Annotated in this window: 46 protein-coding genes and 1 riboswitch (1 of these 47 cut by a window edge); of the genes, 25 read left to right on the forward strand and 21 right to left on the reverse strand. The window is 74.7% G+C overall.

The annotated features are described in order from the left end of the window. Nucleotides 1-185 precede the first annotated feature (185 nt). The 4 genes from ACFRQN_RS00620 (at nucleotide 186) to ACFRQN_RS00635 (ending at nucleotide 3914) form a co-directional block, all read left to right on the forward strand. Nucleotides 186-794 carry a hypothetical protein gene (locus ACFRQN_RS00620; RefSeq protein ID WP_380737298.1) on the forward strand — a complete coding sequence of 203 codons (609 nt, stop codon included), beginning with the start codon at nucleotides 186-188 and terminating at the stop codon, nucleotides 792-794. Nucleotides 795-987: 193 nt separating this feature from the next. Further along, the gene (locus ACFRQN_RS00625) at nucleotides 988-2085 is read left to right on the forward strand and encodes an LLM class flavin-dependent oxidoreductase (RefSeq protein WP_380737300.1); all 1098 of its coding nucleotides are present in this window, start codon (nucleotides 988-990) and stop codon (nucleotides 2083-2085) included. A 71-nt stretch (nucleotides 2086-2156) separates the two neighbouring features. Next, entirely contained in the window at nucleotides 2157-2750 is a 594-nt protein-coding gene (locus ACFRQN_RS00630) for a hypothetical protein (RefSeq protein WP_049656658.1), read from the forward strand. Nucleotides 2751-2846: 96 nt separating this feature from the next. After that, a complete protein-coding gene (locus tag ACFRQN_RS00635; protein ID WP_074001639.1) occupies nucleotides 2847-3914 on the forward strand; it encodes a cobalamin-independent methionine synthase II family protein in 1068 nt (355 codons plus the stop codon). A gap of 121 nt (nucleotides 3915-4035) precedes the next feature. On the opposite strand, the gene cobC is transcribed toward ACFRQN_RS00635, so the two are convergent. Both cobC and ACFRQN_RS00645 read right to left on the reverse strand, forming a co-directional pair. Next, the gene (gene cobC / locus ACFRQN_RS00640; RefSeq protein WP_380737302.1) at nucleotides 4036-5082 is read right to left on the reverse strand and encodes an Rv2231c family pyridoxal phosphate-dependent protein CobC; all 1047 of its coding nucleotides are present in this window, start codon (nucleotides 5080-5082) and stop codon (nucleotides 4036-4038) included. 69 nt (nucleotides 5083-5151) lie between these two features. Beyond that, the gene (locus tag ACFRQN_RS00645) at nucleotides 5152-5619 is read right to left on the reverse strand and encodes a cobalamin biosynthesis protein (RefSeq protein WP_380737304.1); all 468 of its coding nucleotides are present in this window, start codon (nucleotides 5617-5619) and stop codon (nucleotides 5152-5154) included. A gap of 272 nt (nucleotides 5620-5891) precedes the next feature. Here ACFRQN_RS00645 and ACFRQN_RS00650 point away from each other — a divergent pair, with 272 nt between their 5' ends. The 4 genes from ACFRQN_RS00650 (at nucleotide 5892) to ACFRQN_RS00665 (ending at nucleotide 10196) form a co-directional block, all read left to right on the forward strand. Continuing rightward, complete coding sequence (locus ACFRQN_RS00650; RefSeq protein WP_380737306.1) at nucleotides 5892-6857, forward strand: alkaline phosphatase family protein; 966 nt, start codon at nucleotides 5892-5894, stop codon at nucleotides 6855-6857. 5 nt (nucleotides 6858-6862) lie between these two features. Further along, nucleotides 6863-8257 carry an MFS transporter gene (locus ACFRQN_RS00655; RefSeq protein ID WP_380737308.1) on the forward strand — a complete coding sequence of 465 codons (1395 nt, stop codon included), beginning with the start codon at nucleotides 6863-6865 and terminating at the stop codon, nucleotides 8255-8257. Continuing rightward, nucleotides 8254-9285, forward strand: a complete 1032-nt coding sequence (locus ACFRQN_RS00660) for a TolB family protein (RefSeq protein ID WP_380737310.1) — start codon at nucleotides 8254-8256, stop codon at nucleotides 9283-9285. The genes ACFRQN_RS00655 and ACFRQN_RS00660 overlap by 4 nt, the downstream gene beginning before the upstream one ends. Before the next feature lie 122 nt (nucleotides 9286-9407). Further along, complete coding sequence (locus tag ACFRQN_RS00665; protein ID WP_380737312.1) at nucleotides 9408-10196, forward strand: hypothetical protein; 789 nt, start codon at nucleotides 9408-9410, stop codon at nucleotides 10194-10196. Between the two features lie 236 nt (nucleotides 10197-10432). Here the strand turns inward: ACFRQN_RS00665 and ACFRQN_RS00670 are convergent, their stop codons facing one another. Continuing rightward, nucleotides 10433-11380, reverse strand: coding sequence for an EamA family transporter (locus ACFRQN_RS00670; RefSeq protein WP_117492054.1), 948 nt, complete (start codon nucleotides 11378-11380; stop codon nucleotides 10433-10435). 162 nt (nucleotides 11381-11542) lie between these two features. Here ACFRQN_RS00670 and ACFRQN_RS00675 point away from each other — a divergent pair, with 162 nt between their 5' ends. Beyond that, nucleotides 11543-12052: a MarR family winged helix-turn-helix transcriptional regulator gene (locus ACFRQN_RS00675; protein ID WP_380737314.1), complete on the forward strand. Its 510-nt coding sequence runs from the start codon at nucleotides 11543-11545 to the stop codon at nucleotides 12050-12052. Between the two features lie 97 nt (nucleotides 12053-12149). Then, on the forward strand, nucleotides 12150-12602 hold the full coding sequence (locus ACFRQN_RS00680; RefSeq protein ID WP_049655346.1) for a hypothetical protein: 453 nt from the start codon (nucleotides 12150-12152) through the stop codon (nucleotides 12600-12602). Nucleotides 12603-12650: 48 nt separating this feature from the next. On the opposite strand, the gene ACFRQN_RS00685 is transcribed toward ACFRQN_RS00680, so the two are convergent. Beyond that, nucleotides 12651-13322 (reverse strand): class I SAM-dependent methyltransferase, encoded by a 672-nt coding sequence (locus ACFRQN_RS00685; protein ID WP_380737316.1) that lies wholly within the window; start codon nucleotides 13320-13322, stop codon nucleotides 12651-12653. An 82-nt stretch (nucleotides 13323-13404) separates the two neighbouring features. Between ACFRQN_RS00685 and ACFRQN_RS00690 the strand changes: the two genes are divergently transcribed. After that, entirely contained in the window at nucleotides 13405-13866 is a 462-nt protein-coding gene (locus ACFRQN_RS00690) for a prevent-host-death family protein (RefSeq protein WP_380737318.1), read from the forward strand. Between the two features lie 272 nt (nucleotides 13867-14138). Here the strand turns inward: ACFRQN_RS00690 and ACFRQN_RS00695 are convergent, their stop codons facing one another. Next, entirely contained in the window at nucleotides 14139-15320 is a 1182-nt protein-coding gene (locus ACFRQN_RS00695; RefSeq protein ID WP_380737320.1) for an FAD-dependent monooxygenase, read from the reverse strand. 141 nt (nucleotides 15321-15461) lie between these two features. Here ACFRQN_RS00695 and ACFRQN_RS00700 point away from each other — a divergent pair, with 141 nt between their 5' ends. Next, a complete protein-coding gene (locus ACFRQN_RS00700; protein ID WP_380737322.1) occupies nucleotides 15462-16049 on the forward strand; it encodes a TetR/AcrR family transcriptional regulator in 588 nt (195 codons plus the stop codon). A gap of 88 nt (nucleotides 16050-16137) precedes the next feature. Then, the gene (locus ACFRQN_RS00705; RefSeq protein WP_380737324.1) at nucleotides 16138-17865 is read left to right on the forward strand and encodes a serine/threonine-protein kinase; all 1728 of its coding nucleotides are present in this window, start codon (nucleotides 16138-16140) and stop codon (nucleotides 17863-17865) included. A gap of 49 nt (nucleotides 17866-17914) precedes the next feature. Here the strand turns inward: ACFRQN_RS00705 and cpt are convergent, their stop codons facing one another. The 6 genes from cpt to ACFRQN_RS00735 form a co-directional block, all read right to left on the reverse strand. Then, nucleotides 17915-18457 (reverse strand): chloramphenicol phosphotransferase CPT, encoded by a 543-nt coding sequence (cpt, locus tag ACFRQN_RS00710; RefSeq protein WP_380737326.1) that lies wholly within the window; start codon nucleotides 18455-18457, stop codon nucleotides 17915-17917. 146 nt (nucleotides 18458-18603) lie between these two features. Next, on the reverse strand, nucleotides 18604-19977 hold the full coding sequence (locus ACFRQN_RS00715) for a cobyrinate a,c-diamide synthase (RefSeq protein ID WP_380737328.1): 1374 nt from the start codon (nucleotides 19975-19977) through the stop codon (nucleotides 18604-18606). Nucleotides 19978-19981: 4 nt separating this feature from the next. Further along, nucleotides 19982-20587 (reverse strand): cob(I)yrinic acid a,c-diamide adenosyltransferase, encoded by a 606-nt coding sequence (gene cobO, locus ACFRQN_RS00720; protein WP_380737330.1) that lies wholly within the window; start codon nucleotides 20585-20587, stop codon nucleotides 19982-19984. A gap of 5 nt (nucleotides 20588-20592) precedes the next feature. Then, the gene (locus ACFRQN_RS00725) at nucleotides 20593-22719 is read right to left on the reverse strand and encodes a putative cobaltochelatase (protein ID WP_380737332.1); all 2127 of its coding nucleotides are present in this window, start codon (nucleotides 22717-22719) and stop codon (nucleotides 20593-20595) included. 100 nt (nucleotides 22720-22819) lie between these two features. After that, on the reverse strand, nucleotides 22820-24334 hold the full coding sequence (locus ACFRQN_RS00730; RefSeq protein WP_074001625.1) for a cobyric acid synthase: 1515 nt from the start codon (nucleotides 24332-24334) through the stop codon (nucleotides 22820-22822). Then, the gene (locus ACFRQN_RS00735; RefSeq protein WP_380737334.1) at nucleotides 24331-25344 is read right to left on the reverse strand and encodes a cobalamin biosynthesis protein; all 1014 of its coding nucleotides are present in this window, start codon (nucleotides 25342-25344) and stop codon (nucleotides 24331-24333) included. The genes ACFRQN_RS00730 and ACFRQN_RS00735 overlap by 4 nt, the downstream gene beginning before the upstream one ends. Nucleotides 25345-25451: 107 nt before the next feature. Further along, nucleotides 25452-25585, reverse strand: a riboswitch (cobalamin riboswitch). A gap of 299 nt (nucleotides 25586-25884) precedes the next feature. Here ACFRQN_RS00735 and ACFRQN_RS00740 point away from each other — a divergent pair. Then, the gene (locus ACFRQN_RS00740; RefSeq protein ID WP_380737336.1) at nucleotides 25885-26991 is read left to right on the forward strand and encodes an alpha/beta hydrolase family protein; all 1107 of its coding nucleotides are present in this window, start codon (nucleotides 25885-25887) and stop codon (nucleotides 26989-26991) included. Between the two features lie 667 nt (nucleotides 26992-27658). Beyond that, the gene (locus ACFRQN_RS00745) at nucleotides 27659-28984 is read left to right on the forward strand and encodes a hypothetical protein (protein ID WP_074001623.1); all 1326 of its coding nucleotides are present in this window, start codon (nucleotides 27659-27661) and stop codon (nucleotides 28982-28984) included. A 105-nt stretch (nucleotides 28985-29089) separates the two neighbouring features. Here the strand turns inward: ACFRQN_RS00745 and ACFRQN_RS00750 are convergent, their stop codons facing one another. The 9 genes from ACFRQN_RS00750 to ACFRQN_RS00790 form a co-directional block, all read right to left on the reverse strand. Then, on the reverse strand, nucleotides 29090-29968 hold the full coding sequence (locus ACFRQN_RS00750) for a phosphatidylcholine/phosphatidylserine synthase (RefSeq protein WP_369808332.1): 879 nt from the start codon (nucleotides 29966-29968) through the stop codon (nucleotides 29090-29092). After that, nucleotides 29955-30647 carry a phosphatidylserine decarboxylase gene (locus tag ACFRQN_RS00755; protein WP_049655656.1) on the reverse strand — a complete coding sequence of 231 codons (693 nt, stop codon included), beginning with the start codon at nucleotides 30645-30647 and terminating at the stop codon, nucleotides 29955-29957. The genes ACFRQN_RS00750 and ACFRQN_RS00755 overlap by 14 nt, the downstream gene beginning before the upstream one ends. Nucleotides 30648-31135: 488 nt before the next feature. Continuing rightward, nucleotides 31136-32338: an acyl-CoA dehydrogenase family protein gene (locus ACFRQN_RS00760; RefSeq protein WP_074001622.1), complete on the reverse strand. Its 1203-nt coding sequence runs from the start codon at nucleotides 32336-32338 to the stop codon at nucleotides 31136-31138. A 200-nt stretch (nucleotides 32339-32538) separates the two neighbouring features. Further along, nucleotides 32539-33042 carry a MaoC family dehydratase gene (locus ACFRQN_RS00765; protein WP_375873287.1) on the reverse strand — a complete coding sequence of 168 codons (504 nt, stop codon included), beginning with the start codon at nucleotides 33040-33042 and terminating at the stop codon, nucleotides 32539-32541. 6 nt (nucleotides 33043-33048) lie between these two features. Then, nucleotides 33049-34011 (reverse strand): CoA ester lyase, encoded by a 963-nt coding sequence (locus tag ACFRQN_RS00770; RefSeq protein ID WP_049655662.1) that lies wholly within the window; start codon nucleotides 34009-34011, stop codon nucleotides 33049-33051. Between the two features lie 42 nt (nucleotides 34012-34053). Further along, nucleotides 34054-36084, reverse strand: coding sequence for a protein meaA (locus ACFRQN_RS00775; RefSeq protein WP_380737338.1), 2031 nt, complete (start codon nucleotides 36082-36084; stop codon nucleotides 34054-34056). After that, nucleotides 36084-37421, reverse strand: a complete 1338-nt coding sequence (gene ccrA, locus ACFRQN_RS00780; RefSeq protein ID WP_049655667.1) for a crotonyl-CoA carboxylase/reductase — start codon at nucleotides 37419-37421, stop codon at nucleotides 36084-36086. Before ccrA ends, ACFRQN_RS00775 begins: the two co-directional genes overlap by 1 nt. Nucleotides 37422-37792: 371 nt before the next feature. Continuing rightward, nucleotides 37793-38716 carry a TetR family transcriptional regulator gene (locus tag ACFRQN_RS00785; RefSeq protein WP_380737341.1) on the reverse strand — a complete coding sequence of 308 codons (924 nt, stop codon included), beginning with the start codon at nucleotides 38714-38716 and terminating at the stop codon, nucleotides 37793-37795. Nucleotides 38717-38940: 224 nt separating this feature from the next. Beyond that, nucleotides 38941-40716, reverse strand: coding sequence for a 3-hydroxyacyl-CoA dehydrogenase family protein (locus ACFRQN_RS00790; RefSeq protein ID WP_375873289.1), 1776 nt, complete (start codon nucleotides 40714-40716; stop codon nucleotides 38941-38943). A 553-nt stretch (nucleotides 40717-41269) separates the two neighbouring features. On the opposite strand from ACFRQN_RS00790, the gene ACFRQN_RS00795 reads away from it, so the two are divergent. The 4 genes from ACFRQN_RS00795 to ACFRQN_RS00810 all read left to right on the forward strand — a co-directional run bounded on the left by ACFRQN_RS00795 (nucleotide 41270) and on the right by ACFRQN_RS00810 (nucleotide 48381). Then, on the forward strand, nucleotides 41270-43981 hold the full coding sequence (locus ACFRQN_RS00795) for an MXAN_6230/SCO0854 family RING domain-containing protein (RefSeq protein WP_380737343.1): 2712 nt from the start codon (nucleotides 41270-41272) through the stop codon (nucleotides 43979-43981). A 77-nt stretch (nucleotides 43982-44058) separates the two neighbouring features. Further along, nucleotides 44059-45522, forward strand: coding sequence for a glutamine synthetase (locus ACFRQN_RS00800; protein WP_380737345.1), 1464 nt, complete (start codon nucleotides 44059-44061; stop codon nucleotides 45520-45522). 3 nt (nucleotides 45523-45525) lie between these two features. After that, nucleotides 45526-46644, forward strand: coding sequence for an amidohydrolase family protein (locus ACFRQN_RS00805; RefSeq protein ID WP_380737347.1), 1119 nt, complete (start codon nucleotides 45526-45528; stop codon nucleotides 46642-46644). Between the two features lie 252 nt (nucleotides 46645-46896). Then, nucleotides 46897-48381: a S8 family serine peptidase gene (locus ACFRQN_RS00810; RefSeq protein WP_074001618.1), complete on the forward strand. Its 1485-nt coding sequence runs from the start codon at nucleotides 46897-46899 to the stop codon at nucleotides 48379-48381. A 114-nt stretch (nucleotides 48382-48495) separates the two neighbouring features. Here the strand turns inward: ACFRQN_RS00810 and ACFRQN_RS00815 are convergent, their stop codons facing one another. Continuing rightward, the gene (locus ACFRQN_RS00815) at nucleotides 48496-49395 is read right to left on the reverse strand and encodes a HipA family kinase (RefSeq protein WP_049659266.1); all 900 of its coding nucleotides are present in this window, start codon (nucleotides 49393-49395) and stop codon (nucleotides 48496-48498) included. Nucleotides 49396-49486: 91 nt separating this feature from the next. Between ACFRQN_RS00815 and ACFRQN_RS00820 the strand changes: the two genes are divergently transcribed. From ACFRQN_RS00820 to ACFRQN_RS00845, 6 genes are all read left to right on the forward strand, one after another. Further along, the gene (locus tag ACFRQN_RS00820) at nucleotides 49487-49927 is read left to right on the forward strand and encodes an SRPBCC family protein (protein WP_074001617.1); all 441 of its coding nucleotides are present in this window, start codon (nucleotides 49487-49489) and stop codon (nucleotides 49925-49927) included. 244 nt (nucleotides 49928-50171) lie between these two features. Beyond that, complete coding sequence (locus tag ACFRQN_RS00825; protein ID WP_117490060.1) at nucleotides 50172-51326, forward strand: glycosyltransferase; 1155 nt, start codon at nucleotides 50172-50174, stop codon at nucleotides 51324-51326. A gap of 396 nt (nucleotides 51327-51722) precedes the next feature. After that, nucleotides 51723-53246, forward strand: a complete 1524-nt coding sequence (locus ACFRQN_RS00830) for a sugar transferase (protein ID WP_074001615.1) — start codon at nucleotides 51723-51725, stop codon at nucleotides 53244-53246. Nucleotides 53247-53253: 7 nt separating this feature from the next. Continuing rightward, on the forward strand, nucleotides 53254-54600 hold the full coding sequence (locus ACFRQN_RS00835; RefSeq protein ID WP_074001614.1) for an O-antigen ligase: 1347 nt from the start codon (nucleotides 53254-53256) through the stop codon (nucleotides 54598-54600). Beyond that, nucleotides 54597-56333, forward strand: coding sequence for a lipid II flippase MurJ (locus ACFRQN_RS00840; protein ID WP_074001613.1), 1737 nt, complete (start codon nucleotides 54597-54599; stop codon nucleotides 56331-56333). Before ACFRQN_RS00835 ends, ACFRQN_RS00840 begins: the two co-directional genes overlap by 4 nt. Then, on the forward strand, nucleotides 56323-56881 hold the 5' portion of the coding sequence (locus tag ACFRQN_RS00845) for a polysaccharide deacetylase family protein (RefSeq protein ID WP_079271934.1). The gene runs 293 nt beyond the window's last position; the window shows 559 of its 852 coding nt (coding positions 1-559); its start codon is at nucleotides 56323-56325; the stop codon falls past the right edge of the window. Before ACFRQN_RS00840 ends, ACFRQN_RS00845 begins: the two co-directional genes overlap by 11 nt.

Raw genomic sequence — 56881 nt, forward strand, 5'->3', positions numbered from 1 at the left:
CCTCCATGTGAGGGGAGGCCCGGCGGCGTTCCGGTCGGCTCCGCGAAATCGGCGGACCAGTCGTTGAACTCGGCCGAGCGGGGCTCCCGTTGCTACCGGAGAGGGCCCGACGGGCGGGCGCCGGGAAGCGCTCGCGCGCCGACCGGTCGCCGCCCGCGGCCCGAACCGTTCACTCAGGAGCGTTCATGAAGAAGATCCAGGCGGCCCTCGTCTCCGCCGCCGCCCTCGCGGGCATCGGGCTGGCCGCGGCTGCGGCTCCCGCCTCGGCGGCCGGCGGGACCACCGCCACCACGCCGGGCGTGCCGATCACGGTGCAGGGCGTTCCCTCGCCGGGTGCGCCGACCACGGTGCCGGGCGCTCCCAGGCCGGGCGTGCCGATCACGCCGGGCAAGCCGGCCGGGCCGGGGGTGGCGCAGGGCCTCGCCGTCGAGCCGGCCGGTTCCGGGAGCACCCCCGTGCCGGGCGTCACGACCTGCAGCGACCGACTGTTCGGCGGCACGTTCTACTGCGGCGGCAGCTACGGCAGCGGGGCGACCTTCTTCGACTTCCGGGACGGCACCCGCCTGATCCTGGTGATCGGCACCAACCACGCGGTGTACACGCGGTCGACCATCGCCAACTCCACCAAGCTGACCGACTGGAAGTCCCTCGGCGGCACCATGGCCGGCAAGGTCGAGATCACCGCGGCGACCATGGGCGGCGCCTTCCGCATCGACGTGCCCGGCGCCGACGGCCGGACCTGGTCCCGGGCCCGGGACACCAATGGCAGCTGGACCGGCTGGACGGCGCGGTAGCGAGCCGGTTCCGGCCGGGTCTTGATCGGGGTGGGGCGGTCCCGGAGAATCGGGCCATGACTGCTCCGGACCGCCCCCTCCTCGTGCGCCGTCTGCACGTGGACCTGGGGCGGGTGTGGGCGGACGGGTGTCGCGGTCGGCGGGTTCCGTCAACCGACCGCAGGCAGTACCGGCCCCAGGAGTGTGTCCGTCCATGGCTCTCACCTTCCACTGGTTCCTCCCCACCAACGGCGACAGCCGGCTGATCGTCGGCGGCGGGCACGGCTCCACGCCCGGCACGGCCGGCTCGGACCGGCCGCCGAGCGTCGGCTACCTCGGCCAGATCGCCCGCAGCGCCGAGCAGTTGGGCTTCGAGGGGGTGCTGACGCCGACCGGGGCCTGGTGCGAGGACGCCTGGCTGACCACCGCGATGCTCAGCCAGGTGACCGAGCGGCTGAAGTACCTGGTGGCGTTCCGGCCCGGGCAGATCAGCCCGACGCTGGCCGCGCAGATGGCCGCCACCTACCAGCGGCAGTCCGGCGGGCGGCTGCTGCTCAACGTGGTGACCGGCGGGGAGTCCGCCGAGCAGCGCGCCTACGGGGACTTCCTGGACAAGGACGCCCGGTACGCGCGGACCGGGGAGTTCCTGGGCATCACCCGGCGGCTCTGGGCGGGGGAGACGGTCGACCACCACGGGCCGCACCTGCGGGTCGAGGGGGCGCGGCTGAACCGGCTGCCGGACCCGGTCCCGGCGGTGTACTTCGGCGGCTCCTCCCCGGCCGCCGGCGACGTCGCCGCCGAGCACGCGGACGTCTACCTGACCTGGGGCGAACCGCCCGCCCAGGTCCGGGAGAAGATCCGCTGGATCCGCGGCCTGGCCGCCGCCCGGGGCCGGACCGTACGGTTCGGCATCCGGCTGCACGTGATCACCCGGGACACCGCCGCCCAGGCCTGGGCGGAGACCGAACGGCTGCTCGCCGCGATGGACCCGGAGCGGGTGCGGGAGACCCAGCGGGCGCTCGCCCGGAGCGAGTCGGAGGGCCAGCGGCGGATGCTCGCGCTGCACGGCGGCTCGGCGCGGCGGCTGGAGGTGTACCCCGGACTGTGGGCCGGCATCGGGCTGCTGCGCGGCGGCGCCGGGACGGCGCTGGTGGGCAGCCACCGGGAGGTCGCGGACCTGATCTGCGAGTACCACGGGCTGGGCGTCGACGAGTTCGTGCTGAGCGGGATGCCGCACCTGGAGGAGGCGTACTGGTTCGGCGAGGGCGTGCTCCCGCTGCTCGCCGCCCGCAACCTGTGGTCCCGCCCGTAGCGGGCGCCCGCTCCGCGCGTCGACCCGCAAACCGCTGGTCAAGCGCCCCCGCCGGACCGAGAATTCATGGCATGACCCAGCAGCCCCTGCTCCTCCTCGACGTGGACGGACCGCTCAACCCCTACGCCGCGCCGAAGCGGAGGCCCGAGGGCTACGCCACCCACCGGCTGCGCCCCTCCTGGTGGGTGGCGAAGCAGGAGCACCTGGCGGCGGTCCAGGCCCGGCAGGCGACCCGTGCCAGGCACGCCAAGCCCCCCGCCGTCCGGGTCAAGCCGCTGCGGGTCTGGCTCAACCCCTCGCACGGCGCGGAACTGCTGGCACTGCCCTACGAACTGGTGTGGGCCACCGGCTGGATGGGCGACGCGAACACCCACATAGGCCCGCACCTGGGCCTGCCCGAACTCCCGTACATCAGCTGGTCCGACCTGTTCGGCGAGGCGCGGGACGGGCTGCACTGGAAGACCAGGGACGTGGTCGCCTGGGCCGCCGGACGCCCGTTCGTCTGGGTGGACGACGAACTCGGCCCGCGGGACGAGGAGTGGATCGAGGCGAACCACCCCGGCCCGGCGCTCGCCCTGCACGTCAACCCCCGACTCGGCCTGCTCGCCGACGACTTCGCCACGCTACGGGATTGGGCGGAGGGGTGTGCTGTTCCAGGGGCGTGAACGGAGAAGGGTGGGGCGCGCGAGGTGTGAACGGTCGAGCGGAGTGCGCCGAGCGCCCCGTTGTGCTCGGGGCGCCGCCCTTTCTACCGTCCCGTCATGACCATTCTCACGGAGCCCATCGGCAGCATCCCCCGGCCGAGCACTCTGCTGAACGCCCTGACCGAACACGCCGAGGGGCGGCTGTCCGACGCCGACCTGAAGAAGCTGCAGGACGAGGCCACCGCCGACACCCTGGCCAGGCTGGCGGAGCTCGGCTGCCCCGTCCTGGTGGACGGCGAGCAGGCGAAGCCGAGCTTCGTCACGTACCCCCTCGCCGGGCTGACCTCCCTCGCCGGGGACGGCGCCGTCATCCCCTTCGCCGACGGACACACCCGGCAGCTGCCGCGGCTGACCGCCGGACCCTTCCGGTACCGGGTCCGCGCCGAGACCTATCTGCGCGACGCCCTGCGGCACACCTCGCAGCCCGTCAAGCAGGCCGTCATCGCACCCTCCGCGCTCAGCCTGCTCTACCCCGCCGACGGCATCGACGGGTACTCGCGCGAGAACTTCCTGGAGGACCTGGCCGACGAGGCCGAGGCCGACATTCGCGGCTGCCTGGACGCGGGTGCCCACGTCGTCCAACTCGACTTCACCGAGGCCCGGTTGTCGCTCAAGCTGGACCCGTCGGGCACTCTGCTGGACGACTTCGTGGCCCTCAACAACCAGGTGCTCGACCGGTTCGCCGAGGAGGAGCGGGCCCGCCTCGGCGTGCACACCTGCCCGGGCGGGGACCAGGACTCCACCCACAGCCTGGACGTCGACTACGCCGAGCTGCTGCCGAAGCTCTTCCGGCTCAGGGTCGGCAACTTCTACGTGCAGCTGGCGAGCGAGGCCGACCCCGACCGCGTGCTCGCCGTCATCGCGGATCAACTCCGCCCCGGAATCCGGGTGTTCGTCGGAGTGACCGACCCGATCGACCCCAGGGTGGAGACCCCGGAGGAGGTGCGGGACCGGGTGCTGGCCGCAGCCCGGCACATCCCGGTCGACCAGCTCGGCACGACCGACGACTGCGGATTCTCACCGTTCGCAGACGACGCCTCCACCTCGCGGGACACCGCCTTCGCCAAGATCGCGGCCCGCGTGAAGGGCACCGCCCTGGCGGCGGAGGCGCTCGGGCTCCAGTAGCGCTCGCTGGGTCGGCCGGGGTGTGCTGCTGTGCGTCCGCCCGTCCGCCCCGCCGTCCACCCGCTCGCCCGGCCTGACGGGCGGGCGGACGGCGGCCGGGGGTGGGCTGGTGTTGCGCCGGTCAGGCCGAACCGAGCACGGCCTCAAGGGCGTTGAGGAACCGGTCGGTGGTCGCCTCGTCCCGGACGGCGATCCGCAGCCACTCCTCGCCCAGCCCCGGGAAGGTGTCCCCGCGCCGGACGGCGAAGCCGTGCTCGCGCAGCCGCCGCCGGACCGCCGCCGCCTCGGGCAGCCGTACCAGAACGAAGGAGGCGGCCGGTTCGCCGTACAGCCGCACCGACGGGAAGGCGGCCAGGCCCTTCACCAAGTGCTCGCGCCAGAGCGCCAGTTCGGCCGCCGCCAGCTCCGCCTCGGCGAGCGCCGCCGGGCCGCTGCACGCCTCGGCGGCGGCCAGTGCCGGGGTGGAGACCGGCCAGAGCGGCTGGGCGGCGCCGAGGTCGGCGATCAGCGGTGCGGGTCCGAGCACGTAGCCGATCCGCAGTCCGGCCAGCCCCCAGGTCTTGGTGAGGCTGCGCAGCACGACGACCCGGCCGGGCAGGTCCCGGGCGGAGGCGAGGGACTCCCGCTCGCCCGGGACGGTGTCCATGAACGCCTCGTCCACCACCAGGGTGCGCCCCGGCCGGGCCAGTGCGGCGACGGCCTCGGCGGGGTGCAGCACGGAGGTCGGGTTGGTCGGGTTGCCGAGGACGACCAGGTCCGCCTCCTCGGGGACGGCGCCCAGCCGGAAGTCGTCCCCGGGGGCGAGCAGTACCCGGTGCACGTGGTGTCCGGCGTCCCGCAGGGCCGCCTCCGGCTCGGTGAACTGGGGGTGCACCACGACGATGTGACGTGGCGTCAGCACACGCGCCAGCAGGACGAAGGCCTCCGCCGCCCCCGAGGTGAGCAGCACCTCCTCGACCGGGCGGGCGTGCCGGGCGGCCACGGCGGCGCGTGCGGCGCTCTGGTCGGGATAGGCGGCGAGGTCGCCGAGGGTGGCCGCGAGGTGCTCGCGCAGCCAGGTCGGGGGAGTGCCGGTGCGGACGTTGACGGCGAGGTCGACCAGGCCGAGCCCGTCGGCGCGCACCTCGGCGTCGCCGTGGTGGCGCAGGTCGGGTTCGGGGGCGGTCACGCGGGGTCTCCTCGCTGGGTGGTGCGGCTGGTTCGGGTGGTCGCGACTGGTGGTGGACGTGATGCGGTTCTACGGGCCCGGTGGCACGGCGGGCCGCGGGTCGTCGCCGAGGTCGAGCGGTGCGAGCCGTCCGTGCGGCGCCGCCCGGGCGATCGCGACCGTGGCCCGCGCCGACTTCCGCTTGGTGACCACGAGCCGGCCCCCCGGCGCGCTCGCCAGCGCCGCGGCCTCGGCCACGCTCGCGGTGCCGACGGCCGTACCGACGGCGGCGGAGGGGTTCGGCACCGGCACGCCCGCGAGCGCCTCGGGCGGGTGCTCGTCCACGGGTACGCCGGTGAGGTGGTCGGCCGCCCAGCGCACCGCCGGGTGGTCCGCCTTGCCCGCCACGGTGGCCAGCCGGGCCACCTCGGAGCGGTCCAGCCCGGCCTCCCGGAGGGTGTCCGTCAGCAGCCGCAGCACCTCGGTCCGCTCGGCGCCGCTGCTCGCACCGATCCCGACCACCAGGGTGCGGGGGACGACGGCGACCAGTCCGCTCACGTGCCGCACCCTTTCGTCCCAAGCTCCGGTGATCCCACCACGCCCGGGCGGAACGGGTCAATCGCGGCGGGTGTGAGATCCGACGCCGGTGCCGTCGCCGCTCCCGACGCCCTTCCCGATGTCCTTGCCGATGCTCTTCCCGACGCCGCCGGTCCGCCGGGGCGCGGCAGCTGTTCGTCTGTTCTTCACTTGTCTTGTGCGGTACACGTCACCGCGGCACTCCTACTGTTCTCGGCGCTCCCGCCAGGAAGCCCCGACATCCGGAGGACCCCATGGCCTTCGCACGACTGCGCACCCCCGGCACCCCCTCTTCCGCCGTCGCCCCCCTCCCGCGCCCCGGCCGCCGCCGGCCGCGCCCGCTCCGTCCGCTCACCGCGCTGGCCGCCGGCCTCGGCCTGGTCGCCGGCTCGCTCGGCCTCTGGGCCGCCGGCGGCAGCGCGGCCGCCGACACCGCCGCGGGCGCCGCCGCCGGGCTGCCCGCACCCGACCACGTGGTCGTCGTCGTCCTGGAGAACCACGCCTACTCCCAGGTGATCGGCAGCTCCAAGGCCCCGTACATCAACACCACCCTGGTGGCCGGCGGCGCGACGCTGACCCAGTCCTACGCGCTCACCCACCCCAGCCAGCCCAACTACTACATGCTGTTCTCCGGCAGCTCCCAGGGCATCGTGGACGACGGCTGCGTGGACGTCGGCGCCCTGCAGCAGCCCAACCTCGCGTCCGAGCTGATCGGCGCCGGCCAGACCTGGGCCAGCTACAACGAGGGCCTGCCCGGCCCCGGCGCCACCGACTGCAGCAGCGGCAACTACGCCCAGAAGCACAACCCGTGGTTCGGCTTCGGCAACGTGCCCACCTCCAGCGCGTACGGCATGGACGCGTTCCCGAGCGACTACAGCACCCTGCCGAAGGTCTCCTTCGTCGTCCCGGACCTCTGCGACGACATGCACGACTGCTCCGTCGGCACCGGCGACTCCTGGCTCCAGGCCAACCTCGACGGGTACGCGCAGTGGGCGAAGAGCCACAACAGCCTGCTCCTGCTCACCTTCGACGAGGACAACAAGCTGTCCGGCAACCGCATCCCGACCCTCGTCTACGGCGCCCACGTCGCCCCCGGCAGCAGCACCGCCACCACGTACAACCACTACGACGTGCTGCACACCCTGGAGGACCTGGCCGGGGTCAACGCCCACGCGGGCAACTCGGCCGGCGCCGCCGACATCACCGGAATCTGGAACTGACGCCCGTGTACGTCGCGGACTCCCGCAGCTCGAAGGCCCCCGCCGCCCCGACCGACGCCGACGCGGCCCCCCTCGGGGCGGCCCCCGCGCCGGCCACCGGTCGGGCGCGGCGGGGCGCCGTGCCGGGGGCGGTCCTCGCCCTCGGCACGGTCAGCCTGGTCACCGACATCTCCTCCGAGATGGTCACCGCCGTCCTCCCGCTCTACCTGCTCACCGGCCTCGGCCTCTCCCCGCTCGGCTTCGGCCTGCTCGACGGCATCCAGAACGGCTTCAGCGCGCTGGTCCGGCTGGTCGGCGGCCACCTCTCGGACCGCCGCGGCCGCGACGGCGCCGCCCGCCACAAGGCCGTCGCGGCCGTCGGGTACGGGCTGTCCGCGCTGTGCCGGCCGCTGCTGCTGTTCGTCCACACCGTGCCGCTGATCGGCGCCGTGATCGCCGTCGACCGCACCGGCAAGGGCCTGCGCACCGCGCCCCGGGACGCGATGATCTCGCTCGCCACCGAACCCGCGCACCGCGGCCGGGCGTTCGGGGTGCACCGGGCGATGGACACGGCCGGGGCCCTGCTCGGCCCGCTCACCGCCTTCCTGGTGCTGCGGCTGGCCGGCGGCCCGCTGCTCGCCGACGGCGGCGAACGGCACGGCTACGACGCGGTGTTCACGGTCAGCTCGTGCGTCGCGGCGCTCGGCGTGCTGATCCTGTTGCTGTTCGTGCCGAACCGGCAGCAGGGCGACGACGCCTCGGCGCCCGCCCCCTCGCTGCGCGCTAGCCTCACCTTGCTGCGCCTGCCGGGGCTGCGCCGGCTGACGCTCTGCGCCGTCCTGCTCGGCCTCACCACCGTCAGCGACTCCTTCCTCTACCTGCTGGTCCAGCGCCGACTGGACCTGCCCGTCGACCTGTTCCCGCTGCTGCCGCTGGGCACCGCCGCGGCCTTCCTGCTGCTCGCCGTCCCGCTCGGCGCGCTCGCCGACCGGATCGGCCGCCACCGGCTCTTCCTCGCCGGGCACGGGGTGCTGCTGCTCGCGTACGGGCTGCTGCTCTCGCCGCTGCGGGGGCTGCCGGCGGTGCTCTGCGTGCTGGCGCTGCACGGCACCTTCTACGCGGCCACCGACGGCGTGCTCGCCGCGGCGGCCGCCGACGCCGTACCCGCCGAGCAGCGCGGCGCCGGGCTGGCCCTGGTCGGCACCGGCCAGGCGCTGGCCCGGTTCGCCTGCTCGCTGCTGTTCGGCGCGCTGTGGGGCGCGGTCGGCGGCTCGGCGGCGCTGGGCTGGTCGGCGGGGGCGCTGGCGCTGTGCGTGCTCGGCGCGGCGGCGGTGCTGCGCCGGTCCGAGCCCTCCGCCGCGGCGGTGCCGCACCCGTCCGAACCCGTCGTCATGAAGCCCCCGGAGGAGAAGAGCCGATGAACCTGCGGAACCGGACCAGGGTGATCATCCTGCTGGTCGCCGTCGTGCTGCTCGGCGCGGTCGGCACCGGGGCCGTCCTCTACGCCGCCGACCGCACCGCCCGCCGGGACCAGGCCCAGCCCGGCGGGCCGTCCGTCGCGTCCGGCCCGGTGTCACTACAGGTGCAGTCCGGCGGACGACAGCTGTTGTTCCGCAACATGGCCTGGGGCCCGCACCGGGACGAGATCACCACCGTCGCCGCCGACCACCCGGACGGCCCGCGCACCGCCTCCGGCGTCCAGTGCCTGCGCTTCCACGCCGCCGCCGGCACCGGCATCTGCCTCCAGGCCCAGCACGGCGCGCTGGAGGACACCTACCGCGCCGTCGTCCTGGACGACCACCTGCGCGAGCTCCGCTCGTTCCCGGCGGCCGGCATCCCCACCCGCTCTCGGGTCTCGCCGTCCGGGCACCTCGCCGCCTGGACGGTCTTCGTCAGCGGCGACTCGTACGCGGGCAGCGACTTCTCCACCCGCACCTCGATCGTGGACGTCCGGGACTGGAACCTGCGGGAGAACCTGGAGGACTTCGCGGTCGTCCTGGACGGCCGCCCGTACCAGGCGCACGACATCAACATCTGGGGCGTCACCTTCGCCGACGACACCACCTTCTACGCCACCCTCGCCAGCGCCGGGCAGACCCACCTCGTCCGCGGCGACCTCACCGCCCGCACCCTCACCGCCCTGCACGACAACGTCGAGTGCCCCTCGCTCTCCCCGGACGGCACCCGCGTCGCGTACAAGAAGCGCGTCCCCGGCCTGCCCGCCGACGCCCCGTGGCGGCTGTACGTGCTCGACCTCGCCACCATGACCGAGACCGCCACCGCCGAGCAGCGCAACATCGACGACCAGGCGCTCTGGTCCGGCGCCGGCACCCTGGTCTACGCCCTGCCCGGCGACTACGGCGCCGACCTGTGGACCGTCCCGGCGGACGGTTCGGGCCGCGCGGAGCCGGTTACCAAGGCCGCGGTCGCCCCCGCCTACCTGGGCTGAGGAACTCTCGGCTACCGTCCCACGTCGAGCAGAGTGTGACGTCCCGATCAGGCATCTCGAACAAATGTCCTGATCAGACGTCCTGATCGAGCGTTCTGACCGAACGGGGGAGCAAGACAACCGTGGACGGCATCCCACCCGAGCGCACGGTGACCGACTCGTGGCCCGCCCTGCACGGCCGCCCGGTCCTGCGGCGCACCGTCGCCGTCGGGCTGGTGCTGTGCGTGTCCGTCGCCGCCGCCCTCGTGGTGCGCGGCGTCAACGCGCTCACCGCCGGCGGCACCGGCCGCGAGACCGACCGCGACCGCGCCGAACGCCTGGCCGGGCTCCACCCCTCCCAGCACCCCGGCGTCGGCCGCTTCTACGTCCCGGTCGGCGCCGTCTACACCCACACCTCCGACGGCGCCCCGGTCGCCTACCTGCACTACCGCCTCGGCGGCGGCCGGGCCCCCGGTCTCGGCGACTTCCTCAGCGCCTACGACCTCCCCGCGCCCGGCCCGGTCGCCCCGCTCCCCGCCGACCTGCTCGCCGCCCTCGGCGGCGACGAGCCGGCCGAGGCCCCGGAACTCCCCGACTCCCCGCCGCCGCCCGCCGTCACCCCCTCTCCCTCGGCCACCCCCACCCCCGCCGAGAGCCCGTCCCCGGAGGCCACCCCCACCCCGGAGTCCGACGACCCCCTCGCCGAGCCCGCCGACCCGGCCCCCGTGGTCGCCCCCGCCCCGGACCCAATCCCGGACGAGCCCGCCGCCCCGGACGAGCCCACCCCCGACGACCCCACCCCGAGCCCCACCTGGACCCCCAGCCCCACCGCCCTCCCCACCCACGCCCCCACCGCCCGCCGCATCTACGTCGCCACCATCTCCGGCGGCCTCCCCGGCGCCGCCGACATCTACATCCGCGCCACCGGCTGACCCTGGCCGTCCACGCTCACCCGCCGCTCCGCGCCGGCCTCCGGACACGCCTGCGCCCTCCCCACCCACGCCCCCACGGCCCGCCGCATCTACGTCGCCACCGTCTCCGGCGACCCCCGGCGCCACCAGTTGACCCCCGCCGTCCACGCTCACCCGCTGCTCCGCGCCGGCCTCCGGACACGCCTGCGCCCCGCCAGGAGGGACTCGGCGGGGCGCGGGCGTTCGGGAGGGGCTGGTCAGCGGGCGGCGGTGGCCGGTTCGGGGCGGGGGGTGGGGGGCTCGGCCGCGGCTGTGGAGGGGGTGGTGGTCGGGGCCGGGGTCGGGGTGCGGCGGGTGGGGGCCTGGCCGACGAGCATGGCGGCGAGGGCGAGGAGGAGGCCGAGGACCTGCCAGGGGGTGAGGGTCTGGCCGAGGACGAGGAGGCCGCCGAGGGTGGCGACGACCGGGTTGATCAGGCCGAGGAAGGAGGCCGGGCCGGCGCCGAGGTGCTCGATGCCGCGGAACCAGAGGGAGTAGGCGAGCGCGGTGCCGAACAGGCCGAGGTAGGCGAAGCCGGCCAGGTTGGCGGCGCTCAGGGCGGGCGGTGCGCCCTCGACCAGGGCGGCGAGCGGGACGAGGAAGACCGAGCCGGCCAGGAGCTGCCAGCCGGTGAGGTCGAGCAGGGTGGCGCCCTCGGGGCGGCCCCAGCGGCGGGTGAGGACGGTGCCCATGGCCATCAGCGAGATCCCGGCGACCATCGAGGCGATGCCGACGCCGTCCAGCCGGGCGCCGCTCTTGAGCACCAGCAGGGCCACTCCGCCGACCCCGACCAGTCCGGCAATCACCGCCCGCCGTCCGGGTCGTACCCGCAGCACGCCGATCGAGAACCCGGCGACGAGCAGCGGCTGGATCGCCCCGATGGTGGCGGCGACGCCGCCGGGCAGGCGGTAGGCGCCGACGAACATCAGCGGGAAGAACAGCCCGATGTTGAGCATCCCGAGCACGGCCGCGCGCCCCCACCAGCGCCCCTTGGGAAGTCGGCGGCCGATCAGCAGCAGGAGCAGTCCGGCCGGGAGCGCGCGGAGCGCGGCGAGCAGCAGCGGGCGGCCGTCGGGCAGCAGCTGGGTGGTGACGAGGTAGGTGGTGCCCCACGCGGCCGGGGCGAGTGCGGCAGTGGCGGCGATCCCCGCGCGCTTGCGATCCATGACGGCCATGACGTCCCCCTGAACGTTGATTATCTGAACGTTGAGATAATTTCTACGCCGGGGATCCGCGAACGTCAAGTATGTGAATGTTAAGATATCTACGTCGGGTGGGCAGTGGACACTGGACGGCTACGGACAGACGGCTCCGGAAGGGCGGCGGGCATGCACCAGCGCGACACCGTGGACGACATCGTCGAGCAGTGGGCCCGGGCCCGCCCCGAGCTGGACGCCGGGCCGATGGCCCTGATCGGTCGGCTGCGACGGCTCAACGTCCGGGTCGACAACGCCCTGCGCGAGTACTTCACCGCCTGCGGCCTGGACTCCTCCGAGTTCGACGTGCTGGCCACCCTGCGCCGCTCCGGCGAGCCGTACGAGCTCAACGCCCGCGCGCTGCTCAAGTCCGCGATGGTCACCTCCGGGGCCATCACCAACCGGGTCGACCGGCTGTCCGCCAAGGGACTGGTCGAGCGCAACCCCTGCCCGACCGACCGCCGGGCCGTCCTGGTCCGCCTCACCCCGGCCGGCAAGGAACTGATCGACGGGGCGCTGGCCGGTCACGTCCGCAACGAGGAGCGCATCCTCTCGGCCCTCGACGCGGACGAGCGCAACCGGCTCGACGCCCTGCTGCGCAAGCTCCTCATCGCGCACGGGGACACCGAGTCGCTCCTCTGAGCCGGGCCGGTGCCTCCAAGGGCGGGCGCGGGCGGCGTGTCCAGCGGTGTCCCGGCGGCGTTATCCCCTGCGGAAGCCCACCGGAGGAGAGGCCCCGATGAAAGAGAAGACCCCCAGGGACATCGCCGTCGGCGACCAGCTGCGGGCCGCCGGCACCGAGGGTGCCCAGTGGCTGACCGCCTCCGGGTGGGGGCCGCCGGTCAAGGTGCCGCTGCAGGAGGCGGCGAAGTGGCAGCAGGAGACCCGCGCCCGGATGCTGGCGTCGCAGCGGGACGAGTCCTGCACCTGGTGCGACCACCTGCTGTACGGCGGGCCGCAGCCCGTCGTCGTGCACGCGGAACACCCGACCCACCTGATCTGCCGCGCCTGCTCGATCGCCGCCCGCCCCCGCCGGGTCTGCCTGGACTGCGGGGAACCCGCCGCCTCCACGTCCCCGGCCGACGGGCGCGAGGACGTCTTCATGGGCGCGGTGGCGATCTACACCCGGCTGCGCTGCGCCGCCTGCCACCACTCCGACCCGCTCACCGGCACCTTCGGCCAGCCCGTCTGACCGGGGCGTCTGGTCGGGAGGTCCGATCGGGCTGCCCGACCGGGCCGCTCAACGGCGTGCGACCAGCGCGTACCGCTCGTCGTCCACCGGGCCGCCCCACAGCTCGGCCTCCCCGGCGAGCGGCTCGACCCGCAGCTCGGAGACCAACGGCCGTACGGCCGCCGCGAGTTCCTCCGCCCCGACCCCGCCGCCCCACGGCAGCGGCCCCGCCCCGGCCGGGTACGGCGAGACGGTGGCCTGCCCGGTCTCCCGCCAGCGGCCCTCGACCAGGACCAGCCGGCCGCCCGGCCGCAGCAGCCGCACCCAGGCGCGCAGCGCCCGCTCGGGCTCGGGGAGCGTCCAGACCAGGTGCCGCGACAGCAGGACGTCGAAGCTCTCGTCCCCGAGCGGCGGCGCGCCCGCGTCACCCACCAGGAACCGCGCCGTCAGGCCCGCCGCGACCAGCTTCGCCCTGGCCCGCCCGACCATCCGCGGCGCCAGGTCCACGCCCGTCACCCGGTACCCGTCCGCCGCGAGCAGCAGCGACAGCGACCCGGTGCCGCACCCGACGTCCAGCACGTCCGCCGCCCCGCCCGGCACCCACCCCCGCACCCGCCGAAGCCACGCCGCCCGCACCGGCCCCGCCCGCAACCCGTGGTCGGGCTCCTCGTCGAAGGCCGCGGCGGCCGCGTCCCAGTACTCGGCAATGGCGCGGCGGCCGGAGTCATCCATGGCGCGCATCATCGCAACCGCCACCGACACGGGCCGCCCGACGGCCTCGTCGCGATGGACTTCGGAACGTATTCCGAACTACCGTCGGACCATGCCGACCCTCACCGTGTCCTTCTCCGAGCTGTCGAAGAACTCCAAGCGTGTCGCGGACACCGTGGAGCGGGCCCAGCGCGTGCGCGTCACGCGGCGGGACGGCGAGGACCTCTACCTCACCACCGAGCGCCACGACCGCCAGCGCGAGCAGACCGCGGACGTCACCGCGCGCCTGCTCGCCGCGCTGATCGGCAGCGATGAGGGTGCGCGGGCCGTGCTGCCGGCCCTTCCCGCGGTCTTCCCCTGGGTCAGGCACCTGTCGGCCGAGGAGATCCGGGAGTTCGTCGTCGACCTCGTCGACGTGACGCGTGACGTCGTCGAGCTGGACGTGCACGCCGGCCTGCACCGGGTGACAGCCGAGTGGCGCGCCACCGCCAGGGTCCTCGCGGATCCGGAACTGGCGGCCGAGCTCACCGGCCCTCTCCCCGGCGACGACCACGGCGAGGTGGTCGAGTCGTGAGCCCCAAGCGCGGCGACGACGTCCCGCCGTCTCGGCGCGGGACCCCGATCGGCAGCACCGGCTCCGGGGGCGCCTGGCGACCCGGGTCTTCGGCGGGGTCGAGCTGCCGCAATGGGAGTACGAGGTGACGGCGGGCGGCCGGGTGCGGTACCTGGTGGACGAGGCGGCCCGCACCGTCCACTTCGTCTACGCCTCGCCCCGGCACCCCAAGGACACCGACACGTAGCCGGCCTTGGCTCCGGCGGCTGCGGGTCTCCTCGCCCCGGTCCGCCTCACCCCGCTCCGCCCAGGGTCGGCGGCTGCCAGTCGAAGGTCGCGGCCGAGCGGTTCAGCAGGGTGCGGGCGGGGAGGAGGCCGGTGAGGGTGAGGGCGGTGTCGCGCAGGAGGGTGGCGGCGGGGGAGCGGAGGGCGACGAGGTTGCCGATGCGGCGGGAGGCGGCGACGACGGCGGTGGTGCGGGGGAGTCGGGCGGCGGTGTAGGCGGGCAGGGCGGCGGCCGGGTCGGCGGCGGGGGTGAGCAGGGAGGCGAGGACGACGGCGTCCTCGATGGCCTGGCATGCGCCCTGGCCCTGGAAGGGGCACATCGCGTGGGCGGCGTCGCCGAGGAGGGCGACCCGGCCGTGGTGGTGGGCGGGCAGTGGGTCGGCGAGGTCCCAGACGTCGTGGCGCAGGACGCGTTCGGGCTCGGCCAGGGCGAACAGCTGCGGTACGGGGGCGCACCAGTCGCCGAACCGGCGCAGGAGTTCGGCCCGCTCGTCCCCGTCGGCGGCCCGCTCGCCGGCCGGGGCGAGGGCGGCACCGTAGACGTAGACCCGGCCGTCGGCGAGCGGGACGACTCCGGCGAGCCGGCCGCGGCCCCATACCTCGCCGACGGCGGCCGGGCGGCGGTCGGGGGTGACGACGGCGCGCCAGGTGGTGAAGCCGCTGTAGCGGGGGCCGGGGTGGCGGGGGAAGAGCAGGGCCCGGGTCGCGGAGCGGATGCCGTCGGCGGCGACGACCAGGTCGGCGGTCTCCTCCCCGTCGGCGGTGCGCAGGACGGCGGGCTCGGTGGCGCTGCCGGGGGTGACGAGGGTGGCGGGCGAGCCGGTGCGGACGGTGTCCTCCGGGAGCGCGTCGACCAGGGCGGCGATGACGTCGGCGCGGGCGACGGCGGCGATGGTGTCGCCGAAGCAGGCCTCGAAGGCCGTGGTGTCGAGGCGGGCGAGCCAGCGGCCGGAGGGGTGGCGCAGGCCGACGGCGGGGTGCGGGGCGGCGAGGGCGCGCAGGCGCGCGCCGACGCCGAGCCGGTCGAGGGAGCGCAGGGCGTTGGGGGCGAGGGCGAGCCCGGCGCCGACGGGTTCGAGGGATTCGGCGCGTTCGTGGACGCGTACGGGGATGCCCTGCCGGTGGAGGGCGAGGGCGGCGGTGAGGCCGCCGATGCCGCCGCCGATGACGATCGCCTGGTGCAGGCCCATGAGGGGGCTCCTCTTCTCGCGCGACCCGGGCACTACAGGTGTAGTGTCCGATGTCCGGCACGCTACTACATGTGTAGTGAGCCGTAAACTACGGCTGTAGTGAGTTGGGGGAGCCCGACTGGAAAGGCCATGATCGGACCCATGACACCCCCGCGCCCGACCCTGATCGCCGACGCCGCCATCGACCTGATCGCCGACGCCGGCCTGCGCGGGCTCACCCACCGCGCCGTGGACGACGCGTCCGGCCTGCCCGCCGGCTCGACCTCCAACCTCGCCCGGACCAGGGCCGCCCTGCTGGAGCTCGTGCTCACCCGGATCGTCGAGCGGGAGACCGCAGACTTCCCGGTCCTCGCCGAGGGCGAACTGCCGCGGGCCGCCGTCCTGCCGCGCGAACTGCTGGCCGAGGTCGGCGCCGAGGTGCTCTTCCGGGCGCTCACGGAGGGCCGCCGGCTCACCCTGGCCCGCCTGGAACTCGCCCTGGAGGCCGCCCACAGGCCCGAACTGCGCACCCTCTACGACCGCCTGGGCGCGCGCTTCGCCCAGCGCGCCGCCGAGCTGCTCGCCGCCTCCGGCTCGGGCGACCCCACGGGGGACGCCCGCCGGTTGATCCGCTGGTGCGACGGCGTGCTGTTCAACGCCACGGCCGGCAGCGGGCACTGGCACGTGCCGATGCCGGAGGAACTGCGCGAGGAGATCGACCGCTACCTCGCCGTGCTGCTCGACCGGTAGGAGCCGGTAGGACCGGTGGGACCCGGTAGGGCCGGGGCCCGGGGGTGCCCGCCTATACTCCCTCTGCCCGATCAGGCAGGGGGAAGAAATGCTGAACACGCTCGACGTCGCGGTGCTGGTGGTGGTCGGGGTGGCGCTGCTGGTGCGGCTGGCGACGCTGCCGGTGCTGGTCCGTGCCCAAGCGGCAACGCGCCGCCGGGCGTTGGCGGCCGCCGGCGCGGACCCGGCCGGAGGTGCGCGGGGCGGCACCGGCGCGACGATCGGCGAACTGACGGTGGGTCTGCTGACCGCCGTGGGAGTGCTGGCCGTCCTGCGCGCCTGGAGCAGCGTCCTCTTCGAGGGGCTGGGGCGGTCGTTCGACGTCTACAACGCGCGGTACCTCACGATCGTCTCGCACCTGCCCCTCCACTCGGCGCGGACCTGGTACATCACCTCCTTCGTCGTCTGCCTGCTGCTCTGGTTGCTGCTCTGGTGCCTGACCCAGCGCAACCTGTGGACCGTCGGCATGCCGCCTCGGCTGTGGCGGGCCGGCCGGACCCGGGCCCAGGTCGCCGGCCTGCTCGCCCTCCGCGCGGTGCTCGCCGTGTTCCTCCTGCCGGTCGGGCTGATCGTCGCCGCGCTGGTGTTCCAGGCCGTCGCGATGGCGGCGAGCCGCCGGGCCAGGCCGGTCGGCGCGGAGGCGGTGCGCGCCGAAGAGGCCCGAGTGGCCCAGGCCGCCCAGGCGGCCCAAGCGGTCCAGGCGCTCCCGGCGTCGCCGTACCCGTACGTGCCCACCGCGCCGGCGCGGGCGCCGTACGTCCCGCCGCAGACGCCGTACGCCCCGCCTCAGGCCCCGTACGTCCCCACGCAGTTCGGGCAGCCCGCCCCTCCGGTGCCGGCTGCCCCGGCCGCCCCGCCGGTGCTGCCGAGGACGCCCGTCGGCAGCCCCCTCGGCGCTCACGAGCCCCGTACGATCGGCGGCTACCAGCTCCTCGGCCGGATCGGCTCCGGCGGCATGGGCACGGTCTACCTCGCCCAGCGGCAGGGCTCCGCCACCCAGGTCGCGCTCAAGACCATCAACCTCGAACTCCTCGACGACGCCGACCTGTTGCGCCGCTTCCAGCGCGAGTCCGAGGTGCTGGCGATGGTCCCCGGCGCCTACACCGCCCGGGTGCTCGACACCGGCGTGGACTCCGGACGCCCGTACCTGGCCATGGAGTTGCTGGACGGCCGCCCGCTGGACGCCCACCTGCGCGAGCAGGGGCCGATCCGCTCCGCCGAGGCGCTGCGCGCCCTCGCGCTGGCGCTGGCCGTGGCGCTGTCCGGGGTGCACCGGCTGGGGCTCGTCCACCGGGACCTCAAGCCCGCCAACATCATGCTGACCACGGCCGGTCCGCGCCTGCTGGACTTCGGCATCGCGGCGATCGTGGACGGCACCCGGCTGACCGCCACCGGCGGCGGGCCGGGCACCCTGACGTACATGGCGCCGGAGCAGTTCGGCGAGGAGCGGGTCGGTACGGCGGCCGACGTGTGGGCCTGGGCGTGCTGCGTGGTGTGCGCGGCGCACGGCGCCAGCCCGTTCGCGGCGACCAACACGGGAGCGGTGATCCGCCGGATCGTGGAGACCGGGCCCGAACCCGCGGCGCTGGCGGCGGTCCAGGCCCTCGACCCGGCGCTCGCCGCCGTCGTCACCCGCGCGCTGGCCATGGCCCCCGAACAGCGCCCGGCGGACGGCACAGCCCTGCTGGCGGCGCTGGCGGCGGCCCAGCCGACGGCGCCGGACCCGGCGGCCGTCCACGACCAGATCACCCGGGGCTGGCAGACCCTCGCGCTGTAGCGGCGGCGACGGGCCCGGCCCCGGTGGCTCCGGAAGGGAGAGTGCGGCCTCAGCCGTCGGAGGTTGCCCGCCCGGCGACGAGCCGGGCGCAGTCGTCCACCGAGGCCCGCGAGGTGTCGACGACCAGGTCGTACGTGACGCCCTCGTGCACCAGCGAGGCCTGCGCGGCGGCCATCCCGGCCGCCCGGTCGCCGCGGGCGGCCTCCCGCTTCGCGGCCACCGCCGGATCGCAGCGCACCCCGACCCAGAGCACGTCCAGGCCCTCCAGCGCCGACCGCCACCGGGCCTGCGAAGCGGCGCCGCCGAGGAACACCTCGTCCACCACGATCCGGGCCCCGGCCCGGGCCATCGCCGCGACCCCGAGCGTCCAGGCGGCGTCCAGGGTGGCGAAGACCGGGCCGACCTCGACCGTCCCGTTCCCGTCCTCCAGCCCGCCGATGCCCTCGCCGCCGGTGCGCAGCGACGGCGGCAGCGCCTCGACCATGGTGTCCGCGCCGAGGTGCAGCCAGGGGTCCGGCAGCAGCTCCTGCAAGCGCAGGGCGATGCTCGACTTGCCGGAACTGGAGCCGCCGTTGAGAACGATCACATGCATGCGCGGAGCCTACGGCCGCGCACCCTGCGACGTCGCGGCGTTATCCCGGGGGTGCCACAGGGGTGCGGCCGTGGACCGCACGGCCCCGACCGCCCCCCATCAACGCCGCCCCCATCAACGCCGCCCCCCACCGCCGAAGCCCCGGACTACGCCGCCCCCGCCGCGAAGGCCGCCGCCGCAGCGGTGAAGGAGGCGGCCACCGCCGGTGCGCCCGCCCAGTGCAGGTGCAGGTAGGAGGCGTGCACGTTGCCGCTCGCGAAGCCCTCGGTGCGGGGGCCGGTCGGCAGGCGCCAGCCCCAGGCGGGGAGTTCGCCCGCGCCGGGCTCGCAGACCGTGCGGTGGAACTCGTGGCCGCGCAGCCTGGTGCCGGCCGGGGCCAGCGGGGAGTCGTGCAGGGCGACCGCCTCCCGGTAGCCGAGGGTGAGGCGTTCGGTCATCCGGGCGTCGGTGGGCAGCACGCCGCACATCGGCAGGCCGTCCAACTCCCGTCCCAGGTAGAGCAGTCCGGCGCACTCGGCGGCGACCGGCCCGCCCGCGGCGGCGAACGCGGCGATGGCGGCGCGCAGCGGGGCGTTGCCGCTCAGCTCGCGGACGTACAGCTCGGGGAAGCCGCCGCCGATGACCAGGCCGGCCGTTCCGGCGGGCAGCGAGGAGGCGTGCAGCGGGTCGAACGGGACCACCTCCGCGCCCGCCGCGCTGAGCAGTTCGGCGTTCTCGGCGTACGAGAAGGAGAAGGCCGCGCCGCCCGCCACCGCGATCCGGGGCCGGCCGGCCACCGGGGTGACCTCGGCCGACGGGTCCCAGGGTTCGGCGTCCAACTCCGGTGCCGTCCGGGCGAGTTCGAGCAGGGCGTCCAAGTCGACCGAGGAGGCGACCAGTTCACCCATGTCGGCGACCGCCCGGAGGGCCTCCGCCGAGCGTTCCACCGCCGGGATCAGCCCGAGGTGGCGGGAGGGTGTGGCGACCGCCGTCGAGCGGCGCAGCGCGCCCAGCACCGGCACGCCGGAGCCCTCCTCCAGGGCCTCGCGCAGCAGGTGCTCGTGCCGGTCGGAGGCGACCCGGTTGAGGATCACCCCGGCGAGCCGCACCTGCGGGTCCCAGGAGGCGAATCCGTGCACCAGCGCGGCCACCGAGCGGGACTGCGAGGAGCCGTCCACGACCAGCACCACCGGCGCCCGCAGCAGCTTGGCGACGTGCGCCGTGGAGGCCAGTTCGCCGCGCCCGGAGGCCCCGTCGAACAGGCCCATGACCCCCTCGACGACGGCGACGTCCGCCCCCGCCGCGCCGTGCAGGAACAGCGGCGCGATCCGCTCCGGCCCGCACATGAAGGCGTCCAGGTTGCGGCCCGGGCGCCCGGCGGCGAGCGCGTGGTAGCCCGGGTCGATGTAGTCGGGGCCGACCTTGTGCGGCGACACCACCAGCCCGCGCGCGGCGAGCGCCGCGATCAGGCCGGTGGCGACGGTGGTCTTGCCGGCGCCCGAGGAGGGCGCGGCGACGACGAGGCGGGGGATGTTGCTCAACGGTCTACCACTCGATACCGCGCTGGCCCTTGCGGCCGGCGTCCATGGGGTGCTTGACCTTGGTCATCTCGGTGACCAGGTCGGCGAAGCCGGTCAGCGCCTCGGGCGCGTACCGGCCGGTGATGACGACGTGCTGGCTGCCCGGGCGGTCCTTGAGCACGGCGACCACCTCGTCCGGGTCGACCCACCCCCAGTGCATCGGGTAGGTGAACTCGTCGAGCACGTAGAAGCGGTAGGTCTCGGCCGCGAGGTCGCGCTTGACCTGCTCCCAGCCCTCCTTGGCCGCCTCCTCGCTGGACATCTCCTGCTCGGTGGAGCGCTGGATCCAGGACCAGCCGGAGCCCATCTTGTGCCAGTCGACGGTGCCGCCCTCGCCGGAGGCGCCGAGCACGCGCAGCGCGTTCTCCTCGCCGACCTTCCACTTGGCGGACTTCACGAACTGGAACACCCCGACCGGCCAGCCCTGGTTCCAGGCCCGCAGCGCCATGCCGAACGCGGCCGTGGACTTGCCCTTGCCGGGGCCGGTGTGCACGGCGGTGATCGGCAGCGTGCGGCGCTGACGGGTCGTCAGGCCGTCATCGGGGACGCTCTCGGGGACTCCCTTGGGCATTCGGCTCAGGCCGCCTTTCGCATCGAAGTGGTCGAACGGTTCGCGGAGCGGTCCGCGGCGCGGTTCTCGCGGACGAGCGAGGCCACGCCCTCGGCGCGCAGCTCGTCCAGGCTGACGGCGGTGCCGCCGAGCAGCCCGGCCAGGGTGCGGGCCAGGCCCAGGCGGACCGGGCCGGACTCGCAGTCCAGCACCACGCTGGCCGTGCCCTGCGCCGCGAACAGCGCGGCCGCGCGGCGCGACTGGGCGAGCGCGTCCCGCCCGCCGGTGGCCCGGCCGTCGGTCACCACGACCAGCAGCGGGCGCCGGCTCGGGTCGCGCAGCCGCTCCACCCGCAGCACCTCGTGGGCGCGCAGCAGGCCGGCGGCCAGCGGGGTCCGCCCGCCGGTGGGCAGCGACTCCAGCCGGGCCGCGCCGACCTCCACCGAGGAGGTGGGCGGCAGTGCCAGCTCGGCGCCCGAGCCCCGGAAGGTGATCATGCCGATCTTGTCGCGGCGCTGGTAGGCGTCCATCAGCAGCGACAGCACCGCGCCCTTGACGGCGGTCATCCGCTGCCGGGCGGCCATCGAGCCGGAGGCGTCCACCACGAACAGCACCAGGTTGGACTCCCGTCCCTGGCGCACCTGTTCGCGGAAGTCGTCCTTGTGCACCACCAGTGCCCGCCCGCTGCGCCCGCGCGCGGCCTGGTGCGGCGCGGCGGCCTGGAGGGTCGCGGTCAGGTGCAGCCGGGCGAGCGCGCCCTGCGGGCGGCGGGCGCGGATGGTGTGCCCGCCGGTGGTCTCGGCGGGGGAGCGGCGGCCCTGGGCGCCGTGCCCGGTGCCCTTCACGGTGAACAGCCGCGTCCGGTACGGGTCGCCGGCCGCGACCGGCGCCGACTCCCGTGCGGGGGCCGGGTGTTGGGCCGGTACGGGCGGCTGTGCGGGTGCCTCGGGGCCATCGGAGGCGGGGTCCTCGGGGGAGGGCGCCTCGGGCGCCTCGGGGCCGCCGTCGGACGGATCGGGCGCGCCGCCGCCGTCGGGGCCGCCCCCGTCCGGGCCGCCCTCCGGCCCGTCGCCGTCGTCGCTGCCGCCACCGTCGCCGTCCGGGTCGGGCCCGTCGTCCTCGGGCTCCGGCTCCTCCTGCTGGGCGTGCTCCTCCAGCGTCCGGTCCAGCTGCTCCTCGTCCAGCCCGGGCGCGTCGAAGGGGTTGCGGCGGCGGCGGTGCGGCAGTGCCAGCTGGGCGGCCTTGCGGACGTCCTCCTCCAGCACCTCGGTGCGCCCGTCCCAGGCGGCCAGCGCGACGGCGGTGCGGGCCATCACGATGTCCGCGCGCAGCCCGTCCACCTCGAACGCGGCGCACACGGCGGTGATCTGACGCAGCGCCACATCGGTCAGCTCGACCTTGGGCAGCAACTCCCGTGCCGCGGTGATGCGTTCGGCGAGCGCCCGCTCCTCCTCGGCGAACCGCGCGGCGAAGCCGGCCGGGTCCGCGTCGTACCCGAGCCGGCGGCGGACCACCTCGGCGCGCTCGGCCGGGTCCCGGGTGGCGGCGATCTCGACGGTCAGGCCGAACCGGTCGAGCAGCTGCGGCCGCAGCTCGCCCTCCTCCGGGTTCATGGTGCCGACCAGCAGGAACCGGGCCGCGTGCCGCACCGACACGCCCTCGCGCTCGACGTACGAGCGGCCCATCGCGGCGGCGTCCAGCAGCAGGTCCACCACGTGGTCCTGGAGCAGGTTCACCTCGTCGATGTAGAGCACGCCGCGGTGCGCCCGGGCGAGCAGTCCGGGCTCGTAGGCCTTGACGCCCTCGGCCAGCGCCCGCTCCAGGTCGAGCGAGCCGACGATCCGGTCCTCGGCCACGCCGACCGGCAACTCGACCAGCTGGGAGGGCCGTTCGGAGGAGGACGGGGAGTCGTGCGGCCCGTCCGGGCACTGCGGGTCGGGCGCGGCCGGGTCGCAGGCGAAGCGGCAGTCGTCCACGGTGGCGATGGACGGCAGCAGGCCGGCCAGCGCGCGCACCATGGTCGACTTCGCGGTGCCCTTCTCGCCGCGCACCAGCACGCCGCCCACGGCCGGGGAGACCGCGTTCAGCAGCAGTCCGAGCCGCAGGTCGGCCATGCCGACGATCGCGGTGAACGGATAGCGGACGTCACTCATGCCGTACCCCAGTCCTGTCGTGCCTGACTCTGTGATCGTGCCCGGCCCTGCCGCCCCGCCCGGTTCGGCGGTCCTGCCCAGCCCTGCGTCCGTGTCCGGCTCATGCGTCACTCCCAGGGGCCCCGGGCGGGAGGAACGGCAGCGATCCGGCCGCCGGCACCCCGCCCTCGATCAGCTTCCACAGCGCGTCGGTGTCCGCGTGCTCCTCGATCAGGTCGCCCAGCCGGTCCAGCCGGGCCTCGCGCGCCGCGGCGAAGGAGGTGTCCGGCGCCGGGACGAACGCCCGGCCGGACAACTCGGCGACCTCGCGCAGGAGTTCGCGGCGGAACCCGTCGTTCTCCAGCGCGCCGTGCCAGGTGGTGCCCCAGACCGGGCCGACCCGGCAGCCGTCCAGGAAGGGACTGCCCCCCTCCACGGTCACCACCCCGTGGTGGATCTCGTAGCCCTCGACCCGCTGCCCGAACGCCTCGCCGACCGGCCGCGCCAGCACCTTCTCGACACCGAACCGCACCCGCGTCGGCAGCAGCCCGAGGCCGTCGACGGCGCCCGCCTTCGACTCGACCTCGTCCACGATCGAGTGCGCCAGCATCTGGTAGCCGCCGCAGACCCCGAGGACCGGCAGTCCGGCCGCCACCCGCGCCTTCAGGGCCGGCTCCAGGCCGCGCTCGCGCAGCCAGGCGAGGTCCGCGACGGTGGCCCGGGTACCGGGCAGCACCACCAGGTCGGCGTCGGCCAGCTCCTCCGGCCTGGTCGCCCAGCGGACCAGCACGCCCGGCTCCTGCGCGAGCGCGTCCATGTCGGTGAAGTTGGACAGCCGGGGGAAGCGCACCACGGCCACCCGCAGCACGTCCGCGCCGAGCGGCCCGGGCCCGTCCGCCCGGTCCGCCACGGTGGACAGGTCCAGCGAGTCCTCGGCGTCCAGCCAGAGCCCGGGCAGCATCGGCAGCGTGCCCAGCACCGGACGGCCGGTCAGCTCGTGCAGCATCTCCAGCCCGGGCGCCAGCAGCCGCGCGTCGCCGCGGAACTTGTTGACGAACCAGCCCGCCACGTGCCGCTGGTCCTCCGCCGACAGCAGCGCCAGCGTCCCGTACATCGCCGCGAAGACCCCGCCGCGGTCGATGTCCCCGACCACCACCACCGGCAGGGCGGCGGCCGTGGCCAGGCCCATGTTGGCGATGTCGCGGTCGCGCAGGTTGATCTCGGCGGGCGATCCCGCGCCCTCGCAGACCACCACGTCGTAGCGGCCGCGCAGGTCGGCCAGGCACTCCAGGGCGCGCTCCAGCAGGACGGGCTTGCGCTCGCGGTAGTCCAGCGCGCCGACCTCGGCCACCGGTCGGCCGAGCAGCACCACCTGGCTGCGGCCGTCCGCGCCCGGCTTGAGCAGCACCGGGTTCATCGCCGCCTCCGGCTCCACCCGGGCGGCCTGCGCCTGCATCGCCTGGGCGCGGCCGATCTCGGCGCCGTCGGCGGTGACGAAGGAGTTGAGCGACATGTTCTGCGCCTTGAACGGCGCGACCCGTACGCCCTGGCGGGCGAGCCACCGGCAGATCCCGGCCGTCACCACGCTCTTGCCCGCGTCCGAGGTCGTCCCCGCGACCAGCAGTGCGTTGCTCATGCCCGTCCCCTCTTCTTCAGCAGTGCCCGCAGCAGGACGTGCCCCGCGACCGTCGTACCCAGCGCCAGTGCGCCCACCCGCCGGGAGAGCGCGCAGGCCCGCTCGATGTCGTCCACCGTCACCGGCCGCAGCTCCGCGCCCAGGACGGGCCGGTGCTCCACCCGCTCCCCGTACCGCAGCGTGCCGCCCAGTCGGACGCCCACCGCGCCGGCGAACGCCGATTCGGCCTGGCCCGCGTTCGGGCTCGGGTGCGCGGAGCCGTCGCGCCGCCAGACCCGCCAGGCGGTCCGGGGCTCGGGGGCGGCGGCCACCGTCAGCAGCGCCGTCAGCCGGGCGCCCGGCCAGCCCGCCACGTCGTCCAGCCGGGCCGAGGCCCAGCCGAACCGGGCGTAGCGGGGCGAGCGGTGGCCGACCATGGCGTCCAGGGTGTTCACGGCGCGGAAGGCCAGCAGGCCGGGGGTGCCGGCCAGGGCGCCCCAGGTCAGCGCGTTCACCACGGCGTCGGCGGTGTTCTCGGCCACCGACTCGACCACCGCCCGGGCGATCTGCTGCCCGTCCAGCGCGCTCGGGTCCCGCCCGCACAGGTGCGGCAGCCGCTCCCGGGCGGCGGCGAGGTCGCCGGCGGCCAGCGAGCGGCCGATGGTGCGGGCCTCCCGGGTCAGCGAGGTGCCGCCGAGCACCGTCCAGGTCGCGGCCGCCGCCAGCGCCGCCCGGCCCAGCGGGCGCCGGCCCACCGTACGGTCCAGGGCGAACGCGCCCGCCGCGACCGCGCCCACGCACAGCGCGGTGTACCCGGCCCCGGCGGCGCGGTCGTCGCGCCACAGCCGCCGCTCCAGCCGGGTCGCGGCGCTGCCGAAGACGGCCACCGGGTGGCCCCGGCGGGGGTCGGCGAAGCGGGCGTCGGCGGCGTAGCCCGCGGCGGCGCCGAGTGCGAACACGGCGGCGCGGGCCAGCGGGCGCGAGGCTCGGGTCAGCGGGCGCGGAGCGGGGGAAGGCGCGCGCGGGGTCATCGGCCGCACGGCGGAGGGCAGCTCGGAGTCCGGCCGGGCGGGGCAGCCTGCATCGCGTGCGTGTCCTCACTCAGGGTCCGCGCCCTGGATCGACGTGACGGCGGCGAGAGTCTCCTGGCTTCCGGGTCGAACGCACCCCCGGAGCCTTCCAGCGGCCGTCGACGGCCCGCCGTGGCGATGTTCCGAGCGTGCTCCCCGGTGACAGTGGCGGGACCGCGCCGGACTTCCACCGGCTTCCTCTCCATGCCTCCGTTTGGCCCCAGGATCCCATCACGGGCCCGAACCGGGAGTCAACCGAGGTCACGGAGGGGTTGGTCACACGGGGACGCCGCTGACGCCCGGTCGGATCGCCCGGCGCGGCCCCGCCCCGACCCCCGCCACCGGCACCCCCTGAGTACCGCCCTGAGCACCCCGGGAGCGCCCGCCGGGTGACCCGGACGGCCCAGCCCGGTGGCCGCTCGGGCGGAGCGCCGGTGAACTGGGGCTCGAACACCGTCCGGTCCGTGAACAACGTCCGTGAACAACAGAGCGGGGAGCGAGATGCGTTGGGGAACCGCCGCCGTCGTGGCGGCCGCCGCGGTGGGGGCCGCCGTGCTGGTGGTCGGCCGCCGGGCCTCCGAGCGGATGGTCCGTCCGGTGACCGCCGTCCAGGAGTCCGGGCCGGTCCAGGTCCGCGCCCTCGCCGCCGGCCGGGTCACCTTCACCCGCGGCCCCGCGAGCCTGCGCCCCGGCCGCTGGGCGGTGGAGTGGGCGGACGGCGGGCACGCGGTCGTCGAGGAGGTGCTGCACGCCGACGAACAGGGCGTCACCCGCCGACTGGTCCGCGCCGACCGGGGCACCCTCGTCCCCGGCACCGAGGTCCGCTTCACCCCGCGGGTCCACCTCGGCGACCCCACCGAGGCGCTCGGCCTCGCCTTCGCCGACACCGCCGCCGACGGCGAGCTCGGCGCCCTCCCCGCCTGGCGGCTCGACGGCAAGCGCGGCACCTGGGTGATCCTGGTGCACGGCCCCGGCGACGACCGCCGGCAGACCCTCCCGGTGCTCCCCGTCCTCGACCGGCTCGGCCTGCCCGCCCTCGCCGTCACCTACCGCGGCGACCGGGGCGCCCCCGCCTCCCCGGACGGGCTCAGCCACTTCGGCGAGACCGAGTGGCGCGACATCGAGGCGGCGGTACGGCTGGCGCTCGACAGCGGCGCGGGCAAGGTGATCCTGTACGGCTGGTCCGTCGGCGCGACCATCGTGCTGCAGACCGTGGCCCGCTCCGCCTGGTCGCACGCCGTCCGCGGTCTGATCCTCGACTCGCCCGTGCTCGACCTGCCCGCCTCCGCCCGCCGGGACGCCGCCCGGGCCGGCTTCCAGGGCGTCGCCGCCGAGCTCGGCGCCCTCGCCGCCGAGGGCCGCACCGGGGTCGACCTCGCCGACTTCGGCCGCATCGCCGACGGCACCGACCTGCGGGTGCCGACCCTCCTCCTGCACAGCCCCGAGGACCGGATCGCGCCCTTCGGCGCCGCCGAGAAGCTGGCCGCCGCCCGCCGCGACGTGGTGAGCCTCCAACCCTTCCCCGGCGCCGACCACGCCACCCTCTGGAACACCGCCCCCGACCGCTACACCGAACTCCTCCGCCGCTGGCTCACCCCGCTCCTCTAGGGGCTCAACCACCCCCCCTGTGCGCGAGGGCGTTTTCGGCTGGTCCCCGCCGCTTTTCCCGGTGCGATTCCCCCCGTCCGAGAATGAACGTTCCTCCCATTCCTCCGGGCCCGCGTGAAAAGTCGGCCCGGCCGACTTCCGGTGCGGCTCGATCCCGATCACGCCGCCCGCCATCCGTCCGGATTCGGGCTGGACAGTCCTGCCGGGCGTCGCCGGGCCGAAACGCCCCCGTAAGGGCCCCTCGGCTGTCAGGAGCAATATTTGGCCCGGCCCCTTACCCCCCACCCGTACGCACGGTGACCGCCCGAGCATTCCGGGCAACCGGCCCGCCCCCTGTGGCATGGGCAGGTCACACGTTTCCGGCCAGGCGGTTTGCCGTTGTTGCCCGATCTTGCGGAGGTGCCACCGGCGGTCGCCCGGTCGTACGGACAACCGGATGTGACAGAAGGCCGGTACAAGGGGAAGACTGCTCGACGTGACGTCTCGGAACCCGCGCGACCGTGATGCCCCGCTCCCGCCGACGATCGGTACCGGTGCGACGGTGACCCGTCTCCCCGGAACGGCCCAACGGCCCGCCGGTGGCAGGCCGGGCGGGGCGGGAGTCCCCCGTAACGCAGTACCCCGGCGACGAGGGCCCGCTCCGGCTCCCGGGCGGGGCAGGGTTCCCGTGCCGGAGGGCTTTCCGGCACCCTCCGAGCTGGCGCCGCTGGCCCGCCGGATGCTGGTGGACGCCGTCCGGGTCGCCCGCTGGGCCGGTGAGCTGGCCGAGGTCGACAAGCGCGGCGAGCTGCTCCCGGACGACGCCCGCGCGGCGGGCCGGGCCCTGGCCATGACGGTCGGTGCCGCCGCCAAGGCCTGGGGGCAGGCGCTGCTGGTGGGCCTGGTGGAGGCCCGGGACGGCGGAGCCGGCCCCGGCTGGCGCCTGCACGCCTGGGAGCACGACGACGAGGCCGTGGTGCGCGGCTGGTCGGCGCTGTTCGACGCCTGGACCCTGCTCGCCCCGGTGCCGCCCGCGGCGCTGCGCGGCGTCTTCGCCGTCCTGGCCGGGCAGGCCGTGGACCAGGCCCCGCAGCTGCTCTCCTTCCTGCACCTGGTGGACGGCCCGGTCGCCGAGAGCGAGCTGCTGGAGCTGCTGCGCCGCGGCCTGGACGAGCGCCGGGTCGGTACCGGCCTCGGCGGACCCGGCCTGTCGCCGGTGCCGCACGCGGCCTCGGCCGTCTCCGCCGTCCGCGGCACCTGCCGTGCGCCGCAGATCGACACCCCCGCCGCGCCCTCGGACGTGGCCGCCGTCCTGGACTGGATGCTGGACGGCCTGGCGGCCGTCGGCGCCCTGGTGCGCAGGAACGACGCCGCGGAGCTGTCGCCGCTCGGCCACTGGGCGGTGCGGGCGAAGCTGGAGGAGATCTGCACGGTCGCGCAGACCGCGGCCGGGCACATCGAGCAGAGCGCCTTCGAGCTGCTGAACGCCTGCGCGGACTACTCGCCGGGCCCGGCCCGCGCCGAGTTCCGGGCCTGGGTCGCGGCCCGGCCGGCCGACCGGGCGGTGGGCGAGCTGCTGGACGCCGCCCAGGGCGACGACGCGCTGGTGCGCGGGCTGGCCTTCGAGGCGCTGCGGGTGGCCGGCGGACCGGCCGAGCAGGCGGTGCGCGCGGCGGTGGACGAGCCGGTGCTGCGCCCGTACGCGCTGCTGTGGCTGGCGGAGCGCGCGGACGAGGGCGTCGCCCCGGCGGACGTGCTGGGCGCGGAGGACGCGGCCTGGCTCTGGGTGGACACCGCGGCCGCGGTGCTCGACCACGGCGAGACCGAGCTGCTGGTGGGCCACGTCGAGGGCGCCGCGGCGGGCGACCCGGTCCGGCTGTTCGCCCGGGCCCGGCAGTCCGGCCACCCGCGGGCGGCCTCGGTGCTGACGGCGGTCTCGAGCGTGCACCCGGACCCGGGCGTGGCCCGGGCGGCCCGCCGCTCGGCGTTCAGCGTGCACACCGGCGGCGCCTGAGCCGCACGGGCGCACGGGAACACGGGCGCACAGGAACACGGGAACACGGAAAGGGCCCGGAACCATCAGGTTCCGGGCCCTTCCCCATGCCGGTCGTGGGACGGCTCAGCCGAGCCGCGACTCCGCCCGCCGGGCGCGGACGTCGCCGACCTTCTGCCCCACCTTGCGGCGGATGACCAGCAGCGGCGCCATCGCGGCGAGCGTGATCTGGGCGAACGCGCCGACGTGCATCAGGCTGTCGCCGCCGGGCAGCCCGGTCGCCCAGGCGGCCAGGCAGCCGATCGCGACGACGACCCAGCAGAGCGTGGCGGTGGCCAGCAGCCCCTGCGGCTTCGGGTACTCGATCCGGCTGACCATCAGGTACGCGGCGCCGAAGATGGCGAGCAGACCGGGCAGGAACGGCGGGTCGAGCAGCACGATGGCGATCACCGTCATCGCGCCCATCGGGCAGGGCATGCCCTGGAACACCCCGGGCCGCATCTTGACGGCCGAGAAGCGGGCCAGCCGCAGGACCACCGCGAGCAGTACGGTCAGCGCGATCAGCGCCGACAGCTTGCTGTTGGAACCCGGGGAGACCATGCCCCAGACCGCGACGAAGTAGGCCGGCGCGATGCCGAAGCTGATCAGGTCCGCGAGGTTGTCCAGTTCCGCCCCGAGGGCGGAGGAGCGCAGCTTGCGCGCCACCAGCCCGTCGAAGAGGTCGCACATCGAGCCGATCAGCAGCAGCGTGACCGCGGTGGCGGCGCTGTGCCGGTCCGGAGCGGCGTCCGGGTTGGTGATGTGCGGGACCAGGACCCCGGTGGTGATCGAGTAGATCGCCAGGAAGCCGCAGACGGCGTTCCCCAGGGTCAGGAAGTCGGCCGTGGACAGGTGCTGGGGAGAGCGCGGGGCACGCAGCTCGCGGTCCCGTGCCCAGCGGCGGCGGCGCAGGGCCGTCTCCTCGTCGTCCAGGCCGACGATTGTCTCAGGATCAGTCACGGTCAAGGCGCGTCACCCCGGCTGTGGTCTTCTGGCCGACCTCGACGCCGACCTCGACGCCGGCCGGCAGGTAGGTGTCGACGCGGGACCCGAACCGGATCAGACCGATCCGGTCGCCCTGCTCGACCTTGGTTCCGGCGTCCACGTACGGCACGATGCGGCGGGCCACGGCCCCCGCGATCTGGACCATCTCGATGTCGCCGAGCTCGGTGTCGAAGTGCCAGACGACCCGCTCGTTCTGGTCGCTGTCCTTGTTGAACGCGGGGACGAAGCCGCCCGCGACGTGCTCGACCGACGTCACGGTGCCCGGCAGGGGCGCGCGGTTGACGTGGACGTTCAGCGGGCTCATGAAGATCGCGACCCGGGTGCGGCCGTCCGGCCAGGCGTCGATGCTCTGCACCACGCCGTCGGCGGGGGAGATCACTCTGCCCGTGCCGATCTCACGCTCGGGGTCGCGGAAGAACCACAGCATGCCCGCGCCGAGGGCACAGGCGGGTACCGCAGCCAGGGCCCACTTGCCGCTGCGCCGGGTGAGGGCGGTGGTCACGGCGGCCGTGGCGAGGGTGGGGACGAACCAGGGGGTGGCTCCGCGCGCGATGGTCACGCGGGGTCGCCGACCGGCCGTCGGGGCTGCGAGGGCATCGCGGTCCGTGACGGAGGTGTGAGGGGACGGGCTGATGGGCATCGAAGACCTTTGTCGCGGGGGATCATGGCCGCTGGACGGGGGCCACCGCGGAATCGGTAATAGAGGGACGGCTTGCTGTCCCGGTGGATGCTATCGGGAGCAGACGGTGGGTGGGCAACCCGCCTGCTCGTTCACGTGTCCGGTGGCGGCGCGTGTGCGCGTCCACTCCTACGACCGTAGCTCGGCCCGGTCCGGTTCCCAAGGGACCCGACAGGGCTGGTGACTCTTGTCTCAACGGGTGCGCGGACGGAACCCGGCGGACGAAACGGCCGTAGCGGCCGGAAGCGGGTGTGCGGAAGCGGCCGTAGGGCGCGTCGTTGCAGCTGTACGCCCTGCGGCCGCTTCCGGCGGGCCGTGCCGGACCCAGGCGGACCAGGCCGGGCCCGTGACGGGGCACGGCCCCGCGCCGGGACGGGCCCGCACGCCCGTCGACCGGCGGTTCGAGGGGGCCGACCGGCGACGGGGTGCGTCGGCGGGCGGCCCGGGGGTCAGTCGGCGATCCGGTACTCCTCGAGGAGCCGGCGCCCGACGATCATCTTCTGGATCTCCGCAGTACCTTCACCGATGAGCAGCATCGGGGCCTCGCGGTAGAGGCGCTCGATCTCGTACTCCTTCGAGAAGCCGTAGCCGCCGTGGATGCGGAAGGCGTCCTCGACGACCTCCTTGCAGTACTCGGAGGCGAGGTACTTGGCCATGCCGGCCTCGAGGTCGTTGCGCTCGCCGCCGTCCTTCTTGCGGGCGGCCATGACCATCATCTGGTGGGCGGCCTCGACCTTGGTGGCCATCTCGGCGAGCTTGAACTGGATCGCCTGGTGCTCGGCGATCTTCTTGCCGAAGGTGGAGCGCTGCTGGGCGTAGGCGATGCCGAGCTCGAAGGCGCGGCGGGCGACGCCGCAGCCGCGGGCGGCGACGTTGACGCGGCCGACCTCGACGCCGTCCATCATCTGGTAGAAGCCGCGGCCCGGGACGCCGCCGAGGACGCGGTTCGCCGGGACGCGGACGTCCTGGAGGACCAGCTCGGTGGTGTCGACGCCCTTGTAGCCCATCTTCTCGATCTTGCCGGGCACGGTCAGGCCGGGAACCGAGGGGTTCGGGCCGAAACCGGCCTCCTTCTCGATCAGGAAGGTGGTCATGTTCTTGTACGGGCTGCTGCCGCCCTCGTCGGTCTTGCAGAGGACCGCGACCAGGGTGGAGGTGCCGCCGTTGGTGAGCCACATCTTCTGGCCGTTGAGGACGTAGAACTCGCCGTCCTTGACGCCCTTGGTGGAGATGGCCGAAACGTCGGAGCCGAGGCCCGGCTCGGACATCGAGAAGGCGCCGCGGATCTCGCCGGCCGCCATCCTCGGCAGGAAGTGGTCCTTCTGCTCCTGGGTGCCGTGGGCGTTGATCATGTGCGCCACGATGAAGTGGGTGTTCACGATGCCGGAGACCGACATCCAGCCGCGGGCGATCTCCTCGACCACCAGGGCGTAGGTGAGCAGCGACTCGCCGAGGCCGCCGTACTCCTCGGGGATGGTGAGGCCGAACAGGCCGAGCTGCTTCATCCCCTCGACGATGGCGGTCGGGTACTCGTCCTTGTGCTCCAGCTCGGTCGCGACCGGAATGATCTCCTTGTCGACGAAATCCCGCACGGTGGCGAGGATGTCCCGCTGGATCTCGGTGAGGCCGTCGGTCTGTGCGAGGCGTCCCATCGTGCGGCTCCGAAAGGTCTGAGGGTCTGCGGAAAAGTCGGGGAATCCCCGGGGGGGGGGGATTGCGGGGGCCCTGCCGGCGTGGCTGCGGCAGCAGGGCCCCCGGGCCGGGTGGGGCGCGGCCGATGACGGCGGCCTGCCCGTCCGGGGTCTCTCGAGGGGCCCGCGGTGAAAAGCGGGCCCCTATAGAGGGGAGGGGCTCAGGAGAGCGGGGTCGGGCGGCCGGGCTGCTCGCCGCCGCGCTCCTCGGTGTACGTCGCGGTCGGCACCATCACCTTGCGGCGGAAGACGCAGACGACCGTGCCGTCCTGCTTGTACCCCTTGGTCTCGACGTACACGATGCCGCGGTCGTCCTTGGACTTGGACGGCCACTTGTCGAGCACGGTGGTCTCGCCGTAGATCGTGTCGCCGTGGAAGGTCGGCGCGACGTGGCGCAGCGACTCGATCTCCAGGTTGGCGATCGCCTTGCCGGAGACGTCCGGGACGGACATGCCGAGCAGCAGCGAGTAGACGTAGTTGCCCACCACGACGTTCCTGCCGAAGTCGGTCGTCTTCCCGGCGTAGTTGGTGTCCAGGTGGAGCGGGTGGTGGTTCATGGTGAGCAGGCAGAAGAGGTGGTCGTCGTACTCGGTGACCGTCTTGCCGGGCCAGTGCTTGTAGACCGCGCCGACCTCGAACTCCTCGTAGGTGCGTCCGAACTGCATGGCTGCTCAGGCCTCCGGGATCTCGAACTTGGTGGTGCGCTGCAGGCCCGCGGCCCGGCCCTTGCCGGCGACGACCAGCGCCATCTTGCGGCTGGCCTCGTCGATCATCTCGTCGCCGAGCATCGCGGAGCCCTTGGCGCCGCCCGCCTCGGAGGTGCAGTAGTCGTACGCGTCGAGGATCAGCTCGGCGTGGTCGTAGTCCTCCTGCGAGGGCGAGTAGATCTCGTTCGCGGCGGCGACCTGGTCCGGGTGGAGCACCCACTTGCCGTCGAAGCCGAGGGCGGCCGAGCGGCGGGCGACCTCGCGGTAGCCCTCCTGGTTGCGGATCTGGAGGTAGGGGCCGTCGATCGCCTGGAGGTCGTTGGCGCGGGCGGCCATCAGGATGCGCATCAGGATGTAGTGGTAGGCGTCGGCGCCGTAGCCGGGCGGCTGCTCGCCGACCACCAGCGACTTCATGTTGATGGAGGCCATGAAGTCGGCGGGGCCGAAGATGATGGTCTCCAGCCGGGGCGAGGCCTCGGCGATGGCGTCGACGTTGATCAGGCCCTTGGCGTTCTCGATCTGCGCCTCGATGCCGATCCGGCCGACCTCGAAGCCCATGGTCTTCTCGATCTGGGTGAGCAGCAGGTCGAGCGCCTTGACCTGCTCGGCGTCCTGCACCTTCGGCAGCATGATGCAGTCGAGGTTGGGGCCGGCGCCCTCGACCACGGTGATCACGTCGCGGTAGGTCCAGTGGGTGGTCCAGTCGTTGACGCGCACGACGCGGGTCTTGCCGCCCCAGTCGCCGTTGTTGAGGGCGTCGACGATGTTGTGGCGGGCGCTCTCCTTGACCAGCGGGGCGCAGGCGTCCTCCAGGTCGAGGAAGACCTGGTCGGCCGGCAGGCCCTGGGCCTTCTCCAGGAAGCGCGGGTTGCTGCCCGGTACGGCGAGGCAGGAGCGGCGCGGGCGCAGTCGGTTGACAGCAGTCATCAGAATCGAGGGTTCCTTCCCAGTGGTCAGCTGGTCAGCTGGTCAGTTCGTGGCCGCGGTCGGTGCGGACGTCCACGGCTGGAGCTTGTTGGCCAGCCGGATCTCGTCCACGATCCGGCCGATGATGGTGGTGATGCCGAAGTCCTTCGGGGTGAACACGGCGGCGACGCCGGCGGCCTTGAGGGCCTCGCCGTCCGCTGCCGGGATGATGCCACCCACGATCACCGGGACATCCTCCACCCCGGCGCGGCGCAGCCGCTTCAGGACGTCGGGCACCAGCTCGCTGTGCGCGCCGGAGAGGATGGACAGGCCCACGCAGTGGACGTCCTCCGCGACGGCGGCGGAGACGATCTGCTCCGGGGTCAGCCGGATGCCCTGGTAGACCACCTCGAACCCGGCGTCGCGGGCCCGGACGGCGATCTGCTCGGCGCCGTTGGAGTGCCCGTCCAGGCCGGGCTTGCCGACCAGCAGGCGCAGCTTGCCGGTGCCCAGCTCCGCGGCGGTCGCGGCGACCGCGGCGCGGACCTGCTCCAGCTCGCCGCCGGGCTCGGCGGCCACCGCGACGGGGGCGCCGCCGACGCCGGTGGGCGCCCGGTACTCGCCGAAGACCTCGCGCAGGGCGAAGGCCCACTCGCCGGTGGTGACGCCGGCCCGGGCGCAGGCGAGCGTGGCCGGCATCAGGTTGGCCTCGGTGGCGGCGACGGCCTTGAGCTCGGCCAGCGACGACTGGACGGCGGCCTCGTCGCGCTCGGCGCGCCAGGCCTCCAGGGCGGCGAGCACGGACTGCTCGGAGGCCGGGTCGACGACCATGATCGCGGTGTCGAGGTCGGCGGTGAGCGGGCTCGGCTCGGTGGTGTCGAAGCAGTTGACCCCGATGATCTTGTCCTCGCCGGACTCGATCCGGGCCCGGCGGGCGGCGTGCGAGGCGACCAGGTTGGACTTCAGGTAGCCGGACTCGACGGCCGGGATCACCCCGCCCATCTCCAGCACCTTGGCGATCTCCGCCTCGGCGCCGGCCAGCAGCTCCTCGGTCTTGGCCTCGATCACCTGGGAGCCGTTGAAGATGTCGCCGTACTCCAGCAGGTCCGACTCGTACGCCAGCACCTGCTGGATGCGCAGCGACCACTGCTGGTCCCAGGGCCGGGGCAGGCCGAGCGCCTCGTTCCAGGCGGGCAGCTGGACGGCCCGCGCGCGGGCGTCCTTGGAGAGGGTGACGGCCAGCATCTCCAGGACGATCCGTTGGACGTTGTTCTCCGGCTGGGCCTCGGTCAGGCCGAGCGAGTTGACCTGGACGCCGTAGCGGAAGCGGCGCTGCTTGGGGTCGGTGACGCCGTAGCGCTCCAGGGTGACCTTCTCCCACAGCCGGGCGAAGGCGCGCATCTTGCACATCTCCTCGACGAAGCGCACGCCGGCGTTCACGAAGAAGGAGATCCGGGCGACCACCTCGCCCATCCGTTCGGCCGGCACCTGGCCGGAGTCGCGCACGGCGTCGAGCACCGAGATGGCGGTGCACATCGCGTAGGCGATCTCCTGGACGGGCGTCGCCCCGGCCTCCTGCAGGTGGTAGCTGCAGATGTTGATCGGGTTCCACTTGGGGATGCTGCCGACCGTGTAGGCGATCATGTCGGTGATCAGCCGCACCGACGGGCCGGGCGGGAAGACGTGCGTCCCGCGCGACAGGTACTCCTTGACGATGTCGTTCTGGGTGGTGCCGGTGAGCGTGGCGATGTCCGCGCCCTGCTCCTCGGCGACCACCTGGTAGAGCGCCAGCAGCCACATCGCGGTGGCGTTGATCGTCATGGAGGTGTTGGTCCGTTCGAGCGGGATGCCGTCGAACAGGGTGCGCATGTCGCCGACGTGCCCGACCGGGACGCCGACCCGGCCGACCTCGCCGCGGGCGAGGACGTGGTCGGAGTCGTAGCCGGTCTGGGTCGGCAGGTCGAAGGCGACGGACAGGCCGGTCTGGCCCTTCGCCAGGTTCCGCCGGTAGAGCGCGTTGGAGTCGCTCGCGGTGGAGTGGCCGGCGTAGGTGCGCATCAGCCAGGGGCGGTCGCGCTTCCGGGGCTCGGTCATCAGATGTTCCTGAAACGGTTGATGGCGTCGAGGTGCTTGGCGCGGAACTCCGCGTCGTGCACGCCCAGGCCCTCCTCGGGGGCCAGGCAGAGCACGCCGACCTTGCCCTGGTGCCTGTTGTGGTGCACGTCCAGGGCGGCCTGGCCGGTCTCCTCCAGGGAGTAGACCTTGGAGAGGGTCGGGTGGATCTTCCCCTTGGCGATCAGGCGGTTGGCCTCGAAGGCCTCGCGGTAGTTGGCGAAGTGCGAGCCGACGATCCGCTTGAGCGACATCCACAGGTACCGGTTGTCGTACTGGTGCATGTAGCCGGAGGTGGAGGCGCAGGTGACGATGGTGCCGCCCTTGCGGGTGACGTACACCGAGGCGCCGAAGGTCTCCCGGCCCGGGTGCTCGAAGACGATGTCCACGTCCTCGCCGCCGGTGAACTCGCGGATCTTCGCGCCGAGGCGCTTCCACTCGCGCGGGTCCTGGTTGTTCTCGTCCTTCCAGAACCGGTAGCCCTCGGCGGAGCGGTCGATGATCGCCTCGGCGCCCATGGCGCGGCAGATCTCGGCCTTCTGGTCGCTGGAGACCACGCAGATCGGGGTGGCGCCGCCGGCCAGCGCGTACTGGGTGGCGTACGAGCCGAGGCCGCCGCTGGCGCCCCAGATCAGCACGTTGTCGCCCTGCTTCATGCCGGCGCCGTTGCGCGAGACCAGCTGGCGGTACGCGGTGGAGTTGACCAGGCCGGGGGAGGCGGCCTCCTCCCAGGTGAGGTGCCGGGGCTTGGGCAGCAGCTGGTTGGTCTTCACCAGGGCCAGCTGCGCCAGGCCGCCGAAGTTGGTCTCGAAGCCCCAGATGCGCTGCTCCGGGTCCATCATCGTGTCGTTGTGGCCGTCCGCGGACTCCAGTTCGACCGAGAGGCAGTGCGCGACGACCTCGTCGCCGGGCTTCCAGGCGTTGACCCCGGCGCCGGTGCGCAGCACCACGCCGGCCAGGTCGGAGCCGACCACGTGGTACGGCAGGTCGTGGCGCTTGGTCAGCGGCGACAGCCGGCCGTACCGCTCCAGGAAGCCGAAGGTGGAGACCGGCTCGAAGATCGAGCTCCAGACGGTGTTGTAGTTCACCGCGCTGGCCATGACGGCGACCAGGGCCTCGCCCGGGCCCAGCTCGGGCAGGGCGACCTCGTCGAGGTGAAGGGACTTGCGGGGGTCCTTGTCGCGGCTGGCGAGGCCCGCGAACATCTGCTCGTCGTCCTTGTGGAGCGTCACCGCCCGGTAGGACTCGGGGAGCTTGATCGCCGCGAAGTCCGCCGACGTGCTGTCGGTGCTGAGGATCGCGTCGAGGATTTCCTGCATGGCTGCCTCCGAAGGCGTACCTGTGCGAGGGTCACAGGGCGTCTGGGGGAGCCGGGAGCGGACACCGGCTTCGCTGAGGTGGGTGGTGGGCGGGTCAGACGGGGCACCCGGGGTGGACCGGGCCGTTCTGGCTCTCTGCTCCCGGGGTGTGGGAACGCCGGACGACGGCGCGCCGAGGTGGGGAGCCGCGGCGCCGCGACTGGTGAGTAACAAGGTAGTGGCACCCTGTGCCACTCGTAAAGACACCGGGTGCCAGGAATTCCAGTCGGTTCAGAGGCCGCGTGACGCGCGTTGCGCGGGCATGCGAAAGGCCCGCGCCGACATCCCGGCGCGGGCCCTCGATACCGCTCTGACCTGCGTGAATACTGGGTCTACGACTCCCGGGCGCCACTCAGTGCGGCCCGGATGCTGTCCACCACGACGTCCAGCGGAGCGTCCGTCCGGGCGACTGTGATGAGCACCTCACCTCCGGGACTGGCACTCAGTGCGCTCTCGACCCCGGCGTCCCCCGGGGTCCCGTTGGCACCCGGTGCCACCACCGATCCCCGCCGCCTGGCACCCGGGGCACTGGAGGCCCAGAAGGTCCGCCGGATCACCTCGAAGGAGTGGTCCAGCTGCGCCTCCACGTCGCCCCGGCCGCCGGCCCGCAGCCAGCGCCGCAGCACGTGGTTGTGCGCCGCGACCACCGCCGCCGCCGAGACCTCGGCCAGCATCGAGTCGTCCTCGCCGCCGCGCTGCCAGCCGGACGGGATGGACTCGCCGGTGTCGAAACGGCCCAGCAGGTAACGGGTGAACAGCCGCTCGTAGCGGGCCACCACGGCGATCTCCCGCTCGCGCAGCGCCGGGACCTGACGGATCAGCTGGTACCGCGCCACCGACACCCCCGGGGTGGAGGCGTACATCCGCAGCACCTCCTTGATGCCGCGGCAGACCACGTCCAGCGGGTGCTCCTCCGGCTCCGCGCTGGCCAGCAGGTCGGCCACCCGCACCAGGGTGTCGTCGTGGTCCGGGAAGATCGCCTCCTCCTTGGACCGGAAGTACCGGAAGAAGGTGCGCCGGGCCACCCCGGCGGCGGCCGCGATCTGGTCGACCGTGGTCTCCTCGTAGCCCTGCGAGGCGAACAGCTCCATCGCGGCCGTGGCCAGGTCCTGGCGCATCTGCTGGCGCTGCGCCGCCGCCCGGCGGCTGCCCGGCCCGCCCTCCGGCCCGGTGCCCCCGGTCGAGGGGCTGGTCCGGTCGGCGCCGCCGTGCGGCCCGGCGGGGTGCTGCGGGGAGGTTGACTGAACCCGATCCATGTCCGGAACGCTACACGGCCCGGACGGCGCGCCCGCGGCCCTTCCCCGCCGCACCGGCACCACCGGTCCGGTCACGGCCGGGCGGGGCCAGCGGGAGGTCGCCGTCCCGGGGCTCCAGACGGGGCGCGGGGAGGCCATGGAGCCCTGTGGCGGCGCGGCGTGCGGTCCGGCAGGGGGCGGCTCGTACGGCAGCTCGTACGGGCCGCCCCCGGCCTGCGGGGTGGTCACCGGCGCGCGTGGTCGCGGAAGCCGCGGCCGGTCTTGCGGCCCAGGCAGCCCGCCGCGACCAGGTGCTCCAGCAGCGGCGCGGCCGCCAGACCGGGCTCGCGGAACTCCTGGTGCAGCACCCGCTCGATCGTCAGCGAGACGTCCAGGCCGACCACGTCCAGCAGCTCGAACGGGCCCATCGGGTAGCCGCAGCCGAGCTTCATCGCGGTGTCGATGTCGTCCACCGTCGCGTAGTGCTCCTGGAGCATCCGCACCGCGTCGTTCAGGTAGGGGAAGAGCAGCGCGTTGACGATGAAGCCGGCCCGGTCGCCGCACTCCACCGGGTGCTTGCGGACCTTCGCGGTCAGCTCCAGCACCGTCGCGGTGACGTCCGGCGCGGTCAGCACCGTGGAGACCACCTCGACCAGCTTCATCGCCGGGGCCGGGTTGAAGAAGTGCATGCCGATCACGTCCTGCGGCCGCGAGGTGGCGGTCGCGCAGCTGATCACCGGCAGCGAGGAGGTGGTGGTGGCGAGCACCGCGCCCGGCCGGACGATCTTGTCCAGGGTGGCGAACAGCTCGCGCTTGACCGCCAGGTCCTCGGCGACCGCCTCGACCACCAGGTCCACCTCGGCCAGCTCGGTGTACTGGCCGACCGGGGTGACCAGCGCCAGCGCGGCGTCCCGCGCCTGCGCGGACAGCCGGCCCTTGGCCACCGAGCGCTCCAGCGACCTCGCCAGCTGCGCCTTGGCCGCCTCGGCCTTCTCCTGGCTGCGGGCGGCCAGCAGCACCGGGTGCCCGGCCTTGGCGAACACCTCGGCGATGCCGGTGGCCATCGTCCCGGAGCCGCAGACGCCGACGGTGCGCACCTCCCGGCCCGGCACCTTCGGCAGGGCCGGCCCGGTCGCCGCGTCCACGGCCCGGGACGAGCCCGGCGCCTCGTAGGTGTAGAAGCCGCGGCCGGTCTTGCGGCCCAGCAGCCCGGCCGCGACCAGCTGGCCGAGGATCGGGGCGGGCGCGTGCAGGCGGTCCCGGGACTGCTCGTACATCGCCTCCAGCACGGTGCGCGCGGTGTCGACGCCGATCAGGTCGAGCAGCGCCAGCGGGCCCATCGGCAGGCCGCAGCCGAGCCGCATCGCGGCGTCGATGTCCTCCCGCGAGGCGTACTTGGACTCGAACATCGCGGCGGCCTGGTTCAGGTAGGCGAACAGCAGGCCGTTCACCACGAAGCCGGCCCGGTCGCCGGCCGCCACCGGCTCCTTGCCGAGGTCGCGGGCGAAGGCGGCGGCGTCCTCGGCGGTCCGCGGGGAGGTCAGCACCGTGCGGACCACCTCGACCAGCTTCATGCCGTGCACCGGGTTGAAGAAGTGCAGGCCGAGCACCCGCTCCGGACGGGCGGTCGCGGCGGCGATCCGGGTCACCGACAGCGCGGTGGTGCCGGTGGCCAGGACGGTGCCCTCCGGGCAGATCCGGTCCAGCTCGGCGAAGACCTCCCGCTTCAGCTCCAGCTGCTCGGGGACCTCCTCGATCACCAGGTCCGCCCCGGCGGCGGCCGCGAGCTCGTGGCCGACCGAGATCCGGGCCAGCAGCCCGGTGCGCTCCTCGGCGGTGAGCCGCTCCCGGCCGACCGCGTGCGCGGTGGCCTCCTCGATCCGGGCCAGCGCCCGGGCGGCCGAGTCCTCGGTGGCCTCGATGCCGATCACCCGGCGGCCGCTCTTGGCGACGGCCACCGCGACGCCGGCACCCATCGTGCCGAGGCCGACGACGGCGACAGTGGGGAAGGGACGCTCCATCTGTCCTGTACTCCTAGTCATGAAGGGCCCGCGCGTGCTCCGGCGGGCACGCCGCCGCGCCCGTACGCCGGGGGCGGCCGCCGCCGGAGGAGGGTCCACGCGCGAGGGCTGGGGAGATGACGGGGTGTCGGCACACCGGGGCGGGGGCCGGTCCGCTCCGGCCCGATCGCGGGTGTGCCGTGGTGCTCAGGCGCTCGAAGGTGAAGGAGACGGCCCTGATACGAGGGAGGAACCCGGCCCGCCGCGGTCCGCGGCACCGGCCGGTGAAGGTGAAGGCGCACCGCGCGGGCGCCGGAGAAGCGGCGACCGCGGCCTGCCGCCGGTGCGGCTCCCGAAGCCCGGCGGTGGTGCGTGCCCGGCCACTGTAGCGAAGCTACTGGCGAGTAGGAAGAGGGCGGGGACGGAAAACCGTTCGGGGCCGCGGGCGGGCGTTCGCTAGGGTGATCGACGCGGGGGCGGCTCCGCGGCGTGCTTCCTTCTCACTCATCTGCAAAATGAACCCGAGTGCGCCCACTCTCCGCCCCCGCTTCGTCGTTCCCACGGGGGAAGAGCTGTGAAGAATCCGAGCACCACCGCGCCGCGGGCCGGTCTGGACGCCTACCTGCTGCGCCGCCACGGAACGGTCCTGGGCGAGCCCGGAGCCGTCCCCGGCGAACCCCAGCCCTGGACGGCCCAGGGGCTGGTCGTCCTGGAGGCCGACCTCGCCCGGCGCGGCTACGTGCTCACCGCACCGCTGCGGGCCGCCCTCGGCCGACTGCGCCCGCTCGACCTCGCCGCGGCCGGCACCCGGCTGCTGCGCGGCATCGACGCGATGCTCGGCGCCGACCGCAGCCACACCCCGCTGTTCCGCCGCTTCCCCGAGGGCGTGCCCTCGCACGCCCACGCCGACTACTCCGCGATCATCCGCGGCTACCTGCTCTGCCAGGCGAGCCAGGTCTGCCTGCTCTGCGAGCGGACCAGCCTGGAGGCCGGCATCGGCGCCCTCGCCCCCTGCGCCCACCTGCTGTGCGGCGACTGCTACCTGGAACTGGTCGAGGCCGGCGGCGACCACCGCTGCCCGCTCTGCCACACCCGGCTGGAGCGCAAGCGCCGGCTGTCCACCGACACCAGGGCCGCCCGCAACGCCGCCCGCGAACTGCGGTCCGGACAGCAGCTCAAGCCGCTGCGCCTGGCCGACCCCGAGGACGTGGACGGCCTCGCCGCCACCGCACTGGCCGCGCTGCTCGCCCGGCAGACCCCGCTGAGCCCGCAGGACCGCGAGGACCTCGCCCTGCTGCTCCACCACGCCCCCGCCGACCCGGCCGGCTGGCTGCCCGCCGAGATCCCCGTCCGGGAGACCCGCGCCACCGTGCTGGCCGCCCTGCTGCACCGCGACCGGGAGGCCGCCCGACCGCTGCTCGCCGCCCACCTCACCACCGCCACCGACGTCCTGCGGCTGATCTGGGCGTGGTCCGGCGCCGAACCCGACCTGCTGCCGGAGACCGCCAGCACGCTGCGCCTGCGCAACCTGCCCCGCCCGCTGCGCCGCGACCTGCTCGCCGTCCTGGACGCGTTCCCGGCCGGCACCCTCGCCGAGGACCTGCGCCGCCACCGCGAGCCCTGGCTGCGGGTCGGCGAACTGCTGCACCCGTACGAGCACCACGCCCGCTTCCCTCACGCGGCGGCCGCGTTCGCGGTCCTCCGGCAGAGCGACCTCGACCTGCACGGCCTCGGCCCGCTGCTGCGCGAGGCGCCCGCCCCGCTGCGGGTGCGCGAGACACCCGGCGGACACGGCCGGCTGACCGTGGAGACCTTCGCCGCCCGGGTCGAGCACGCCCTCGAACAGGGCGACCTGCCCGCCGCCGTCCAGCTGCTGGCCCGCCGTCCGGGCGAACTGGTGCGCCGGCTGCACCACCTGCTGCGGGTGCACGCCGCCTGGCTCCCCGGCGAACCGCTGCCCGCCGAACTCGCCGAGGCGCTGCCCGTCGCCCTGCGCGCCGTCGCCCCCGGCCCGCTGCTCGGCGCGTACGGACGGCTGCGCGCGCCGCGCGAGTACGGCGAGCGGCGGCTGTACTTCCCGCGCGGCCGGGTCGCCTCGGCGCACGCCCGCGCCGACCGGGGCACGCCCGTCCCGGCCGGGCTCAGCGCGCCCGTCTGCGCCCTGATCGAAGCCGAACTGCTGCGCAGGGCCGGGCAGTCGGTCCAGGGCCGGGAGCGTTACGAGGTGGCCGTGCTGGACGCCGCGCTGGCCGACCTGGTGGTGCCCTTCGCCGAGCGCGCCAGCGCCAGGACCCTGGTCGCGGTGCCGCGCGGCAGCGTGCAACCCCTCCCGGAGGGGCAGCGGCTGCGGCTGTTCGTGCACTGGATGCAGCGTCCGCACCAGCGGGTGGACCTCGACCTGTCGGTCGCCTTCTACGACGAGGACTGGCAGTTCACCGGTCTGTGCGACTACACCCGGCTGGTCGCCGGGCCGCGCGCCGCCGTCCACTCCGGCGACTACACCAGCGCCCCGCCGCCGCACGGCGCCACCGAGTTCGTCGACCTCGACCTGCCCGCGCTGGGCGGGGCCGGGGCCCGGTACGCCGTGGTCGTGGTGTTCAGTTACAACGACGTCCCCTTCGAGGACCTCACCGACGCCTTCGCCGGGTTCATGGCCCTCGACCCCGCCCAGGGCGCCAAGCGGCACAGGGGGGCCTTCCGCCCGAAGGACGTCCGCCAGCGCCTCGACCTCGCCGGGGACGCCAGGATCTGCGTGCCGATGATCGTCGACCTCCGGTCCCGCGCCTACACCTGGACCGACCTCAACGTGGGCTCCGGCACCGGGTTCCACAACCTCGACCGGCACCACGCCGCGGTCGGTTCGCTGGCCGCCGACGTCCTGACCCACTTCGCGCCCGGCACCCGGGCCACCCTGTGGGACCTCGCCTGCGCCACCGCCGCGGCGGGCAGCGACGAGGTGCTGGTCCGCGACCGGACCGGCCGCGGGCTCGACGTCTACCGCCGGGGCGCGGACGAGCCGGTGAGCGCCTTCGCCGAGCGGCTGCGCGCCCGCCACGAGAGCGACCGGCGCACCGAGCGGCCGCCGGACGACACCGCCCGGCTGATCGCCGAACGCCTCGGCGGCACGCGGGCGTTCGCCGCCCTGGTGCACGCCGACGTGCCCGCTCCGGCCGAGCTGCGCGGGACGCTCTACCGGCTCTACCCGGGCCCGACCGACGCGGCCCCGGACACCCTGGAGCGGATCACCGCGGGGGAGTTGACCGCCAGGTTCGCCCCGAACGGGTGAACGGGTGAACGGGGGCGCCCGCAGGACCACCCGATAGGGGAGTTACCCGACCCCGACCGGCGGGGCAGCATGACGGCATGACCACCGGAACCGCCGCCGTCGACCCCACCGCGCCCGGGCCCGCCGAGCCGCCCGTCACCGCCGAACGGCTCGCCGCCGCCGCGGTGGCGGCCGTCGCGCTGCCACCGCGCGAGGAGCGGGCCGCCCGGGCGGCGCAGGCCGTCGACCGGCTGCGCACCGAGGCCGTCGAGGCGGTGGCCGTCACCTGGGTGGACAACGCCGGCATCACCCGGGTCAAGGCCGTGCCGCTCGGCGGCCTGCTGCACGCCGCGCAGTGGGGCGTCGGCACCGCGCCCTGCTTCGACGTCTTCCTCGCCGACGACGCGATCACCACCAGCCCGATCATCGGCGGCCCCACCGGGGACCTCAGGCTCTACCCGGACCTCGACCGGATCGTCCCGCTGGCCGCCCAGCCCGGCTGGGCCTGGGCCCCGGGGGACAGATACACCCAGGCCGGCGCCCCGCACCCCGGCTGCCAGCGGCTGTTCGCCCGCCGGGCCCGGGCGGTGGCGGCCGCGCGCGGCCTGAGCCTCAAGGCGGGCATCGAGGTCGAGTGGACGGTCGCCCTGGCCGGCGCCCCGGGGGAGGAGCCGCAGTACCCGACGCACGGCCCGGCGTACGGGATGCACCGGGTCACCGACCTCTCCGACTACCTGCGGGACGTCCTGCGCGCCCTCGGCCGGCAGGGCCTGAGCGTCCTCCAGATCCACCCCGAGTACTCCCCGGGCCAGTTCGAGGTCTCGGTCGCCCCCGAGGACCCGGTCGCCGCCGCCGACACCTCCGTCCTGGTCCGGCACACCGTCCGGGCCGTCTCCGCCCGGCACGGCCTGCGGGTCTCCTTCGCCCCGGTGGTGGAGACCGGCGCCGTCGGCAACGGCGGGCACCTGCACGTCAGCCTCTGGCGCGACGGGCGCAACCTCGGCCACGGCGGCCCCGGCCCGCACGGCCTGACGGCCGAGGCGGAGGGCTTCCTCGCCGGGGTGCTCGACGCGCTGCCCGAACTGCTGGTGCTGGGCTGCTCCAGCCCGGCCGGGTACCTGCGGCTGGTGCCCTCGCACTGGGCGGGCGCCTACCAGTGCTGGGGCCTGGAGAACCGGGAGGCCGCGCTGCGCCTGGTGACGGGCTCCACCGGGGAGCGGTCCGCCGTCGCCAACGCCGAGGTCAAGTGCTTCGACGCGAGCGCCAACCCGTACCTGGCGGTCGGCGGGGTGATCGCGGCCGGCCTCGCCGGGCTGGAGCAACGCCGCGCGCTGCCACCGGAGTCCACCGGCGATCCGGCGGCCGCCGAGCCCGGCACGGTGCCCCGGCTGCCGGCCTCCCCGGCCGAGGCGATCGCCGCGTACGAGCGCTCGGCGGTGCTGCGCGAGGCCCTCGGCGAGCCGCTCTACCAGGCGGTGCTGGCGGTGCGCCGGGCGGAGCGGGAGCAGTACGCGGCCGTCACGCCCGAGGAGTTGGTCGCGGCCACCCGCTGGCGGTACTGAGCGGTGGCCCGGCCGGAGGGGCCCGCGCTGGTCGACCACCACTGCCACAGCGTGGTGGCGGCCGAGCTCGCCGACGACGCCCTGGCCGGGCTGCTCACCGAGTCCGACCGCCCGCCCGCGCCCGGCTGTTCGCCCTTCGACAGCGCGCTGGGCCTCGCGGTGCGGCGCTGGTGCCCGCCCGTGCTCGGCCTGCCGGCGCACGCCCCGGTCGCCGACTACCTGGCCCGGCGGCGGGAGTTGGGCGCGGCCGGGGCCACCGGGCGGCTGCTGGCGGCCGCCGGGCTGGACACCTGCCTGGTGGACACCGGGCTGACGACTGCCGCGGGCCACGAGCTGCTGCCGTTGGCCGAACTCGCCGGGGCCACCGGGGCGTCGGTGCGCGAGGTGGTCCGGCTGGAGTCGGTCGCCGCGGCGGTGACGGCCGGCGCCGGGGACTGGCCGGGGGCCGTCGCGCAGGCGCTCGGGTCGGCCGCCGCCGGGGCCGTCGCGGTCAAGTCGGTGCTCGCCTACCGGCACGGGCTGGCGGCCCCCGCCGAACGCCCCGCCACTGCGGCCGTGGTGGCCGCGGCCGGCGCCCACCTGCGCGCCGGGCAAGGCCGGCTGACGGATCCGGTGCTGCTGCACCACCTGCTCTGGACGGCCGTGGACGTCTGCGCCGAGCTCGGCCTGCCGCTCCAACTCCACACCGGCTTCGGCGATCCGGACCTCACCCTGCACCGGGCCGACCCGTCGCTGCTGACGGACTTCGTGCGGGCCGCCGAGCCCAGTGGCGTCCCGCTGGTGCTGCTGCACGGCTACCCGTACCACCGGCAGGCCGCCTGGCTGGCCCAGGCCTTCCCGACGGTGTACACCGACCTCGGGTTGACGGCCTCCTACACCGGGCCGCGGGTGGCCGCGGTGCTGGGCGAGATGCTGGAGCTGGCCCCGTTCGGAAAATTGCTGTTCTCCACCGACGCCTACGGGCTGCCCGAACTCTTTCTGGTGGGGACCTGTCAGTTCCGGTACGGACTGGGCGCGGTGCTGGCGGACTGGCAGGCCGACGGCGCCTGTTCCGCGGCCGACGCCGAGCGGGTGACCGGCCTGGTCGCGGGCGGCAACGCGCGTCGGTTGTACGCGTTGTAGCGGCGCGATCCGCGCTGGTGGCCGAGGTTCCGAGGGGTGTGGCCGCACGTCGGCGAACCATCACTTTTTAACACTCTTGACCTCTGTTTCCCTGTTGACCCCCGAACGGTCGCATCCCGGTTTCTGGTTCAGATGTGACGATTAGATGACTACCTCTTGCGCTTATAAGCAAATATTCATTAGCGTCCCGGTCATTCCCAAGCGCACCTGCCACCGCAGCTGCCGCCTTGACGACTCGGGAGGCCAACCCTCATGCGTGTTCCTCGGATCAGCGGTACCCGGTACGCGGCAGTGGGCGTCGTGCTCGCCACTGCCGGCGCCCTCGCGCTGCCGGCCGGCACCGCCGTCGCGGCCCCCGCGGCCGACCCGACGACCGGTCCGGTGATGAGCTACGTCGTCAACACCAAGGCCAACCACGGTCAGGTGCAGAAGGTCGAGAAGGCCATCACCGGCCTCGGCGGCACGGTGGTCCAGTCGTACGAGCAGGTCGGCGTCGTGGTCGCCCGCTCGAACGACACCAAGTTCGCCGAGAAGCTGCGCCTGGCCAAGGGCGTCGACTCGGTCGGTGCCAGCCGCACCAAGGGCATCCAGGCCTCCGACCAGGGCAAGGCCGACGTCGCCGCCGAGCCGGCCGCCGCGGCCGCCCCGGGCCAGGAGCCCTACGACGCCTACCAGTGGGACATGCGTCAGATCGGTGCCGACAAGGCCCACAAGATCTCGCTCGGCAGCCGCAACGTCACCGTCGGCGTCCTGGACTCCGGCATCGACGCCACCCACGAGGACCTGGCCGCCAACGTGGACGCCTCGCAGTCGGTCTCCTGCATCGACGGCAGGACGAACACCGACTGGAAGGCCTGGCAGCCGACCACCAGCGACCACGGCACCCACGTGGCCGGCACCATCGGCGCCGCCAAGAACGGCAAGGGCATCGTCGGTGTCGCGCCGAACGTCAAGCTGGCCGCCGTCAAGGTCGTCGACGACGGCGGGTTCATCTACCCGGAGAACGCGGTCTGCGGCTTCGTCTGGGCCGGCGAGCACGGCTTCAAGGTGACCAACAACAGCTACTTCGTCGACCCGTGGATGTTCAACTGCAAGACGGACAAGGACCAGGCCGCCATCTCGGACGCCGTCCGCAAGGCCGTCGCCTTCTCGCAGCGCAAGGGCGTCCTCAACGTCGCCGCCGCCGGTAACGAGAACCTCGACCTGGCGCACAAGACCGTCGACGTGGCGAGCCCGGACGACACCACCCCCGCCTCCCGCCCGGTCACCAACGACTGCCTGTCGCTGCCGACCGAGCTGCCCGGCGTCGTCGCCGTCTCCGCGGTGGGCTCCGAGGGTGTCAAGGCGTACTACTCCAGCTACGGCAAGGGCGTCGTCTCCGTCACCGCGCCCGGTGGCGACCGCCGCTTCCAGCTCCCGGACACCCCCGACAAGGACGGCCGCATCCTGTCCACCATCCCCGGTGGCAAGTACGGCTACATGCAGGGCACCTCGATGGCCACCCCGCACGTCGCCGGCGTGGTCGCGCTGCTCGCCAGCACCTTCCCGTGGGCCAGCCCGGACGAGCTGACCGAGATGCTGACCAGCCACGCCGAGTCCGTCCCGTGCCCGAAGGGCGAGTTCAACCCGGGCGGTGCCGGTGCCTGGAAGGCCACCTGCGAGGGCACCACGAACGACAACGGCTTCTACGGCGCGGGCCTGGTCAACGCCGAGAAGGCGGTCCAGTGGTGGCGCTGACGCGCTGACCGCGGACAGCACTGAACAGTAGAACCGGGGAGCGGGCCCACAGGGTCCGCTCCCCGGTCGCGTTCCCACCCGTCGGCGTTCCGGCCGCGCCGGGCCCGAACCCGGCTAGCCCTCGTCGGCGTACTGCTCCCAGGCCGTCTCCACCGACGGCTTGCCGTGCAGGTCCGGTACGTCCCGCAGCCAGGCCGGCCGCCCGGCCCTGGTCCGGGCCGCCCGCCGCCGCTCCGCCTCGCGCAGCTGCTCGGGCGTGGCGAAGCCCTCCGGCAGCCACTCCTCGGAGAGCACCACCCGGGCGGCGAGGTGGGCGACGTAGGCGTGCCGGACGGCGTCCACCGAGTCGAAGCCGGGCTCGCCGGCCAGCCACTCGTCCGGGACGAGTGCCGCCACCTCCTCCAGCAGCGGCACGGTGACCAGCGGCCCGAGCTCCTCGTCGGCCAGCCGGACGTCCGGGGCCGAGCCGCCGAGCGCGTGCGCGCTGAGGTCGTACCGCTTGCCGACCGAGGCCTCGGCCCCCGCCCAGCGGTGGTGGAAGATCAGCGCGGCGCCGTTGTCGATCAGCCAGAGCCGCCCGTGCCAGACCACCAGGTTGGGGTTGTGCACGGTGCGGTCGACGTTGCCGGTCAGGGCGTCCAGCCAGACCACCCGGCCGGCCTCGGCCGAGTCCACCGTGATCATCCCCGGCCGGAAGTCCCGCGCGCCGGGCAGCAGGTCCATCCCGAGGTTGACCCCGGCGCTGGCCTTGAGCATGTCCTGGATCTCGGCGTCCGGTTCGTCCGCGGCGACGGCCGGGTCGAAGTCCACCAGCCGCAGCTCCGGCACCCGCAGGCCCAGCCGCCGGGCCAGCTCACCGACGATGACCTCGGCGATCAGCGCCTTGCGGCCCTGCGCGGCCCCGGTGAACTTGACCACGTACGTGCCTAGGTCGTCGGTCTCCACCACGCCCGGAACGGAGCCGCCGGCCCGCAGCGGGTCGACGTAGCGCACAGCAGTCACCAGATCGAGCACACCGGCCACCCTATCCCGCCGCGTCGCGGGCGGGACCCTGTGATTGGCTTGCCGGACAGAGCGGTTCCCACCACATGAGGAGAGCAAGGTCATGGGACAGGTGCAGGCCACCACCGAGCGGGTCTACGACGCCGCCCCCGAGCGGGTGTACGAGGCGCTGGCCGACTACCAGGTGACCCGCCCGAAGCTGCTGCCCGCGCAGTACAGCGAGTACGAGGTGCGGGTCGGCGGCACCGGCGCCGGCACCCAGGTGCACTGGAAGCTCCAGGCCACCGAGAAGCGGGTGCGCGACTGCCTCTTCACCGTCTCCGCGCCCGAGCCCGACCAGCTGGTCGAGAAGGACGCCAACTCCAGCATGGTGATCACCTGGACCGTCTCGGCCGTCGGCGAGGGCCGTGCCAAGGTCACCGTGACCGCCACCTGGCAGGGTGCCACCGGCATCGGCGGCTTCTTCGAGCGCACCTTCGCCCCGAAGGGCCTGAACCGGATCCACGACCAGGTGCTGGCCAACCTGGCCGCCGAGGTCCGCTGAGGTCCGCTGAGGCCCACCGAGGTCCACGTGGGTCCGCCGGGACCGCCACGGTCCGCCGGTCCCGCGGATTCGCCAACCGCGCGATTCGCGCGCGTAGATCCATCGAACCGCTCGAATCGCCCGGGGATTCGAGCGGTTCGGTCTCCCGTACGAGCCGAAAGCCGTACGGGTGGCCGAACCGCCACCTGCGGGTGACGGGGGCCGCCCGGCACCGGTGGGCCACCCTAGGCTCGCCGCCGTGCATATGACGATCCTTCACATTTCCCAACCGGTGGACGGCGGGGTCGCCCGCGTCGTCGCCGATCTGGTCCGGGGCCAGCGGGAGGCCGGCCACCGGGTGCTGGTCGCCTGCCCGCGCGGCGGGCGGCTGGCCGCGGAGGCCGCCGCGGTGGGCGCGCTGGTCCAGGACTGGCCCGCCCGGCGCCCGCCCGGCCCGGGCACCCCCGCCGAGGCCTGGCGGCTGCGCCGGATCGTCCGGGCGGCCGCCCCCGACGTGGTCCACCTGCACAGCGCCAAGGCCGGGTTGGCCGGGCGGCTCGCGGTGCACGGCACGGTGCCGACCGTCTTCCAGCCGCACGCCTGGTCCTTCGCCGCCGTCGACGGCGCGCTGGCCGCCGCCACGCTGCGCTGGGAGCGCTTCGCCACCCGCTGGTCGCACCGGCTGCTGTGCGTCAGCGTCCAGGAGCGGGCCGACGGCGTGGCGGCCGGGCTGCACGCCGACTGGGCGGTGGTGCCCAACGGCGTGGACGTGCGCCACTACGCGCCCGCCGACCGCCGCGCCGCCCGGATCGCGCTCGGCCTGGACCTGGAGGCCCCGCTCGCGGTGTGCGTCGGGCGGCTGTGCCGGCAGAAGGGCCAGGACGTGCTGCTGGCCGCCTGGCCGGAGGTGCTGCGCCGGGTGCCGAGGGCCCGGCTGGCCCTGGTCGGCGGCGGGCCGGAGGAGCAGCGGGTCGCGGAGCTGGTCCGGCAGACCGCCGAGCCCGCCCGGATCCGGCTGGTCGGGGACGTGCCGGACCCGCGCCCGTGGCTGGCGGCGGCCGACCTGGTGGTGCTGCCCTCACGCTGGGAGGGGATGGCGCTGGCCCCGCTGGAGGCGATGGCGGCCGCCCGTCCGGTGCTGCTGACCGACGTGCCCGGCGCCCGGGAGTGCCTGCCGCCGTCCGAGCTGGCGCACGCGGTGGTCCCGCCCGAGGACGCGCGGGCCCTCGCCACCCGTATGGGGGACGCGCTGTCAGATCCGATCGAATGCGAGCGGCGCGGCGCCCGGTTGCGCGAGCACGTGGTGGGCCGGCACGACGTGCGCACCGTGGTCGAACAGGTTGACGTCCTCTACCGCCACCTGCTGGGTGCGGGACCGGCGGCGGGGCGGCGCCGGGCCCGTGTCCCAGAGCGGATCTGATCGTTTCACATGCCGTGAATGCCCGCCGTTTCCGGCGTTGTCGTATTCGCACCCTCGGCCGGATAGGGAGGCGAGGCGTCAAATCCGAAATACCTATTAATGGGCGGCTGGAATGAATCGGCAAGTCAACTTCCGGCCTGTACCGCCCGGTTCTGTATTGTCGGATTTTGCCTGCTTCGTTCGGATTTCATGTCGGGAATTCACGGCTGGGCCCCTCGCGACCGACTTCTTCGTGACCAGTTCCTTTGCGATCGGCCCCGCCGCCGGACATCCGGAAGCCGCGAGCGGCAGCAGGTGCTGTCAGGACCGCGCCCACCGGGCCGGGACGGCCGCCCCGCGCCAACCGGTGCCGGGGCACCGTCACCCCGGGCACACAGCAGGGGAGATCGTGCGCTGATGACCATTGACCACGAGAGTGTGCCGCGATCGAGCGGACCCCTGTCCGGCCCCCGCCGGCCCGGCACCGGGCTGCTCGACCGGCCGGCGGGGGCGGCGCACCTCCGGACGGTCCCGCCGCAGCACCGGTCCCGTGGGACGGTCCGCTCCCGGCTGGCCCTGTCACTCGCCCTGGTCCAGGCCGACGTCATCGCGCTGTGCTCCGCCGGCGGCATCGCCAACCGCGCCTTCGACCCGGCCGCCCCGCTCGACCCGCTGCTCGGCGTCCCCGCCGTCCTGCCCCTGCTGCTCCTGCTCAACCTGGCCGGCGGCCTCTACCGCCCCCGGCTCACCCTGTCCGTCCTGGACGAACTGCCCGCGCTGTCCGCCCGGGCCGTGGTCGCCACCGCCTTCGCCGTCACCCTGTCCGGCGGCCTCGGCGGCCACTGGCCCGACTGCGGCCCGGCCAGCCCGGCCCGGCTCACCGTCCTGCTCGGCGCCCAGCTGCTGATCGTGGCCGTCGGCCGCGCCGTCCTCTACCACCTGGTCCGGCGGATCCGCCGCAGCCGCCCCAGCCCCGTCCTGGTGCTCGGCGCAGGCCGGCTCGGCCGCCGGGTCGCCGCCGCCCTCCGCGCGCACGGCGAGTACGGGATGCGCCCGGTCGGCTTCCTCGACGCGGACCCGCCGCTGCTGCCCGGCGACACCGACCTGCCCGTGCTCGGCGGCCGCGAGGCACTGGAGCGCGAGGTGCGCCGGCACGGCGTCCAGCACGTGATCGCCACCGCCGGCGCCGCCGACGAGGCCGAGACCGCCGCCACCCTGCGCGACGCCGCCCGGCTCGGCTGCCAGGTCTGGCTGGTGCCCGCGCTGCGCGAGTACGGCTCGCTGCCAGCCGCCCCGATCACCGGCGGCGACCACCTGTGGGGCTTCCCCTGCCTGCGGCTCGGCAGCCCCGCGATGCGCCGCCCCGGCTGGGCCGCCAAGCGCGCCCTGGACGTCACCGCCGCCGCGGTCGGCCTGCTGCTGCTCGCCCCCGTCCTGGTGCTCTGCGCCCTCGCCGTCCGCTTCGACACCGGCCCCGGCGTGCTCTTCCGCCAGCAGCGCACCGGCCTGGACGGCCGGGTCTTCACCGTCCTCAAGTTCCGCACCCTGCGCCCGAGCAACGAGCACGAGTCCGCCACCCGCTGGAACATCTCCCAGGACCACCGGATGGGCGCCGTCGGCCGGCTGCTGCGCAAGAGCTCGCTGGACGAGCTGCCCCAGCTGTGGAACGTCCTGCGCGGCGACATGAGCCTGGTCGGCCCCCGCCCCGAACGGCCGTACTTCGTCATGCGGTTCGGCCAGGCCTACCCCGAGTACGCGGACCGCCACCGCGTCCCGGTCGGCCTCACCGGCCTGGCCCAGGTCAACGGCCTGCGCGGGGACACCTCCATCGAGGACCGGGCCCGCTTCGACAACCGCTACATCGAGAGCTGGAGCCTCTGGCAGGACGTCAAGATCCTGTGCCGCACCGCGGCCCTGATGCTCCACCCGGACGGGAGCTGACCCCTTCGTGGCCCTGACCCTCCCCGCCTTCCCCCGCCCGGCCTTACGGGCGGCCCTACCCGCGCTCACCGAGCGCACCAGCCCGCTGGCCGCCGCCACCGTCCTGCTGGTCTGCGTGCCCACCGGGGAGAAGGACGTCGCCGCCGCCGTCCACGTCACCGCCGCCGACCTCGCCTCGCTGGCCCTGGTGGCCCTCACCGCGCTCAACCTGCTGCGCGGGCGGCTGCCAGCGGTCAGCCGCACCACCTGCGCGCTGTTCGGCGGGATCGTGGTCGCCGCCGCCGTCGCCACCCTCGGCTCGACCGACCCGGCCGCCAGCGTCACCGGCTTCGTCCGGCTCGCCCAGGTGTTCGTCCTGGTCCCCGCCGCCGTCCTCTGCGCCCTGCGCGACCGCACCGACCAGCGCCTGGTGCTCGGCTCCTTCGTGCTCGCCGCGCTGATCCAGGGCGTGGTCGGCGCGAAGCAGTACCTCACCCACACCGGCGCCTCCTACACCGGCCAGCCGATCCGGGCCGTCGGCACCTTCGGCGCGCTCGACATCATGGCGATGTCCAGCGTGGTCAGCTTCGGCCTGCTCGCCGCCCTCGCCCTGGCCCTCGGCGAGCGAGGCCCCGGGGGAAACGCCCGGCTGCGCCGCGCGATGTTCGCCGCCGCCGCCTTCCTCGCCTTCCCGCTGGCCGTCTCCTTCAGCCGGGGCAGCTGGATCGCCACCGGCCTCGCCGCCACCGTCCTGCTGCTGCGCGTCGACGCCCGGCTGCTGGTGCGCGGCGCCGTCCTCGGCCTGGCCGCCGCGGTCGTCCTGGTCGGCGGCCTCGGCCTCGGCGGCTCCGGCGTCACCAAGCGGCTCAGCTCGATCGGCTCCGTCTCCGCCGCCCCCGACCAGTCCGTCTCCGACCGGTACGACCTGTGGTCCACCGCCGGACGGATCTGGCAGGACCACCCCGTGCACGGCGCCGGCCCCAAGGCCTTCCAGCAGCTGCGCGACAGCCACGCCCCGCTGCGGCTGTCCTCCGGCAGCGACGCCGCCGACGCCACCATCGGCTTCCAGCGCGAACCGCTGCTCTCCCCGCACAACATGTACTTCCTGGTGCTCAGCGAGCAGGGCCTGATCGGCATCACCGCCTACGCCGCGCTCTTCCTCGCCCTGCTGATCGGCTGCCTGCGCCACCGCCGCGGCCCCGGGCTCGCCGCCCTCGCCCTGCTCACCTGGGTCCTCGTCGACTTCCTGTACTCCGACATCGGCGGCACCACCACCGTGCTGACCTCCGTCGTCCTCGGCCTCGCCGCCCGCGCGGCCGCACAGCACCCCGGGCACCCCGCCGCCGGTCCGGCGACCACCGGAGCGGCCCGGTGACCACCGACCGGCCCGCCGCCGTCGCCTCCCCCCTCCCCGCCCCCCGCGGCGCCCCCGGCGGGGACCCGTCCGCCGGGCCGCACCCGGCCCCCCGGCGCGGCTTCCTCGCCAAGGCCTTCGGCATCACCGCCGTGCTCAGCGCCGCCGGATCCGGCCTCGGCCTGCTGCGCGACCTCCTGCTGGCCCGCTACTTCGGCGCCAACCAGGGCACCGACGCCTTCCTGGTCGCCTGGACCGTCCCGGAGACCGCCGCGCCGCTGCTGATCGAGGACGCCATGTCCTTCCTCATGGTGCCCGCGTTCGCCCTCGCCCTGGTGCTGCGCGAGGAGGACCCGGATGCCCCCGACCCGGTCCGCCAACTGGTCCGCGCCACCCTGCCCTGGCTGCTGCTCGCGCTCAGCGGCCTCGCCCTGGCCGTCGCCCTGGGCGCCCCGGAACTGGTCGACCTGCTCGCCCCCGGCCTCACCGACCCCGGCCTGGCCGTCACCTGCACCCGGATCACCGCGGTCACCGTGCTGCCCTTCGGGGTGGCCGGATACCTGGCCGCCGCGCTGCGCGCCCACCACCGCTTCACCGCCCCGGCCGGCATCTACGTCGCCTACAACCTCGGCATCCTCGCCGTCCTGCTCTGCCTCCACTCCTACCTCGGCGTGCGCTCCGCCGCCCTCGGCGTCGCGGGCGGCAGCCTGCTGATGGCCGGTCTGCTGGTCGGCCCGTTCCTGCGCCGGCTGCGCCAGGGCCCGCCCGGCACCGGCCGGGGCCGCCGCTCGCGCCGGGCCCTGGTGCTGATGCCGCTCGCCCTGCTGCCGGTGGCCGCCTTCACGCTCACCCGGCAGTCCCAGGTCTTCGTCGAGCGCTACCTCGGCTCGGCCCTGCCGCCCGGCACCATCTCGCACCTCAACTACGCCGCCAAGGTCTCCCAGCTCGCCATGACGGCGGGCCTGCTGATCTGCACCGTCACCTTCCCGCTGGTCGCCCGGGCGCTGGCCGCCGGGGACCTCACCGCCGCCCGCGACCGGGTGGAGAAGGACCTCGGCCAGGCGGCGGCCGTCGTCCTGTTCGGCACCGCCTTCCTGATGGCCTGCGCCCCCTCGGTGGTCTCGCTGCTGTTCGAGCGCGGCGCCTTCGGCCCGCACGACACCGCCGCCACCGCCGACGTCATCCGGGTGTACAGCTTCGGCCTGCCCGCCCAGGCGCTGATCGGCGTGATGGTCCGTCCGTACTTCTCGCTGCGCCCGGTGGTCCGCCGGGCCGACGACCCGGGCGCCGAGGACGGCCGCCGGCTGCTGGACTGGTACCCGGCCGCCGCGATGGTGCTCGGCCTCGGCGTCACCGTCGCCACCGGCCTGCTCGCCACGCCCCGCTTCGGCGCCCTGGGACTGGCCGCCGGAAACGCGGCCGGGATCACCGCCGCCGCCGCACTGCTGCTGCACGGCCTGGTGCTGCGCGGCATCCCGCTGCGGCTGCACCGGGTGCTCGGCGGCCACGGCCGGCTGGTGGCCGCCGCCGCCGGGGCCACCGTGCTCGGCACCGCAGCCGCCGGGCTGGCCGCCGACCCCCTGCTGTCGACCCTCCTCGGGGGCCTCACCGTGGCGCTGGCCTTCGCGGCCCTCGGCACCGGGCTCGGCGCCCGCGAGGTGCGCGGCCCGGTCCTCGCCCTCGCCCGGGCCCTGGGGCCCGTCCGGAACCCGCCAACCGCCGCCGAAGAAGGGAAGCGTCCCGATGGACAATGAACGGGGAACCGTCCGTTCGGCCCGGGCGGGCCTCCAGAGCGCACCGCCGGACCGGGCACGACCGCCCAGGAGCCGCCACCCGCTCGGCGCACCGCCGGTCCCCGGCTCCGCCTCGCCGTGGATCCTGATGTACCACTCGGTGGCGGTCGAGCAGGAGGACCCCTACCGGCTCACCGTCAGCCCCGAGCGGTTCGCCGAACAGATCGGCTGGCTGTACCGGAGCGGCCGGCGCGGCGTCTCCGTCCGCGAGCTGATGCGGGCGCACGCCCTCGGCCGGGACGACAGGCTGGTCGGCCTGACCTTCGACGACGGCTACGCCGACATCGCCCGGTACGCGGTGCCGACCCTCCAGGCGTACGGCTTCACCGCCACCGCGTACGTGGTCGCCGACCTGCTCGGCCGGGACAACGGCTGGGACACCGAGGGCCCGCGCAAGCGGCTGCTCACCGTCCAGGAGGTCACCGGGCTCGCCGGCGCCGGCTGGGAGATCGGCTCGCACGGCCTAGGCCACCGGGCGCTGCCCGGCCTGCCGCCCGAGGCCCTCGCCG

This window comes from Kitasatospora sp. NPDC056800 (assembly GCF_042789775.1).
Lineage (GTDB): Bacteria > Actinomycetota > Actinomycetes > Streptomycetales > Streptomycetaceae > Kitasatospora.

Bases quoted from the DNA above. Each gene is read 5' to 3' on its own strand.
- ACFRQN_RS00620 (WP_380737298.1), top strand. From the start codon at position 186: ATGAAGAAGATCCAGGCGGCCCTCGTCTCCGCCGCCGCCCTCGCGGGC.
- ACFRQN_RS00625 (WP_380737300.1), top strand. From the start codon at position 988: ATGGCTCTCACCTTCCACTGGTTCCTCCCCACCAACGGCGACAGCCGG.
- ACFRQN_RS00630 (WP_049656658.1), top strand. From the start codon at position 2,157: ATGACCCAGCAGCCCCTGCTCCTCCTCGACGTGGACGGACCGCTCAAC.
- ACFRQN_RS00635 (WP_074001639.1), top strand. From the start codon at position 2,847: ATGACCATTCTCACGGAGCCCATCGGCAGCATCCCCCGGCCGAGCACT.
- ACFRQN_RS00650 (WP_380737306.1), top strand. From the start codon at position 5,892: ATGGCCTTCGCACGACTGCGCACCCCCGGCACCCCCTCTTCCGCCGTC.
- ACFRQN_RS00660 (WP_380737310.1), top strand. From the start codon at position 8,254: ATGAACCTGCGGAACCGGACCAGGGTGATCATCCTGCTGGTCGCCGTC.
- ACFRQN_RS00670 (WP_117492054.1), bottom strand. From the start codon at position 11,380: ATGGATCGCAAGCGCGCGGGGATCGCCGCCACTGCCGCACTCGCCCCG.
- ACFRQN_RS00675 (WP_380737314.1), top strand. From the start codon at position 11,543: ATGCACCAGCGCGACACCGTGGACGACATCGTCGAGCAGTGGGCCCGG.
- ACFRQN_RS00680 (WP_049655346.1), top strand. From the start codon at position 12,150: ATGAAAGAGAAGACCCCCAGGGACATCGCCGTCGGCGACCAGCTGCGG.
- ACFRQN_RS00685 (WP_380737316.1), bottom strand. From the start codon at position 13,322: ATGCGCGCCATGGATGACTCCGGCCGCCGCGCCATTGCCGAGTACTGG.
- ACFRQN_RS00690 (WP_380737318.1), top strand. From the start codon at position 13,405: ATGCCGACCCTCACCGTGTCCTTCTCCGAGCTGTCGAAGAACTCCAAG.
- ACFRQN_RS00695 (WP_380737320.1), bottom strand. From the start codon at position 15,320: ATGGGCCTGCACCAGGCGATCGTCATCGGCGGCGGCATCGGCGGCCTC.
- ACFRQN_RS00700 (WP_380737322.1), top strand. From the start codon at position 15,462: ATGACACCCCCGCGCCCGACCCTGATCGCCGACGCCGCCATCGACCTG.
- ACFRQN_RS00705 (WP_380737324.1), top strand. From the start codon at position 16,138: ATGCTGAACACGCTCGACGTCGCGGTGCTGGTGGTGGTCGGGGTGGCG.
- cpt (WP_380737326.1), bottom strand. From the start codon at position 18,457: ATGCATGTGATCGTTCTCAACGGCGGCTCCAGTTCCGGCAAGTCGAGC.
- cobO (WP_380737330.1), bottom strand. From the start codon at position 20,587: ATGCCCAAGGGAGTCCCCGAGAGCGTCCCCGATGACGGCCTGACGACC.
- ACFRQN_RS00725 (WP_380737332.1), bottom strand. From the start codon at position 22,719: ATGAGTGACGTCCGCTATCCGTTCACCGCGATCGTCGGCATGGCCGAC.
- ACFRQN_RS00730 (WP_074001625.1), bottom strand. From the start codon at position 24,334: ATGAGCAACGCACTGCTGGTCGCGGGGACGACCTCGGACGCGGGCAAG.
- ACFRQN_RS00735 (WP_380737334.1), bottom strand. From the start codon at position 25,344: ATGACCCCGCGCGCGCCTTCCCCCGCTCCGCGCCCGCTGACCCGAGCC.
- ACFRQN_RS00740 (WP_380737336.1), top strand. From the start codon at position 25,885: ATGCGTTGGGGAACCGCCGCCGTCGTGGCGGCCGCCGCGGTGGGGGCC.
- ACFRQN_RS00755 (WP_049655656.1), bottom strand. From the start codon at position 30,647: ATGCCCATCAGCCCGTCCCCTCACACCTCCGTCACGGACCGCGATGCC.
- ACFRQN_RS00760 (WP_074001622.1), bottom strand. From the start codon at position 32,338: ATGGGACGCCTCGCACAGACCGACGGCCTCACCGAGATCCAGCGGGAC.
- ACFRQN_RS00765 (WP_375873287.1), bottom strand. From the start codon at position 33,042: ATGCAGTTCGGACGCACCTACGAGGAGTTCGAGGTCGGCGCGGTCTAC.
- ACFRQN_RS00770 (WP_049655662.1), bottom strand. From the start codon at position 34,011: ATGACTGCTGTCAACCGACTGCGCCCGCGCCGCTCCTGCCTCGCCGTA.
- ACFRQN_RS00775 (WP_380737338.1), bottom strand. From the start codon at position 36,084: ATGACCGAGCCCCGGAAGCGCGACCGCCCCTGGCTGATGCGCACCTAC.
- ccrA (WP_049655667.1), bottom strand. From the start codon at position 37,421: ATGCAGGAAATCCTCGACGCGATCCTCAGCACCGACAGCACGTCGGCG.
- ACFRQN_RS00785 (WP_380737341.1), bottom strand. From the start codon at position 38,716: ATGGATCGGGTTCAGTCAACCTCCCCGCAGCACCCCGCCGGGCCGCAC.
- ACFRQN_RS00790 (WP_375873289.1), bottom strand. From the start codon at position 40,716: ATGGAGCGTCCCTTCCCCACTGTCGCCGTCGTCGGCCTCGGCACGATG.
- ACFRQN_RS00800 (WP_380737345.1), top strand. From the start codon at position 44,059: ATGACCACCGGAACCGCCGCCGTCGACCCCACCGCGCCCGGGCCCGCC.
- ACFRQN_RS00810 (WP_074001618.1), top strand. From the start codon at position 46,897: ATGCGTGTTCCTCGGATCAGCGGTACCCGGTACGCGGCAGTGGGCGTC.
- ACFRQN_RS00820 (WP_074001617.1), top strand. From the start codon at position 49,487: ATGGGACAGGTGCAGGCCACCACCGAGCGGGTCTACGACGCCGCCCCC.
- ACFRQN_RS00825 (WP_117490060.1), top strand. From the start codon at position 50,172: ATGACGATCCTTCACATTTCCCAACCGGTGGACGGCGGGGTCGCCCGC.
- ACFRQN_RS00830 (WP_074001615.1), top strand. From the start codon at position 51,723: ATGACCATTGACCACGAGAGTGTGCCGCGATCGAGCGGACCCCTGTCC.